Genomic DNA, 55,337 nt, shown 5'->3' on the forward strand with positions numbered 1-55,337 from the left:
GGCGCAGCGCACGCCGACCCGGCCCAGGCGCGACGCACTTGCCGAGCGGGCGCAGACCATCCAGACTCGCTGGGGTCTGCCCGCGCCGAAATGGCTGCGCGTCTTCAAGCCCTTGTCATGAGTGTCGTCTCGCCACCCGCCGCCGCTGCCCGCCACGAAGGCCCGCTCGATCTGCGCTTGCTGATCGAGTGGCTGGCCACCGACGGCGTCATCTCGCCGCACGAGGCCAAGCGCACCATCGCGCGCTGCGCGCAGGCCGAGAGCCGGCAGGCGCCGCTGGTGCGGCTCGCGAATGTCGCGATGACGCGCGAGAAGGATGGCAAGCCGCTCGACCTCGAAATGCTGACCGAATGGCTGGCCGGGCGCGCCGCGCTGCAGTACCTGCGCATCGACCCGCTCAAGGTCGACGTGGGCAAGGTGGCCGACACCATGAGCGCGGCCTATGCCGAGCGCCACAAGGTGCTGCCGGTGCAAGTCACGCCCAGCGAAGTGGTGGTGGCCACGGCCGAGCCCTTCCTGACCGACTGGATTTCCGAGGTCGAGCGGCAGTCGCGCCGCGCGGTGCGCCGCGTGGTGGCCAACCCGGCCGACATCCAGCGCTACACGGCCGAGTTCTTCGCACTGGCCAAGTCGGTGCGGGCGGCGCAGAAGGCCGGCGGCAATGCGGGTGGTGCCAGCTTCGAGCAACTGGTGGAGCTCGGCAAGAGCAACAAGCAGCTCGACGCCAACGACCAGAGCGTGGTGCAGGTGGTCGACTGGCTGTGGCAGTACGCCTTCGACCAGCGCGCCAGCGACATCCACCTGGAACCGCGGCGCGAGCAGGGCGTGGTGCGCTTTCGCATCGACGGCGTGCTGCACCCGGCCTACCAGATGCCCATGGGCGTGATGAACGCGATGGTCGCGCGCATCAAGCTGCTCGGCCGCATGGACGTGGTCGAGAAGCGCCGGCCGCTCGACGGTCGCATCAAGACCCGCAACATGCGCGGCGACGAGGTCGAGATGCGCCTGTCGACCCTGCCCACCGCCTTCGGCGAGAAGATGGTGATGCGGATCTTCGACCCCGACACCGCGGTGAAGGACCTCGACGCGCTGGGCTTCGCGCAGCACGACGCCAAGCGCTGGGAACAGCTCGTCACGCGGCCGCACGGCATCATCCTGGTGACCGGGCCGACCGGCTCGGGCAAGACCACCACGCTGTACTCCACGCTCAAGCGGGTGGCGACCGAAGAAGTCAACGTCAGCACCATCGAGGACCCGATCGAAATGATCGAGCCCTCTTTCAACCAGACGCAGGTGCAGCCGCAACTCGACTTCGGCTTCACCGAGGGCCTGCGCGCGTTGATGCGGCAGGACCCGGACATCATCATGGTCGGCGAAATCCGCGACCTCGCCACCGCCGACATGGCGGTACAGGCCGCGCTCACCGGCCACCTGGTGTTCAGCACGCTGCACACCAACGATGCACCGAGCGCGATCACCCGGCTGATGGAACTGGGCGTGCCCTCGTACCTGATCAACGCGGTGATGCTCGGCGTGCTGGCGCAGCGGCTGGTGCGCACGCTGTGCCCGCTGTGCAAGCAGCCCGACGAGTCGGTCACGCGCGAGAAGCTCGCCGAGTTCGTCGCACCCTGGCAGATCACCGGCTCGGTGCGCGCCTACCGGCCGGTGGGTTGCGTGGACTGCCGCATGACCGGCTACATGGGCCGCATGGGCCTGTACGAACTGCTCAGCATCAGCGAGGAGTTCAAGGCCCGGGTCAACAAGGAGCCGGTCCTCTCGGCCCTGCGCCGCCAGGCCGTGACCGACGGCATGCGGCCGCTGCGGCTGGCCGGCGCGCTGCGGGTGGCCGAGGGCGTGACCACCATCCAGGAAGTGCTGAGCGCGACGCCTCCGCTGGAATAGGCAGTCTCGGGGTAACCCTAACTCGTCGCTAGGTGGAATCCACATCGACCTGACGAGACCCTGACCACACAATCGTCCGTTCGAATTTTTCGAGGAGATTGTTCGTGAGAATCAAAAGTCAGAAGGACTTTTTCGCGGGGCTGATGTTCGCCATCGTCGGCGGCGCCTTCGCTTGGGGGGCCTCGACCTACAACGTCGGCAACGGCGCGCGGATGGGTCCCGGTTACTTCCCGCTGATGCTGGGCGTCGTGATGACGCTGATCGGCATCGGCATCATGTTCACCGGCCTGACCGTCGAAACCGAGGACGGCGAGAAGATCGGCAAGTGGGCCTGGAAGCAGATCATCTTCATCATCGGCGCCAACCTGGCCTTCGGCATTCTGCTCGGGGGCCTGCCGACCCTCGGCGTGCCGGCCATGGGCTTGATCATCGCCATCTATGCGCTGGTGATCATCGCGAGCCTGGCCGGCAGCGAGTTCAATTTCAAGAAGGTGCTGGTGCTGGCGACCGTGCTGGCCATCGGCAGCTACATCGCCTTCATCTGGGCGCTCAAGCTCCAGATCCAGGTCTGGCCGACCTTCATCACCGGCTGAGAACGCGACATGGAACTCTTTACCAATCTCTCCCTGGGTTTTGGCGTCGCCTTCACCTTCACGAACCTGCTGTACTGCCTGGCCGGCTGCATTCTGGGCACGCTGATCGGCGTGCTCCCCGGCATCGGCCCGGTCGCGACCATCGCGATGCTGTTGCCCGCCACCTATGCGCTGCCCCCGGTGTCGGCACTCATCATGCTGGCCGGCATCTACTACGGCGCCCAGTACGGCGGCTCGACCACCGCCATTTTGGTCAACCTGCCGGGTGAATCGTCTTCGGTGGTGACCGTCATCGACGGCTACCAGATGGCGCGCAAGGGCCGGGCGGGCCCCGCGCTCGCGGCCGCCGGCCTGGGCTCCTTCTTCGCCGGCTGCGTCGGCACGCTGATCCTGGCCGCCTTCGCGCCGCCGCTGACCGAGCTGGCCTTCAAGTTCGGCCCGGCCGAGTACTTCTCGCTGATGATCCTCGGCCTGATCGGCGCGGTGGTGCTGGCGTCGGGCTCGCTGCTCAAGGCCATCGCGATGATCGTGCTGGGCCTGCTGCTCGGCCTGGTCGGCACCGACGTGAATTCGGGCGTGGCCCGCTTCAGCTTCGACGTGCCTGAACTGACCGACGGCATCGGCTTCGTGGCCATCGCCATGGGTGTGTTCGGCTATGGCGAAATCATCGCCAACCTCTCGCGCCCCGAAGAAGAGCGCGAAGTGTTCACCGCCAAGGTGAAGGGCCTGTTCCCGACCAAGGAAGACTTCAAGCGCATGACGCCTGCCGTGCTGCGTGGCACGGCGCTGGGCGCTTCGCTCGGCATCCTGCCCGGCGGCGGTGCGCTGCTGGCGGCTTTCGCGGCCTACACGATCGAGAAGAAGACCAAGTTGCATCCGGGCGAAGTGCCCTTCGGCAAGGGCAACATCCGCGGCGTCGCGGCGCCCGAGGCGGCCAACAACGCCGGTGCGCAGACCTCCTTCATCCCGCTGCTGACGCTGGGCATCCCGCCCAACGCCGTGATGGCGCTGATGGTCGGCGCCATGACCATCCACAACATCCAGCCCGGCCCGCAGGTGATGACCAGCAACCCGGAACTGTTCTGGGGCCTGATCGCCTCGATGTGGATCGGCAACGCGATGCTGGTGATCCTGAACCTGCCGCTGATCGGCATGTGGATCAAGCTGCTGTCGGTGCCCTACAAGTACCTCTTTCCCGCGATCGTGCTGTTCTGTGCCGTCGGGGTCTACTCGACCAACAACAACACCTGGGACATCTGGATGGTGGGCGGCTTCGGCTTCATCGGCTACCTGTTCTTCAAGCTGGGGTGCGAACCCGCGCCGCTGCTGCTGGGCTTCATCCTCGGGCCGATGATGGAAGAGAACCTGCGCCGTGCGCTGCTGCTGTCGCGGGGCGACTGGAGCGTGTTCCTGACGCGCCCAATCTCGGCCACGCTGCTCGGCGCCGCCTTGTTGCTGCTGGTCATCGTGCTGCTGCCGGCGGTGAAGTCGAAGCGCGAAGAGGCTTTCGTCGAGGAGTAGCGCCGACGCTGCGCTGCATTCCCAAAGCCCCGTGGCCTGCGCCCCGGGGCTTTTTTCATGGCTTCATGTGTTGCCGCGCCATGGCGAGGAAGGCCATCGCCGCAGGGCTCAGCGGGTGCTTGGCCAGCCGGACCGCCACCACCGGGAATTCGAGCGCAGGCCGGACGACCCGCACCGCGCGCAGCCGCGCCGGCATCAGCACCTCGACGTACTGCGGCAGCAGCGCGACGCCGGCACCGGCCTGCACCAGGCCGAAGGCGGTCGAGAGCATCGACACGTGGTGCGCGACCACCGGGTAGACATTGGCGACGCTCGCGAGCTGGCGGCTGATGGCGCGCCACACGTTGGCGTCGGGGTTGACGTGGATGAACGGCAACCCGTCGAGTGCCCGGCCCTCGACTTCGGCATGCCGGGCGAGCGGATGGTCGTCGCGAAGGAAGAGCGCCATGCGGGCGCTGAACAGCGCTTCGGTCGCGAGCCCGGATTGCTTCTGCCCGATGTCCGAGCCGAAGCCGAGGTCGGCCTCGCGCGAGAGGACGCGCGACACCATCTGCTCGGCCGTGCTGTCGAGAAGCGTGGCGCCCAACTGCGGATGGGTGTGTGAAAAGCGCCCCAGCACCGGCGGCATCAGCGTGCCGGCGGTCAGGTGACCGACCGCCAGCACCACGCGCCCTTCGCTGAGTTGCGACTGCGAGCGGCACACCCCGACCGACTCGTCGATCAGGCGCAACGCGCGCAGGCTGGTGTCGGCCATCATCTGGCCCGCATCCGTGAGCCGGATGCGCCGCCCGCGCACCACCAGTGGCTGACCGAGCTCCTCTTCCATGCGCCGCACCAGGTGGCTGATGGCGGGCTGCGTCAATTGCAACGCTTCCGCCGCGAGCGTGAAGCTGCCGGTGTCCGCAATGGCGGCCAACGCGCGCAGCTGCTGCAGCGAGACCGCTTCGGCGCTCTGCTTTGCCATAAACACGACTCATAGTTGAATAAGCGGGATTATCTGTCGGCATGACGCTGCGGTGCATAGCATTCGAGGCTGATCCATCCAGTACAGAATCCAGCACCATGAATCGAATCCGGTTTCTTCAAGCCATGGCGGTCGCGATCTGCGTCGCGGCATCGACTGCGAGCCTGGCGCAGCAGGGCTACCCGAACAAGCCGATCCGGTTGATCGTGCCGTTCCCGGCCGGCGGCGCGACCGACCTGTTTGCGCGCACGTTGTCGCAGAAGATGGGCGAGAAGCTCGGCAATTCGGTGGTCATCGACAACAAGCCCGGCGCGGGCGGTTCCATCGGGTCGGACCTGGCGGCCAAGGCGCCGGCCGACGGCTACACGCTGCTGCTGGCGACCACCAGCACGCATTCGATCGGCCCGGCGCTCGGGGCCCGCCTGCCCTACGACGCAGTGCGCGACTTCACGCCGATCAACCACGTCGGCAACGCGCCCAGCATCATGCTGGTGCCGAACGCATCGCCTGCGAAGACGGTGCGCGAGTGGGTCGACTACGCCAGGAAGAATCCGGGCAAGCTCAACTATGCGTCCAGCGGCAACGGCACCATCGTGCAACTCACGGCCGAGCTGTTCAAGTCGCAGGCCGGCCTGTTCGTCACGCACATTCCGTACAAGGGCACGGCGCTGGCCATCCCCGACCTGATTGCCGGCAACATCGACGTGATGTTCGACTCGCTGCCCACCGGCATGCCGCATGTGCGCGACGGTCGATTGCGCGCGCTGGGCGTGACCTCGCTCAAGCGCAGCCCGCTGGCGCCCGAGCTCCCGCCGATCGCCGACACGCTGCCGGGCTTCGAGTCCAGCACCTGGTTCGGGCTGTACGGCCCGCGGGGGTTGCCGGCGGACATCGTCGCGCGCATCAACACGGCTGCCAACCAGGCGTTGGTGGACCCGGAGGTCAAGGACAAGCTCGCGCGCCTCGGAATCGAGCCAGTCGGCAGCACGCCGCCGCAGCTCGTGAAGATGGTGGCCGACGACGCGGCCAAGTGGAAGAAGATCATCATCGATCGCAAGATCAGCAACGAATAGCCAGTGCCACGCTGAATTTTTCAGGCATTTTGAAAGCTCGGTATGAAGTTCGACTACGCCAATCCCTATCTTTCCACCCGCATCCCCGTGTTTGCGCGCAACGTGGTGTCGACCTCGCACCCGTTGGCCGCGCAGGCCGGGTTGCGCATCCTGCAGCAGGGCGGCAATGCGGTCGACGCCGCCGTCGCCACCGCTGCCGTCATGACGCTGGTCGAGCCGGTGAGCAACGGGCTGGGCAGCGACGCCTTCGCCATCCTCTGGGACGGTGAGCAACTGCACGGGCTCAACGCCTCGGGCCCGGCGCCCAAGGCCTGGACGCCCGAGTACTTCAAGGCCAAGTACGGCGCCGACGCCGCGACGCCGCCGATGCGCGGCATCGACTCGGTCTCCGTGCCCGGCGCGGTGCGCGGCTGGGTGGCGCTCAGCGACCGCTTCGGCAAGCTGCCCTTCGCCGACCTGCTGGCGCCGGCCATCGACATCGCCGAGCGCGGCTACCTGATGCCGCCGGTGGTGCAGCAGAAGTGGGCGGCTGCCACGCCGGTGCTCCAGTCGATGCCCGGCTTTGCACAGGCCTTCCTGCCCTGGGGCCGCGCGCCCGAGGTGGGCGAGCTGTTTCGCTTCGCCGCCGCCGCGCGCGCGCTCAAGGCCATTGCCCGCACCAAGGGCGAGGCCTACTACAGCGGCGAGATTGCCGAGGCGCTCGCGAAGTTTTCGGCCGAGCAGGGCGGCTCGCTCACCGTGGCCGACCTCGCGGCCTACCAGCCCGAGTGGGTCCAGCCGATCTCGCGCGACTACCGCGGCCACACGCTGCACGAGATTCCGCCCAACGGCCAGGGCATTGCGGCGCTGATCGCGCTCGGCATCCTCGAGAAGTTCGACATCGCTTCGCTGCCGGTCGACTCGGTCGCTTCGCAGCATCTGCAGATCGAGGCCATGAAGCTGGCCTTCGCCGATGTCTACCGCTACGTGTCGGAGCCATCGTCGATGACGGTGACCCCCGCGCAAATGCTCGATGACGCGTATCTCGCATCCCGTGCCAGACTCATCGACGTGAAAAAGGCACAGGACTTCAAGGCCGGCAACCCCGTCAAGGGCGGCACCATCTACCTCACCGCGGCGGACGAGAGCGGCATGATGGTGAGCTTCATCCAGAGCAACTACATGGGCTTCGGCTCGGGCTGCGTGGAGCCGAGCTTCGGCATCAGCCTGCAGAACCGCGGTCACGGCTTCAGCCTCAAGGCCGACAGCCCGAACGTGGTGGCGCCGGGCAAGCGGCCGTTCCACACCATCATCCCGGCCTTCCTCACCAAGGACGGCCAGCCGGTCATGAGCTTCGGCGTGATGGGCGGCAACATGCAGCCCCAGGGCCACATGCAGACGCTGGTGCGCATGCTCGACTACAAGCAGAACCCGCAGGCCGCCTGCGACGCGCCGCGCTGGCGCTTCAACGCGGGACTCGAGATCAACGTCGAGGCCGCGATGAACCCGGCCGCCGTGCAGGGCCTGCGCGACCTGGGCCATCAACTCGACGTGATCGACGATTCGTACCAGGACTTCGGCGCCGGCCAGTTCATCTGGCGCGCGGGGGATCCGTCGGTCGAAGGCTACGTGGCGGCCAGCGATCCGCGGCGCGATGGCTTGGCGGCAGGGTACTGACGCATCCATGTCTTCGGAGTCGATCGCGCCGGCTCCTGCGGCGCATGAGAAGCCGCTTGCCGCGGGGCTGGCGCTGGCCACCTTCGGCGCCATCGCCTTCAGCGGCAAGGCGATCATCGTCAAGCTGGCCTACCGCTACGGCGTCGATGCGGTCACGCTCATCATGCTGCGCATGCTGTTCGCGCTGCCGCTCTTCGTGGGCATGGCGTGGTGGGCCGGGCGCGGCAAGGCGCCGCTGACGCGGCGCGACTGGCTGGGCGTGCTGGGGTTGGGCTTCTCGGGCTACTACCTGGCGAGCTTCCTCGACTTCGCGGGGCTGGCGTACATCACGGCCAGCCTCGAGCGGCTCATCCTGTACCTCAACCCGACGCTGGTGCTGATCTTCGGCTGGATCGCCTACCGCCGGCGCATCACGCGCTGGCAGGTGCTCGGCATGGCCATCAGCTACGCCGGCGTGCTGCTGGTGTTCGGCCACGAGGTGCAGTTGGGGCAGAGCGCCGCGGCGGCCTGGGGCACGCTGCTGGTCTTCCTGAGCGCGGTGAGCTATGCGGTCTACCTCGTCGCGAGCGGCGAGTTCGTCAAGCGCCTGGGCTCGCTGCGGCTGGTCGGCCTGGCGACCAGCGTGGCGTGCCTGCTGTGCATCGCGCAGTTTCTCGTACTGCGGCCGGTGAGCGGGGTGTTCGACCTGGCGCCGCAGGTCATCTGGCTGTCGGTGCTGAATGCGACTCTCTGCACCGCGGTGCCGGTGCTCTCGGTCATGATGGCGATCGAGCGCATCGGCGCGCCCATGGCGGCACAGACCGGCATGGTCGGGCCGATGTCGACCATCCTCATGGGTGTGGTGATCCTGGGCGAACCGTTCACCGCGTGGACCGCGGCCGGCACGGTGCTGGTGATCGCCGGAATTTTTGTCTTCACACGAACAGGGCGCTAGGCCCGAAGGAAACACAGATGGATTTCGGAATCGCGGGCCGCACGGCCCTGGTATGCGGCGGCAGCAAGGGCCTGGGCCTGGGCTGTGCCGAAGCGCTGGTGCGCGAAGGTGTGAACGTGGTGGTGGTGGCGCGCGGCGCCGACGCACTCAAGGCAGCGGCCCAACGGCTCGAAGTTGCTGCAGCCGGTTCGCCCAAGCCCTTCGTGAAGACGGTCGCCGCCGACATCACGACGCCCGAAGGCCGTGCCGCGGCCTTCGCCGCGCACGCCGACTACGACATCGTCGTGACCAACGCCGGCGGTCCGCCGCCCGGTGATTTCCGCGACTGGGACCGCGAGGCCTGGATCAAGGCGGTCGATGCCAACATGCTCACGCCCATCGAACTCATCAAGGCCACGGTCGACGGCATGGCCGCACGCGGCTACGGCCGCATCGTGAACATCACGTCGAGCTCGGTGAAGTCGCCGATCGACATCCTGGGCCTGTCCAACGGCGCGCGCAGCGGCCTCACGGGCTTCGTGGCCGGCGTGGCGCGCACGGCGATCGCGGCCAAAGGCGTGACCATCAACAACCTGCTGCCAGGTTCCTTCGACACCGACCGCCTGAAGGGCAACATGGCGGGTGCGGCTCAGAAGTCGGGCCTGGACGTCGACACCGTGCGCGCCAATCGCCAGAAGACGATTCCCGCCGGCCGCTTCGGCAACCCGGAAGAGTTCGGCGCCATCTGCGCCTTCCTGTGCAGCCTGCAGGCCGGCTACATGACCGGCCAGAACGTGCTGACCGACGGCGGCGCGTACCCCGGCACCTACTGACCCCGGCGCTGGCGACGCAAGGCTCAGTTGATCGCGAAGGCGAGCACCACGGCGCCGACCGCCAAGCCAGCCAGCCCGAACAGGAACAGCAGCTCGGCCCGGCGTTCGTGGCGGACACCGGGTGGTCCCGCGCGGATCGACATGAACGACAGCACGGCGCTTGCCAGGAAGACCAGCGCGTCGATGGCCAGCAGCTTGTCGACCGCCAGCCGGGCGCTCGTCGTGTGGCCCAGGTGGCCGATCGTCAGGACCGTCATGCAGGCCCCGATCATCGTGGCCGAGGTCGGCAGGATGTGCGCCGACAGTCCGCGCGATGGTGGGGTTTCCGGATTGGGCGTCATGTCGGCGCACTGTGGTCGGCGGGACTTAAGCCGGTCTTAAAGGAACGCCACGTGGCGCGTGCAGCGTGGCCGTCAGCGCGCTGCCGTTCGGCGTGACGACAGCACGATGCCACCCACGATCAGCGCGAAGGCCAGCGCGTGGTGGCCGTGCGGCACCTCGCCCAGAAAGGTGGCCGACAGCAGGGCAGCGAACAGCGGCGTCAGGTTGAGGAAGAAGGCGGCCGTCTTCGGGCCGGCGCGCTGCGCACCGGCACCCCAGCAGCGGAAGGCCAGGAGGGCCGGGCCGACCGCGATGAAAACCAGCGCGGCGGCCAGCCACCCGCTCCAGTGGACATACATCGCGCCGGCGGCCCATTCGCCGGCCGCGAACAGTCCCGACCACCCCAGGCCGAACACCATCTGCGCCATGAGGAAGGCCGACCAGTCCTGGCGCAGGCCTGCGGGCTCGCTGGTGCCCACGAGCATCCAGCTGTACACCGACCAGGCGAGCACGGCCAGCAGGATGTAGAGGTCACCCGGCACCAGCCGCAGCGCGGCCAGATGGCGCCAGTCGCCCTGGCTCAGCACCAGCAGCACGCCAAGCATCGAGACCGCTGCGCCAGCGATCTCGAAACGCGTGGCGCGCTGGCCGAAGAAGAGCGTGCCCATCAGCAGCATCCAGAACGGCGCGCTGGACGTGACCAGCGTCACGTTCAGCGGCGTCGAAGTCTGCAGCGCCAGGTACTGGAAGGCGTTGTAGATGCCCACGCCCAGCAGCCCAAGCACGCTGTAGCGCCGCCAGTGGCGCCACATCGGGTGATCGCACCGCAGCACCCCGTGCGCCAGCGGCAGCAGCATGACGAAGGCCAGCACCCAGCGGATGAAGTTCAGCGTGAGCGGGGAGGCGACGTCCTTCAGCATGCGGCCGAGCACCGCGTTGGCGGCCCACAGCAGCGGCGGCGTGGCGAGGAGGACGATGGTGGCGGGGGTGAGGCGAGACGGATGCATGGGCGCGAGGAAGAGCGGGCCTCTCGATTGTCCCTTCTGCGCGCGACGGGTCCGGCCGTGGCACGATCGCGGGCTGTCGACCCCGTCCCTTCTGCAGGAGCCCCTTCCCATGAGCAAAGCCGTTCGCATCGACCGCCCCGGCGGTCCCGAGGAACTCAAGATCGTCGACGTCGAGGTCGGCGAGCCCGGCCCCGGCGAGATCCGCATCCGCCACAAGGCCGTCGGCCTCAACTTCATCGACACCTACCAGCGCAGCGGGCTCTATCCGTTCGCGATGCCGCTGCAGCTGGGCATGGAAGCCTCGGGCGTGGTCGAGGCGGTGGGCGAGGGTGTGACGCACCTGAAAGTCGGCGACCGCGCCGCCTATGCCAGCGGACCGCCCGGCGCCTACAGCGAGTTGCGCGTGATGCCGGCCAAGAACGTGTGCAAGCTGCCCGACGCCATCTCCTTCGAGACCGGCGCAGCCATGATGCTCAAGGGCCTGACCGCGCAGTACCTGCTGAAGAAGACGCTGCCGGCCGAAGGCCTGCAGGCGGGCGACTTCATCGTGTTCCATGCGGCTGCCGGCGGCGTCGGTCTGATCGCCTGCCAGTGGGCCAAGGCGCTCGGCCTGCAGCTCATCGGCACGGCCGGCTCCGACGCCAAATGCCAACTGGCGCTCAAGCATGGCGCGGCGCACGCGATCAACTACAGCACCGAGAACTTCGCCGAGCGCGTGAAGGCGATCACCGGTGGCAAGGGCGTGAAGGTGGTGTACGACTCGGTCGGCAAGGACACCTACGAAGGCTCGATCGACTGCCTGCGGCCCTTCGGCCTGCTGGCGGTCTTCGGCAACGGCTCGGGCCCGGTGCCGCCGATCAACCTGGGCACCTTGGCATCGAAGGGATCGCTCTACGTGACACGGCCGACGCTGTTCACCCACATCGCCACGCGCGAGGCCACGCAGGCGATGGCCGACGATCTGTTCGCGGTGGTGCAGAGCGGCGCGGTGAAGATCCCGATCGCGCAGCGCTATGCGCTGGAAGACGTGCAGCAGGCGCACCGCGACCTGGAAGCGCGCAAGACCACCGGCTGCACCATCCTCACGCTGTAGCCGCGGCCATCACCGCGGTCTCGCGCACCAGCCGCCACACGCGCTGCGCCAGCGGCGACGGCGCGCGGTTGCGGCGGTGCACCAGCATCACGCGGCGCTCGATGCGTGGCACCAGCGGCAGCGATACCAGCGTGCCGAGCCCGCCGGGTGGCACGGCCAGTGCCGGCATCACGCTGATGCCGATGCCCGCCTCGACCATGCGGAACACCGTCGTCGGGTGGCCCAGCTGTTGCGCCACCTCGGCCTGCACGCCATGGCGGGCCAAGGCATCGTCGATCAGCCGGCGGCTGCCCGACGCATGGTCGAGCAGCACCAGCGGATGGCCGGCCAGCGCCGACCAGCGCACCGTCTTGCGCGTGGCCAGCGGATGGCCCGCGGGCACCACCAGCACGAAGGGGTCGTTCAGGATCGTCTCGGCCGTGAGGTCGTCGGTGGCCGAGGGCTCGATCACCACGCCGAAGTCGACCTCGCCGGCACGCACGCTGTCCAGCGCGTCCTGCTGGATGCGGTCGAGCAGCACCAGCTGGATGTCGGGTTCCTGCTGCGCGCAGGCCGCGATGCAGGCCGGCATGAGCTGCGCCGACAGCGTCGGGCTGCTGGCCACGCGGACCTTGCCGCGTCGCGCGCTGGCCATGCCACGCACGTCGAGCAGCGTCTGGTCGAGCTCGTCTAGCACGCGCTCGAGCCGGGCCGCCAACGACTGGCCGGCATCGGTCAGCACCACCTCGCGCGTGGTGCGGTCCAGCAGCTTCAGGCCGACCTGCGATTCGAGCTCGAGGATCGCGCGGCTCACTGCGGGCTGGGTCAGCGCCACCGCGTCGCCCGCGCGGCTGAAATTGCGCTCGGCTGCGACGGCGAGGAAAACCCGGAGCTGGCGCAGCGTGACATTCATGCGCTGAAATCATATATCTATCAGATAAATCCATTTCTCTTTCGATGGTGTCACGGGCCCAATGGGCGCATGGCCCGTTCACGCTACCTCCCCGACAACTTCACTCTCGCCCTGGTCACGACCGTGGCGCTGGCCAGCCTGCTGCCCGCCTCGGGCAGCACGGCGCACTTTTTCGAGCGGCTCACCACCGTGGCCATCGGGCTGCTCTTCTTCCTGCATGGCGCCAAGCTGTCGCGCGAGGCGATCGTGCAGGGCGTCGGCCACTGGCGCCTGCACCTGCTGGTGCTGGCCTGCACCTTCGTGCTGTTCCCGGCGCTCGGATTGGCGCTGCGACCGGTGCTGGAGCCCCTGGTGACGCCCGCGCTCTACACCGGCGTGCTCTACCTCTGCGTGCTGCCGGCCACGGTGCAGTCGGCCATCGCCTTCACCTCGCTGGCACGGGGCAACGTGCCAGCGGCCATCTGCAGCGCGTCGGCCTCGACGCTGCTCGGGGTCTTCGTCACGCCGCTGCTGGTCGGCTTGATCGTGACGACTGGCGCCAGCAGCTCAGCCTCGCTCGACGCGATCGGCCGCATCTTGCTGCAACTGATGGCGCCCTTCGTGGTCGGGCATTTGCTGCGGCCTTGGATCGGCGCCTGGGTGAAGCGGCACGCGTCGACGCTCACGCTGGTCGACCGCGGCTCGATCCTGCTGGTGGTCTATACGGCGTTCAGTGCAGCGGTGATCGAAGGCCTGTGGAAGCAGGTGTCGCCTACCGCGCTGGCGGGCCTGTTCGTGGTGCTGGCCGTGCTGCTGGCGCTCGCGCTGACCTCGACGACGTGGATGGCCCGCAAGTTCGGCTTCGACAAGGCCGATGAGGTGACCATCGTGTTCTGCGGGTCCAAGAAGAGCCTGGCGAGCGGCGTGCCGATGGCGCATGTGCTGTTCGCCGCGAGCGCCGTGGGCACCGTCGTGCTGCCCGTCATGCTGTTCCACCAGATGCAGCTGATGGTCTGCGCGGTGCTGGCCCAGCGCTATGCGCGCCGCCCGGTGGACGAGGCGCCTGCGGCCGTCGCCAAGCCGGCCTGACGGCTTGACGGCCTGAGTGCAGCCCCTCCGTCGCTCAGGGGTTGTCGAGCGGGTGCAGGCGCGATTCGCGCAGCCGGCTCGGGGCCAGCGCGCCGGCCGAGTCGAGGATCGGGTAGGCGATCGAGCAAATGTGCGAGTTGATGCGCTTCAAGTCGCTGATCAGGTCGATGTGCAGCGAGCTGGTCTCCATGCTCGGCGCGGTGCGGTCCATCAGCCGGCTCAGGTGGGTGGTGGCGTAGGCACGCTCCAGGTCGCGGAAACGCGCCTTCTCTTCCAGCAGCTTCTGCGCGTCGCGCACATTGCCGTTCAGGAAGACGCTCATGCCCAGGCGCAGGTTCGCCACCAGCCGCTCATGCAGCTCGACAATCTCGGCCATGCCGGCCGGCGAGAAGTTGCGCTGCGGCTTGATCTTCTTGTCCTCGATGTCGATGATCACGCGTTCGATGATGTCGCCCACCTGCTCCATGTTGATGGTGAAGCTGATGATGTCGGTCCAGCGCTTGCTCTCTTCTTCGCCCAGTGCCTCGCGCGAGATCTTCGTCAGGTAGTACTTGATGTCCGAGTAGAGCCGGTCGACCGTGTCGTCGAGCTTGCGCAGCTCCTCGGCCAGTTTCAGGTCGTTGTGGCGGATCACGTTGAGCATGCCGATCAGCATGGTCTCCACGATGTCGGCCTGGTGCAGTGCCTCGCGCGCGGCGTTCGAGATGGCGAGCGTGGGCGTCGACAGGGCGGACGGGTCCAGGTGCTGCGGCCGCGCGGTCGACGAGCCTTCCTTGGGCACCGGCAGCAGGCGCTTGACGAGTTCGGCCACCCAGCCGGTCAGGCCGATGAAGCCGATGCTCACCACCACGTTGAAGGCCAAGTGGTACAGCACGACCAGCTGCGTCGCGTCGGACACGTAGGCGCGCACATGCGTCAGGTACAGGCCAATGAAGGGCGCGGCCACCGTCACGCCGAGCAGCTTGAAGAGCAGGTTGCCGACTGTCACCTGCCGCACCGCGATGTCCGACTTGGCGGTGGTCAGCACCGCCAGCACGCCGCTGCCGAGGTTGGCGCCCAGCACCAGGCCCAGCGCCACGTCGAGCGGCACGACCGCCGAGGTCGCCATGGCGGCGACCAGCAGCACCACGGCCAGGCTCGAATACGCCACCACGGCCAGGGCGGCGCCGATGGTGATCTCCAGCAGCACGTCGCTGCTGATGGACACCAGCACCGCGCGCATGGCCGGCGAATCGAACAGCGGGCCGGTGGCCTGCACGACCAGTTGCAGTGCCAGCAGCATCAGGCCCAGTCCGATCAGGATGCGGCCGAAGCGGCCGGCGGGCGTGGCCGGCCGGGTGATCGAGAGCACGACGCCGGTGAAGATGAAGAGCGGCGACAGCCACGAGAGGTCGGTCGAGAACAGCACCGACATCAGCGCCGTGCCGACGTCGGCGCCACGCATCACGGCCAGCGCCGCCGGCAGGGTGATGAGCCCCTGGCCGACGAAGGACGAGGTCATGAGCGAGGTCGCGGTGCTCGACTGCACCAGCGCCGTCACGCCGATGCCCGACAGCGCGGCCGTGAAGCGGTTGCGCATGCTGCGCGCCAGGAACTTGCGCAGGTTGCCGCCGAACACGCGCAGTACGCCGGTGCGGACGAGGTGGGTGCCCCAGACGAGGAGCGCGACTGCTGCCAGCAGGTTCAGCAGGTGTTTCATGGACGGCGTGCGACTTTCTATTCTTCTGTTCGAGCCCTGATTGTCGGCACGGGTGGTGCCGCAAGGTGTCCGTCGAAGGCGGCACCGGGTTCAGTCAATCAAGGTCCCATTCTCGTGGAAAGGATAGGGGCCTTCGAACTCGCCCGAGGCGGCCAGGTGCGTGACCAGCCGTTCACCGTCCCAGGCATGCAGTCGGAAGCCCGGCGGCTCGAGCATCCACGCCGAGGGCGCTTCGGGGTCAAGGTCGAGCGCGACCTGGTGGCCCGGCGCCGGCGAGGTCGACGCGATGGTGCCGCCGAAGCGCACGTCGATGGCGCGGTGCAGGTGGCCGCAGATCACGCGCTCGACGTTCGGATGGCGCCCGACCAGCGCTTCGAGTTCGGCAGCGCCTTCGAGCAGGCCGATGTCGTCCATGTGGCCGATCAGCGTGCGAAAGGGCGGGTGGTGCATCGCGATGACGACTGGCTCGTGGCTGCATGCCTCAAGTTGCTTTTCGAGCCAGCCCAGGCGCTCAGCGTCGAGCGTGCCGTGGCTGTGGCCCGGCACGCAGGTGTCGAGCGTGAGCAGCCGGATGCCGCCGACCTTCACGCTGTACTGCACGAAGCCGCCGATGTCGCCCAGGTGAGCGTGCGTGGGGAAGCTGTGGCGCAACTGGTCGCGGTCGTCATGGTTGCCCGGCATCAGGTAGATCGGCATCGTGAGCGGCGCCAGCAGTTCGGCCATGTGCGCGTATTCGGCCGCACGGCCGAAATCGCTCAGGTCGCCGGTGATGACGACCGCGTCGGGCGCCTGCCGCAGGCGCAGCACGCTCTGCACCGCGCGCTGGAGGTAGGGCGCGGTGTCGATGCGGCCATAGGCCAGGCGGCCGGGTTCGCGGATGTGGAGGTCGGTGAGTTGGACGAGAACGGTGGGGGTCATTGGAGTACCTTCGTGCGGCCGGGCGTCGCTCATGCGGCGGCGGCTTCCTGCGATGTCATGAGCCGGTCGGGGTGGATGCGCACGCCGACTTCGTCGCCGGCCTGAAAGCGGGTGTCTCGCGCTGCGTCGACCAGCAGGCTCGCCTGGCCGGCCACGCGCAGCTGCAGCTGCACGCGATCGCCGAGGAAGGTGCGCTGTGCCACGGTCGCGATGCCCCAGCCCGATTGGCCGGCCGGGCCGATCTGCACGTCTTCGGGGCGCACGAGGAGCGTGGGGTGGTTCGCCCAGGATTTCGGGCAGGCCATGGCCATGCCGCCGAGGAGCACCACGCCGCGGGCGATGGCTTCCGGCGAGCGTTCCAGGCGGTTCACCCGGCCGAGGAATTCGGCCACGAAGGGATGGGCGGGCGCGCGGTACAGCGCTTCGCCGCGGCCGATCTGCACGATGCGGCCGGCCCGCATCACAGCGAGGCGGTCGGCGATGGCCATGGCTTCCTGCTGGTCGTGCGTGACGTGGATGGCCGTGATGTGCAGCCGGCGCAGCAGTTCGGCCAACTCGTCGCGCAGCGACTCCTTCAACTTGGCGTCGAGCGCGGCCAGCGGCTCGTCGAGCAGCAACACGCGCGGGCGCACGGCCACCGCGCGCGCAAGGGCCACGCGCTGGCGCTGGCCGCCCGAGAGCTCGCTGGGCCGCTTGTTCTCCAGGCCATGGAGCCGCGTCAGGTCCACCAGTTCGCCGACCACGCGCTTCTCTTCCGCCGCCTCGACGCCGCGGATGCGGAGGCCATAGCCGATGTTGGCCGCCACGCTCATCTGCGGGAACAGCGCGTAGCTCTGGAACACCATGCCGACGCCGCGCAGCTCGACCGGCTTGTGCGTCACGTCCTGATCGCCGAAGCGGATGGTGCCGCCGTCGTCGAGCGTTTCGAGCCCGGCGATCAGGCGCAGCAGCGTGGTCTTGCCGCAGCCCGAGGGGCCGAGCAGTGCGAGCACTTCCCCCGGCTCCACGTGCAGGCTCGTCGGTTGCAGGCCGCGCGTGCCGTCGGCGTAGGTCTTGGCGACGTTCTCAATGTCGACGGGGATGCGTTCAAGTTCCATGGCGTTTCTGCAGGAGATGGGCGAGGGACTGCAAGCCCCACAGCACCGGAAGGATGACGATGAAGAAGACCAGCGTGTAGGCCGAGCCCACTTCCAGCCGCATCGAGGCGTAGCTGTCGGCCAGGCCGACTGGGAGCGTGCGGGTGAGCGGCGTGTGGAGCATCCAGGTCAGGTTGAATTCGCCGACCGAGAGCGTGAAGACCATCAGGCTGCCGGCCACGATGGCGGGAAAAACGGCCGGCACCAGGATGCCCATGAAGCGCTGGCGAAAGCTCGCGCCCAGCGTGCGCGCCGCTTCTTCCAGCGCGACGAGGTCATGGCGCTGGAAGGCCGAGGCCACGGTGCGCACCATGAAGGGCAGCGTGAAGATGATGTGCCCGACCAGGATGAAGGCGAAGCTCTGGCGGAAGGCGCTGATCTGTCCGTAGGCCAGGATCAACGCCAGCGCGGTGGCCAGGCCCGGCACCGCGACCGGCAGCGTCAGCAGCTCCTCGAAGATGCGGGCCGCGCGCGAGCGGCTGCGGGCCAGCGCATAGGCGCAGGGCACGCCGAGCACGATGGTGCAAGCGACGCAGACCAGCGCCAGCGCGAGCGACCAGCCGACCGTGCCGCCGTAGACCTCCCACACCTCGCCGAACCAGCGTGTCGTGAGCCCGCTCTTGAGGCCGACGCTGTAGTTGTTGACCAGGCCGGCCATCACCGACAGCAGCATCGGCGAGATCATGAAGAAGCTGACCAGCGCCGTGATCGCGAAGAGGAAGGGCGCCTTGCCTGAGGTGTTGTGCCGCATGTGTTCTCCTCAGCGCGTGATCGGGCTGCCGCCAAAGTGGCGCGCCACGAACAGCACCAGCCACGTGACCACGCCCAGCGCGATCGACAGCGACGCGGCCAGTGCGAAGTTGGCGTAGTTGGTGAACTCGTTGTAGATGGTGATCGGGATCACCTCGAACTTGCTCGCCAGGGTGAAGGCCGTGCCGAAGGCGCCCATCGAGGTCGCGAACAGGATCGCGCCGCAGGCCAGCGTGGTGGGTGCCAACTCGGGCAGCCACACGTCGCGCACCACGCGCAGCCGCGAGGCGCCCAGCGAGCGGGCGGCTTCCTCCAGCTGCAGGTTCATCGATTCGGCGGCCGCCGCATAGGTCGCGATGGCGCGCGGCAGCGAGAAGTACAGGTAGGCCAGGAACAGGCCGAGCAGGCCATACGCGAAGGTGATGCGTTCGCCCACCAGCGCGTCCGACAGGTCGGCCACCAGGCCCTGCCGGCCGCCCAGCAGGATCACGAAGAAGCCGACGATCACGCCGGGGAAGGACAGCGGCAGCGTGAGCAGCGACAGCAGCACGCGCTTGCCGAGGAAGTCGCGCCGCGCGAGATAAACGCCGACCGCGCCGCCCAGGACCAGCGTGGCCAGCGTCACGCCGAGCGACAGCAGCACCGTGTTGAGCATGCTCTGCAGATAGCGGCTGTCGGTGAGCACCGCGAAGTAGGTGGCCCAGCCCTTGTCCGCCGGCAGCGCCAGCAGGCGCAGCACCGGCAGCAGCCAGAACATCAGGAAGAAGGCGCCGGCCGGCGCTGCGCAGCCGAGCAGCAGCCAGCGCTGGCCGGATTTCAACGCACGTCCTTCAGGTAGCTGTCGGAGAAGGCGCGCTGCGCAGCGGCCATGCGGCCGTAGTCGACCGTCTTGGCGCGCTGGTACTCGGCGGCGGGCAGGAACTGCGCCTCGACGTCCTTGGGCATGGCGCCGGCACGGACCGGTCGCAGGTAGGCCTTGGCCCAGATCGCCTGGCCTTCGTCGGACAGCACGAAGTCCAGCACCTTCTTCGCATCGGCCGAATGCGGCGCGTTGGCCACCATGCTCATCACGTAGGGCACGACGACGGTGCCTTCGGTCGGAATCACGAAGGCGACGTTGGCCTTGTCCTTGTACTTGGCGCGGTAGGCGTTGAAGTCGTAGTCGAGCAGGATCGCGATCTCGCCCGACAGCACGCGCGCATACGAGGTCTGCTTGGGCACGATGGGTTCGTTCTTCTGCAACGCCTTGAAGTAGTCGATGGCCGGGCCGAAGTTGTCGAGCGTGCCGCCGCGCGCTTCGTTGATGGCAACCGCGCCGACGTAGCCGACGAAGGCGGATGCCGGGTCGAGGTAGCCGATCAAACCCTTGTACTCGGGCTTGAGCAGGTCGGCCCACGATTTCGGGATCGGCTTGCCCTTGAGCGCGTCGACGTTGACCATGAAGCCGAGCGTGCCCGAGTGGATCGTGAACCAGTGACCGGCCGGGTCCTTCAGGCCGTCGGGGATGTCTTTCCAGTTGGCGGGCTGGTAGGGGGCGACCACGCCGTCCTTCTGCGCCTGGATGGCGAAGGTGACGCCGAGGTAGGTCATGTCCGCGACCGGGCTGGCCTTCTCGGCGATGAGCTGGGCCAGCGACTGGCCGGAGTTCTTGTTGTCCGGCGGCACGGTGACGCCAGTCTTGGCCTTGATGGCGCGCAGCTGCGTGCCCCAGTCGGCCCATTCGGTCGGGCAGTTGTAGCAGATGGCGGTCTGCGCCATGGTGGCGCTGGCCGCGGCGAAGCCGGCGGCCAGCACGCCGAGGCGGGCGATGCGTCGAAGGGTCGAGGACATGGGAACTCCTGGGGTGAATGAAGAGAGGGACGAGAGAGATTCAGGGGGCGGCCGGTGCCGCGCAGGATTCGCCTTCGCGAAAGCCGTGGGGCAGCAGCAGGCTGGCGCTGGCATCGGGTGCCTGGCCGCTGGCGAGCGCGCGCACCAGCAGCTCGACGCTGTGGCGGCCGATGTCGTGGTTGGGCTGCATCACGGTGCTCAGCGCGGGCGTCAGGTCCTGGCCGAGTTCGATGCCGTCGAAACCGACCACGGCCAGGTCCTGCGGCACGCGCAGGCCGTCGAGCGACGCGGCGCGGATGCTGCGGATGGCCAGCAGGTCGTTCGAGCAGAACAGGGCGGTGGGGCGAGGCGTCGACTGCAGGTAGTGGCGCACCGCATCGACCGCGGTTTCGAGGAAGGGCACCTCGAGCACCGGCGGCGCGGCGAGCCCGGCGTCGGCCATGCCCCGCAGGTAGCCGCGGTGGCGCTGCTGCGCCCGATCCGAGGCGGCCATGGTGCCGCTGACCATCGCGATGCGCCGGTGGCCCAGCTGCACCAGCCGCGCCACCACCCCGGCCGATGCGGCTTCGCTGTCGACCGACACGCACGGATGCGCCGGATGCCGGTTGTAGGCCAGCACATAGGGCATCGCCACGCTGCGCAGGCGCCGGAGCGCCTCGGAGTTCGACGGGTTCGACACCACCAGGATCATTCCGTCGACGTTGCCCGCGAGCAGCAGATTGACGGCGCGCTGCTCCTCGTCGAGTTCGTAGGCGGTGGTGACGGGGATGATCGCGTAGCCGGCCGCCGCCGCGGCCTGGGCAATGCCCTGCAGGCATTCGGCGAAGGTCGGGTTCAGCAGCGTCGGCAGCACCACACCGAGCACGCGGCTGCGCTGGGTGCGCAGCGTGCGGGCGCTGGCGTTGGGCAGGTAGCCCAGTTCCTTCGCGATGCGCTCGATCGCTTCCCGGGTGGCCGGTGCCACCTTGTCGGGGAAGTTGAAGGCGCGCGAGACGGTGGCGACGGAGACGCCCGCGCGCTCGGCAACGGTCTGGATGTTCATCGATGCGACAGCTATGTAATCGATTACATTGAACCGCGGCAGTATGACGCCGTGATGACCCATGAAAAAACCGCGTTAACCCTGGAAGGGTCAACGCGGTCCTTGGTTTGGGCAGCGGGTCGGCGGGGCTACTTGCCTCGGCGCACCCGCCGCAATTCGTCCAGGATCAGGCAGATCGCGCCGATGGTGATGGCGCTGTCGGCCACATTGAAGGCCGGGAAGTGGCTCTTGCCGAGGTGGAAGTCGAGGAAGTCGACCACGTAGCCGTGCATCATCCGGTCGACCACGTTGCCGATGGCACCGCCCAGGATGCAGGCCATGGCGAAACTGAAGAGCTTCTGCCCGGGGTGCGACTTCAGCATCCAGACGATGAAGATCGCCGCCGCCACGCCGATGGCGGTAAACAGCCAGCGCTGCCAGCCCGAGTGGTCGGCCAGGAACGAGAACGCCGCGCCGGTGTTGTGGGCCCGCACGATGTTGAAGAAGCTGGTGACGTAGGTCGCGTCGCCGAGCCGGTAGTAGCCGAGGATCAGGGTCTTGGTGAACTGGTCGAGGATGAACAGCACCAGCGCCAGGCCGAGCCAGGGCCAGATGGCGTTCGACGACGACAGCTTGCGGGTGGTCGCGGTGCGGGCCATTAGGCGATGCTCCGCGCTTCGCCCGCGCCGTAGAGGTTGCTGGTGCAGCGGCCGCAGATCGTCGGGTGGGCCGGGTCGTGGTCGACATCGGCGCGGTAGTGCCAGCAGCGCTCGCACTTGGTGTCGGTGCTGGGCGTGACGTTGAATGCCGCTTCGCCTGCGGCCACATCGTCTGCACTTGCTGCGCGCGACAGTGCAATGGCGGAGACGATGAAGACAAACTTCAGGTCGTCACCTAGCGAATCCAGCAATTCAAAGTCCTCAACGCTGACTGCAAGGTCGAGGTTTGCTTGCAAAGATGATCCGACGCGACCCTCTTTGCGTTCCAACTCAATCGCGCGGTTGACGAGATCGCGGATGTCTCGGATGCGCGTCCACTTGGCCAGCAGGCCGTCGTCGGGCGTGCCCAGGTCGCTGTAGACCTGCGTGAAGATCGAGTCGCCTGGCTGACCCGTGCCCACCAGCTTCCACGCCTCTTCGGCGGTGAAGCTGAGAAAAGGCGCCATCCAGCGCAGCATCGCCTGCGTGATGTGCCAGAGCGCGGTCTGCGCGCTGCGGCGCGCATGCGAGCCGGGCGCGGTCGTGTAGAGCCGGTCTTTCAGCACGTCCAGGTAGAAGCCACCCAGGTCTTCCGAGCAATAGATCTGCAGCTTCGCGACCACCGGGTGGAACTCGTACACCTTGTAGTGCGCCAGCACCTCGGCCTGGAATTGCGCGGCACGGCTGAGCGCATAGCGGTCGATCTCCAGCATCTGCGCGAGCGGCACCGCGTCCTTCGCGATGTCGAAGTCGCTGGTGTTGGCCAGCAGGAAGCGCAGCGTGTTGCGGATGCGGCGGTAGGCGTCGACCACGCGCGCGAGGATCTTGTCGTCGCCCGCGATGTCGCCCGAATAGTCGCTGGCCGCCACCCACAGGCGGATGATTTCCGCGCCCAGCTTCTTGCTGATCTCCTGCGGATCGATGCCGTTGCCGAGCGACTTGCTCATCTTGCGGCCCTGGCTGTCGACGGTGAAGCCGTGCGTCAGCAGGCCGCGGTAGGGCGCGCGGCCTTCCAGCGCCGACGCCAGCAGCAGCGACGAGTGGAACCAGCCGCGGTGCTGGTCGTGGCCTTCGAGGTACAGGTCGGCCTCGGGGCCGGCGTCGTGGTGCACCGTGGGGTGCGTGCCGCGCAGCACGTGCCAGAAGGTCGAGCCCGAATCGAACCACACCTCCAGGATGTCGGTGCTCTTGGTGTAGCTCGGCGCGTCTTCGGCGCCGAGGATTTCCTCGACGGTCACGCGGCTCCAGGCCTCGATGCCGCCGCGCTCCACGATGTCGGCGGCCTGGTCGAGGATCTCCATCGTGCGCGGATGCAGCTCGCCCGAATCCTTGTGCAGAAAGAAGGGAATCGGCACGCCCCAGCTGCGCTGGCGCGAGATGCACCAGTCGGGCCGGTTGGCGATCATGTCGTGCAGGCGCGCCTTGCCGTTCTCCGGGTAGAAGTGCGTCTTCTCGATGGCTTCGAGCGCCGTCTGGCGCAGCGTTTGGGGCGCCTTGTCCTTGGTGAACACGCCTTCGCCCTCGTCCATGCGGATGAACCACTGGGCGGCGGCGCGGTAGATCACCGGCGTCTTGTGGCGCCAGCAGTGCGGGTAGCTGTGGGTGATGCCTTCGGTGGCCAGCAGCCGGTGCGCCTCGCGCAGCGCGGCGATGATCTCCGGCACGGCCTTCCAGATGTGCTGCCCGCCGAACAGCGGGAAGTCGGCCGCGTAGGTGCCGTTGCCCTGCACCGGGTTCAGGATGTCGTCGTAGGCCATGCCATGCGCAATGCACGAGTTGAAGTCGTCCACGCCGTAGGCGGGGGACGAGTGGACCAGGCCGGTGCCGTCGGTGGCGGTGGCGTAGTCGGCCAGGTACACGGGCGCCAGGCGCTTGTAGCCATGGTTCCCGTTCTCATCCTTCACGTCGTACAGCGGATGCGCGAACTCGAGCCCGCCCAGCGCCTCGCCCTTGACGGTGGCCAGCACCTTGCCGTCGAGCGCGTAGCGGTTCATGCACATCTCGACCAGCGAGGTGGCGAGGATCAGCAGGCCGCGTTCGGTGTCGACCAGCGAGTACTCCAGCTCTGGATTCAGGTTGATCGCCTGGTTGGCCGGGATGGTCCACGCGGTGGTGGTCCAGATGACGGCGAAGATGTCGCCGAGCACATCGGGCCGGCCGAACGCAGCCAGCACCTTGGCGCGCTCGTGCGCCTTGAAGGCCACGTCGAGCGTCTGCGACTTCTTGTCGGCGTATTCGATCTCGAACTCGGCCAGCGACGAGCCGCAGTCGAAGCACCAGTACACCGGCTTCAGGCCACGGTAGACGAAGCCGCGCTCGATCACGCGCTTGAAGGCGCGCAGCTCGCCGGCCTCGTTGGCGAAGTCCATCGTCTTGTACGGGTGGTCCCACTCGCCCAGCACGCCCAGGCGCTGGAAGTCGACCCTCTGCTGCGCGATCTGCTCGGTCGCGAAGGCGCGGCTCCTGGCCTGCATGTCGTCCCGGCTCAGGTTGCGGCCGTACTTCTTCTCGATCGCGTTCTCGATCGGCAGGCCATGGCAGTCCCAGCCCGGCACGTAGAGCGCGTCGAAGCCTTCCAGCTGCCGCGCCTTGGTGATCATGTCCTTCAGGATCTTGTTGACGGCGTGACCCATGTGGATCTGGCCGTTGGCGTAGGGCGGGCCGTCGTGCAGGATGAACTTGGGCGCGCCGGCGCGGGCCACACGCAACCGCTTGTAGAGACCCTGGTCTTCCCATTCCTTGACCCAGCCCGGTTCGCGCTTGGCCATGTCGCCGCGCATCGGGAAGGGGGTGTCGGGCAGGTTGAGGGTGGCGCGGTAGTCGCGGGTGTCGCCACTGCCTTCGGGTGTGTTGTCAGCCATGGGGGTTCCGGAAATCTGCGCTGCGGGTGCAGCGCGCGAGGATCGAGGGATGCGTGCAGCGCGGGAGAACGGTGCGCGGGACGGGACGAATGACGAAGGAGCGGGATCGGCTTCCCGCTCTAAATTCGGTCTCGCGTGGTCTGGCGGTGCACTTCCGCATGGGTCTGGACCGCCGTGGAGGCGAAGAATGCGCGTGCGTCGTCGCCATCCTTGGCGATCCCTGCGGTGAGGGCCTCGAGGCTGGTGTAGCGCAATTCGTCGTGCAGTTTGTGCAGCAGTTCCACGCGGACGATTTTACCGTAGGCCCCCTCGACGCCCAGTTCGGCAGGCCAATCCAGGCAATGGGTCTCCAGCAGCACCCGGCCGGCATTGACGTCGTTGGGGTCGAGCGACGGCCGCACGCCGAGGTTGGCCACGCCCTTGAGCGGCTGCGGCGCCAGCCCGTGCACCAGCACGGCGAAGATGCCGCCGGCCGCCGGCTTCCAGTGCTTGAAGCGCAGGTTGAGGGTGCGGAAGCCGTCGTCCTGGCCGGGCGCGGAGGCACCCAGCGCGCGGCCCAGCTTGCGGCCGTGCACCACGTGGCCCGAGATGGCATAGGGGCGGCCCAGCAGCGTGTGGGCATCGGCCATGCGGCCATCGGCAAGCGCCTCGCGCACGGCCGAGCTGGAAACGCGCAGGCCCCGCCCGCCGCCGGGCCGCCCCAAGGCGGGCGCACCCTCTCGGGGGGCCGCGGGGCGAAGCCGCGCATGGGGGTCCGATATTTCGTAGCTGTTCATGCGGGCCACGTCGAAGCCGTGCCGGTCGCCGGCCGCATCGAGCATCGCGTAGTCGCCGATGCGTTTGGCGCCGAACCGGAAGTCGTCGCCCACCAACACATAGCGCGCGCCCAGGCCGTCGAGCAGCACGTTCTGGACGAATTCGTCGGGTGTCTGGGCGGCCAGCCGCGCGTCGAAGGGCAGCACGATGGTCTGCGCCACGCCGCAGTCGGCCAGCTCGCTGAGCTTGTCGCGCAGCGTGCCGATGCGCGCCGGGGCGAGTTCCGGCCGCTTGTTGACCGCCGCGAAGTAGTCGCGCGGATGCGGCTCGAAGGTGAGCACGCAGCTTGGCAGGCCGCGCTGGCGCGCCTCGGTGACGAGCAGCGCCAGCATGGCCTGGTGACCACGGTGCACGCCGTCGAAATTGCCGATGGTCAGGGCGCAAGCCGGAGCCACGCCGGGATGCCGAAACCCGCGAAAAACCTGCATGGATCGATCTGTTTTTGATAGCGCCGCAAGCCCGTGGAATGGGCAGCGCAGGCTCATTTGTCACAAAGCCGGTATATTGTGACTCAGTGCGTCGTGGCGCACCGCCTCGAAGGTTGTCGCCACGGTCGGGTCTCTCCGTGTTTCTTCCCATCTTGAGGAGGCGTGTGTGAAGGTCTTGAAGCTGTCGGCCCAAGGGCTGCCCCAGTCGTGGATTTCGCTCGAACAGGCGGTGCTCCACTACGCGGCGGATGAAGTGCGCTGGGAGGTCGGTGCGCAAGTGGCTGTGTTCCGCGGTGGTCACAACGCGGTGACGGGTGCGCAGTCGCAGATCGCGATCAACAGCATCATCGGCACCAAGGGCGTGCCGCGCATCAACCCCTTCACGCAGCGGCCGGGCCTGAGCAACAGCAAGCTGTTCGCACGCGACCGCAACATCTGCGCCTACTGCGGCGGCCACTTCCACGAAGACGAACTCACCCGTGAGCACATCATCCCGTTCGCGCAGAAGGGGATCGACGTCTGGATGAACGTCGTGACGGCCTGCAAGCCGTGCAACCACCGCAAGAGCAGCCGCACCCCCGAGCAGGCCGGCATGCCGCTGCTGTACGCGCCCTATGTGCCCAGCCTGTGGGAAGACTTCATCCTGCGCAACCGCCGCATCCTGGCGGATCAGATGGAGTTTCTGATGGCGCATCTGCCGCAGAGTTCACGGCTGCACGGCTAGCCTCATCCGCGCCTCAGTACGTCAGTTCGAGCACGCTGACGTGGCCCTGCGCCAGCGGCCAGCTCAGACCGGCGAGCGTTTCGCCGTTGAATTCGGCGCTGACGCTGCGTTGCGCATCGGCTGATAACTTCAGCTTCGAACTCGAGATGCCCGCGCCCCGCGGTGGCACGCCGGGCAGGGTGTCTTGACCATCGAAGCGCATCGTGTCGCGCTGCGCATCGAAGTAGCCGCGTGGCCGCGTGAAGATCACGAGGGCCTTGGCGTCCTGGTCGGCCGCGGCAACGCGTTCGGGGCGGAGGTTGACGACGCTGCTCGAACGCGGAAAAGGTGACCGGTAGATGTGCGTCGTCGCGTAGCCGGACGCGCTGACGACGAACTCGTAGCCCGTGCCGGCCTCGGCGACGAACGGCCCCCAGCGTCCGTCGGGGCCGACGGCACGGTCCCACACGGCCGCGCCGCGCCGCGCGCCGGTGTCGCGTTCGACGGCGAACACGGTGACGCGTGCGCCGACGATCGGCAGGTTGTTGGTGAAGTTGCCGCTGGCGGGCGCCAGGGCGTCGAGGCCCATGCCCGTGACGCGGCCGGACAGCGCGATCACCGATTCGGCCGCAGGCTGCAGCGTGCGCGGTGCCGCGTCGGTGAGAAAGCGCCACGTGGCGTCGAAGGCGGCCGGCGAGAAGGCGGTTTCGCGATGGTCGACGCGCGGCAGCACGAGGTTGGTCGCGCCCTTCAGCGCCGGGCCGTCGTCGCTGACGTTCGTCGGCCTGCCCGGTGCCCCGATCCAGGTGCCCTCGGGCTGGGCGTACTTGTCGTTGTTGTCGGAGCGCAGCGTGAGCCAGCGCACGCCCGGCGTCACCTCGTCGCCGTTCGGCCCCTTGGGCGCATTGAGCTGGCGCAGGAAGGGCGACTGCGCCGAGAACTCGCTGCCCTCGTTGAAGCCGGGGATCGACCAGATGCCGTGCGCCGGGTTGCCGCCCAGCACGACATGGCTCACGACCCGGTCGCCGCCACCGTTCTGCACGTAGTGGCGGATCGTGTTGCCGCCGCGCGAGCTGCCGACGAGGATCACTTTCCCGGCCTGCGTGCTCTGCAGCACCCGTTCGACCTCGGCCTTGAGGAAGGCCATCGATTCGGCGGTGGAACTGCGGCCCGACTGCGCCACCGCGTCGTTGTCGCGCGCGAGCGGCATCGGCTGGTCGAAGGCGAACAGGCGCTCGCGCGGCCAGCCGTTCGATTCAAAGCGCCAGATCGTCGTCTGCCAGAGCGCAGCCGAATCGCCGTTGCCGTGCACGAAGACGATCGGCGGGCGCTGGGCGGTCGTCGGCGTCATGGCACAGGCGGCGAGCAGGGTGGTGGAGAGGCCGGCGGCCAGGAGGGTGCGTCGAGTGGTCATTGTGCAGAAATCCAATCCATGAAAAACGCCCGCCGGCATGCTGCGGGCGGGCGTGTCGCGCTGGGACGTGAGAGGTTCAGGCAAAGACGCCGGCCGTCTCCTCCATGCGGCCAGACACCTCCCCCAGGTGATGGAGCGTGTCGCCGAAGGTCATCTCCATCTGCGTCAGGCGCTTGAAGTAGTGGCTCACGATGTACTCGTCCGTCACGCCGATGCCGCCGTGCAGCTGCACCGCGTTCTGGCCGACGAAGCGCATCGAGACGCCGAGCTGGTACTTGGCGCGCGCCAGCGCCTGGCGGCGTTCGGCGGCCGGCGCGTTCAGCTTGAGGCTGGCGTAGTAGCTCATCGACCGCGCGAGTTCCAGCTGCATCTTCATGTCGGCCACGCGATGGCGCAGCGCCTGGAAGGTGGCGATGGTCACGCCGAACTGCTTGCGCGTGTTCATGTACTCGACGGTCACGGCGAGGGTCTTGTCCATCACGCCCACGGCTTCGGCGCAGACCGCGGCGATGCCGATGTCGACTGCGTGCTCGAGCGCCGTGAGGCCGTCGAGCGTGACGAGCGCGGCCGCGGCCTGGTCGAACACGACTTCGGCCGCACGGCCGCCGTCCTGCGTGCCATAGCCGCGCGCCGCGACGCCGTCGGCGCTGCGCTCGACCAGAAAGAGGGCGATCTTGCCGTCGAGCGTGGCGGGCACGAGGTAGGCGTCGGCCTGGTCACCGGCGGGCACGACGCCCTTGGTGCCCGAGACGGTCCAGCCGTCACCGGCCTTCGTGGCCTGGGTGTCGCACAGGTCGAGCCGGTAGCGCGCCTTGCGCTCCTGATGGGCCAGCACGACCAGCGCCTGTCCGCCGGCGATGCGTGGCAGCCAGTCGTCTTTCAGCTCGGCGCCTGCATAGCCGCTGAGTACGCCACCGGCGATCAGCGTCTGCGCGAAGGGCTCGAGCACGATGCCGCGCCCGAGTTCTTCCATCACCACCATGCCGGCCACCGGCCCCATGCCGAGGCCGCCGTCGTCTTCAGAGATGTAGAGGCCGCCCAGGCCCAGTTCGGAGAGCTCGTCCCAGGCTTCGCGCGAGAAGCCGCCGGCGGCTTCGACGCCGCGGCGGCGCTCGAAGTCGTAGCCCTTGCCGACCCACTTGCGAACGGCGTCGCGCAGCTGTTCCTGATCGTCGGAAAAATCGAAATCCATGTCTTGTCTCCTCAGCCGAGCACCGTCTGGGCGACGATGTTGCGTTGCACTTCGTTGGAACCGCCGTAGATGGTGGTCTTGCGCATGTTGAAGTAGTTGGATGCGAGCGGCGCCAGGCCGACGTGGCCACCGGGGAAGTCGCCTTGCCAGCCGGCGTGCATCGCCTCGCGGATCAGCGGCAGCGAATAGGCACCGCCGGCCAGCATCATCAGCTCGGTGTAGCGCTGCTGGATCTCGCTGCCCTTGATCTTGAGCAGGCCGGCGATGTCGAGCGAGTTCTTGCCCGAACTGGCGGCCGACAGCACGCGCAGCACCAGCATCTCGAGGGCGACCACGTCGACTTCGAGCTTGGCGATCTCGTCGCGCAAGCGCGTGTCGTCCCACAGGCCTTCGGTCTTGGCGATGCGCTTGAGGCGCTCGAGCTCGCGCTTGGCGCGGTTCACGTCGGCGATGTTGGTGCGCTCGTGGGAGAGCAGGTGCTTGGCGTAGGTCCAGCCCTTGTTCTCTTCGCCGATCAGGTTCTCGGCCGGCACCTCGACGTTGTCGAACCACACCTCGTTGACCTCGACGCTGCCGTCGAGCAGCTTGATCGGGCGCACCGTGACGCCGGGCGACTTCATGTCGAGCAGCAGGAAGCTGATGCCGGTCTGCGGCTTGCCTTCGTTGCTGGTGCGTACCAGGTTGAACATCCAGTCGCCGTACTGACCGAGTGTGGTCCAGGTCTTCTGGCCATTCACGATGTACTTGTCGCCTTGGCGCTCGGCCTTGGTCTTGACCGAGGCCAGGTCGGAGCCCGAGCCCGGCTCGCTGTAGCCCTGGCTCCACCAGACTTCACCGCTGGCGATGCCGGGCAGGAAGCGCTGGTGCTGCTCGGGCGAGCCAAAAGCCTGGATCACCGGCGCGACCATCACCGGGCCGAAGGGCACGATGCGCGGGGCGCCGGCGAGGGCGGTTTCTTCCTCGAAGAGGTGGCGCTGAACGGCGGTCCAGCCGGGGCCGCCGAATTCCTTGGGCCAGCCGTAGCCGAGCCAGCCCTTCTTGCCGAGGATCTTGGCCCAGTTCTGAAGATCGTCGCGCGTCAGTTCGAGCGCGTTGTGCACCTTGTGGGAAATCTCGGTGGGGAGGTTCTCCTTGACCCAGGCGCGAATCTCTTCGCGGAACTTCTGTTCCTCGGGGGTGAAGCTCAAATCCATGCGTGCCTCGCTGTGTTGGTCCGTCGCCGCGAAGGAAGCGGCGTGTCTCCGGAGTCCGACTTTTTAGCACGGTCGTGCACTCGGGAGGTGTCTGCGCTGCGACATCGTGGCGGGCGCCGGCTGCGCCTCCGGCGCACGGATAATCCCGCCTCCCATGAAGAACATCGTCATCCTGATCTCCGGCGAAGGCTCCAACATGGCGGCCATCGTGCGTGCCGCCGAGCAGGGGCGATGGGCCGAGCGTTTCGGCGCCCGCGTCGCTGCGGTGCTGAGCAACCGCGCCGAGGCTGCGGGCCTGGCCTTCGCGCAGCAACGCGGCATCGCGACCGCCGCCATTCCGCACAAGGGCTTCGCGACGCGGGAGGACTTCGACACGGCGCTGGCGGCCGCGATCGAAGCGCACGCGCCGACGCTGGTCGTGCTGGCCGGCTTCATGCGCATCCTGACGCCGGTCTTCGTCGAACGCTACGCCGGCCGCCTCATCAACATCCATCCCTCGTTGCTGCCGGCCTTTCCGGGGCTGAACACGCACCAGCGTGCGATCGACGCCGGCTGCCGGGTGGCAGGCGCCACGGTGCATCAGGTGACGGCTGAACTCGACCACGGCTCGATCCTCGATCAGGCAGCGGTGCCGGTGCTCGCCGACGACACGCCGGCCACGCTGGCCGAGCGTGTGTTGACGCAGGAGCACCGGCTCTATCCCCGGGCGATCGAAGGCTGGCTGCGCCGCGCCTAGCGGGCTGCGGGCCGGGCCGAAATCAGACCTTCCGAAAGCGGGGCTGCACCACGCCGTCGATGTCGACCGTCTCCTGGAACATCGCCGCCGGCCGCACCCACAGGCCGCGTTGGCCGTAGAGCGCGCGGTAGAGCGTCATCGGTTCCAGCGTTTCGCTGTGCCGCACCGTACCGACGACTTCGTACTCGCCGCCCTTGTAATGGCGGTACAGACCGGGCGGCGTTTCGAGCAGGGGCGGCAGGTCGTCGTCGGTCATGGGAAGGGTGCGCAGGGGGTCGGATTTCGGGACGGGATCGCATTCTCGGGCAGCGCGCACCGCGGCTGAGACAATCGGGGCATGCATCCCAAAGTTTTGTTGGAGGCCTGCGCCGATCTCGTCGGCCTCGTCTTGAAGTTCGATCATCCGGCCGATCAGGTCGTTTCCCGTTTCTTTCGCGACCATCGCGAACTCGGCCCGCGCGAGCGCGCGACGCTGGCCGAGACCGTCTACACCGTGCTTCGCAAGAAGCTGCTGTTCGATCACCTGTCCCCCTCGGGCACCGGTTCGAAGGAGCGGCGCATGGCGATCCTGGGCTTTTACGGCCCACGCGATTTCCTCAAGAGCGCCCTCAACGACGTGGAAAAGCGCTGGCTCGACAACTGCGACGCCGTGCGCCCGGACGACCTGCTGGAGCGCCATCGCCACAACCTGCCCGAATGGCTGGTGGCACCGCTGAAGGCCCAGCTGGGCGACCAGTTCTGGGCACTGGCCGAGAGCCTGCAGCAAACGGCGCCGCTGGACCTTCGGGTGAACACGCTGCACGACAAGCGGGCCGACGTTCAGAAGGAACTCGGAAAGGTGTCGATCAAGGCGGTGCCGACGCCGTTCTCGCCCTGGGGATTGCGCATCGACGGCAAGCCGGCCCTGACCAAGCTCGACGCTTTCACGCGCGGCGCCATCGAGGTGCAGGACGAAGGCTCCCAACTGCTGGCGCTGCTGCTGGACGCCAAGCGCGGTGAGATGGTGGTCGACTTTTGCGCCGGCGCGGGCGGCAAGACGCTGGCGATCGGCGCCACCATGCGCAACACCGGGCGGCTCTACGCCTTCGACACCTCGGCGCACCGGCTCGACGCGCTCAAGCCGCGGCTGGCGCGCAGCAAGTTGTCGAACGTGCACCCGGCGGCGATCGCGCACGAACGCGACGACCGCATCAAGCGCCTGGCCGGCAAGATCGACCGAGTGCTGATCGACGCACCCTGCTCGGGGCTCGGCACGCTGCGGCGCAATCCGGATCTGAAATGGCGGCAGTCGCCCAAGGCGATCGAGGAGCTGACGGCCAAGCAGACGGCAATCCTGCAGAGCGCGGCGCGGCTGGTCAAGAGCGGCGGCCGTCTGGTCTACGCCACATGCAGCGTGCTGCCCGAGGAGAACGAGGCCATCGCCGAGGCCTTCTCGGCGGCGAATCCGGACTTCGAACTGCAGGACGCGGCCCCGCTGCTGAGCGGCCTGAAGATCGAGGGCGCCGAGCAGCTCTGCGCGGGCGGGGACAGTGGCGCCCGCTACTTGCGCCTCTGGCCGCATCGCCATGCGACCGACGGTTTCTTTGCGGCGGTGTGGAGCCGGAAGTAGGCGCGGCACTCCAAAGTCAGGGAAAACGCCTGCTCTATCAAGGATTTAGCCCCCTTTGGTGGGGGCCGGCCTTAAAATTGCCGACTACCTGAAGGCTGCACCTTCGTGCGCCATGGAGTATTCAAATCAATGTTGCTTCCTGACTCTGCCGTCCTGAGTGCGGCCATCGACTGGCTTGGACACGGCTTGTGGGACATCGCATGGTGGAAGATCGTGCTGTACACGCTCGTCACCACGCACATCACCATCGCCGGGGTCACGATTTTCCTGCACCGCACGCAGACCCATCGGGCCATGGATCTGGGCCCGGTTCCCTCGCATTTCTTCCGCTTCTGGCTGTGGCTAGGTACCGGCATGGTGACGAAGGAATGGGTTGCCATCCACCGGAAGCACCACGCCAAGTGCGAAACCGAAGAAGACCCGCACAGCCCACAGGTCAAGGGCATCGACGAAGTCATGTGGCGCGGCGCCGAGCTGTACCGCAAGGAATCGAAGAACAAGGACACGATCGAGCGTTTCGGCCACGGCACGCCCAACGACTGGATCGAGCGCAACCTCTACTCGCGCTACAGCTGGCAGGGCGTCGGCCTGATGCTGGTGATCAATCTGGCACTGTTCGGTGCGGCCGGTGCGGCCGTCTGGGCGGTGCAGATGCTCTGGATCCCGTTCTGGGCCGCCGGCGTCGTCAATGGCATCGGCCACTACTGGGGTTATCGCAACTTCGAGGCGACCGACGCCAGCACCAACCTGATCCCCTGGGGCATCATCATCGGCGGCGAAGAGCTGCACAACAACCATCACACCTACCCGACCTCGGCCAAGTTCTCGGTCAAGAAGTATGAATTCGACATCGGCTGGGTCTACATCAGCCTGATGCAGAAAATTGGCTGGGCCAAGGTCAAGAAGCTGCCGCCGAAGCTGCTGATGGGCGACGTGAAGCCGGTGGCGGACGAAAAGACGCTCGAGGCGGTGATTGCCAACCGCTACGAAGTCATGGCTGGCTACGCCCGCGAAATGCGTCGCGCGACCCGCCAGGAGCTGGACGCGCTCAAGGCCAAGGGCGCCGACCTGTCGGTGCTCAAGGCGGCCAAGCGCTGGCTGCACCGGGACGAAGACAAGGTGCCAGCCGCCGCGCGCACGCACATCGTCCAGGCGCGCGAGGCGCATCCGGTGCTCGACAAGATGGTGACGATGCGGGAAGAGCTGCGCCAGCTATGGCTCAACACGTCGCACTCCCGCGAGCAGCTGGCGTCCGACCTGGCGGCCTGGTGCCGTCGCGCCGAAGAAAGCGGCATCGCCGGCCTGCGCGAGTTCTCCACGCGCCTCCGGGCTGCCCGCGCCGCCTGACGCTGGTCCATCGACGACTCCGGTCGTCGAATCAAAAAACCGACCCTCGGGTCGGTTTTTTTGTGGCTGCCGTACGGGAGGCGGGAGGCGCTTTGGGCGCCAAGCACATCCTTCAGGCAATAAAAAAGCCTGCTGAACCAGCAGGCTTTTCGAGGGCATCGCGCTGAATTACTTCAGCTTGATTTCCTTGTACTCGACGTGCTTGCGCGCCTTCGGGTCGAACTTCATGATCGACATCTTTTCAGGCATCGTCTTCTTGTTCTTGCTGGTCGTGTAGAAGTGGCCGGTACCCGCGGTGGATTCCAGCTTGATCTTTTCGCGTCCGCCTTTGCTCGTTGCCATGATTGCGCTCCTTAAGCTTGGCCGCGTGCGCGCAGGTCTGCGAGCACGGCATCGATGCCGTTCTTGTCGATCAGGCGCAGTGCAGCGCTCGAAACGCGCAGGCGAACCCAGCGGTTTTCGGTCTCGACCCAGAAACGACGGTATTGCAGGTTCGGCAGGAACCGGCGCTTGGTTTTGTTGTTGGCGTGGGAAACATTGTTCCCGACCATCGGGCCCTTGCCCGTGACGTCACATACGCGTGCCATGTGGACACTCTTTCATAAACAGCTGGCACCCGATGGACCCGGAAGCGGGCCCCACGACGAGTCGTCGAGAGATGTTTTGCAGCTTGACCTCGCCAGAAACGGGTGGCGGTACCCCGGCTGCCGGTCGGCCCGTGAAGGGCTGCGAATTCGGCAAAGCCTTGGATTATAGCCTTGAGTACTGCCGGAGCGTCACGGCGTGATGCGCGAAGGCGCAGCCGCCCTCGGCGGCCGGCTCATTCCTGCTCGAGGAAGCGCTGGGCGTCCAGGGCTGCCATGCAGCCGGTCCCGGCGCTGGTGATGGCTTGGCGGTAGATGTTGTCCTGCACGTCGCCCGCCGCGAAAACGCCGGGAACACTGGTCATCGTCGCGAAGCCCTGCAGCCCCGACCGCGTCACGATGTAGCCGTCCTTCATCTCGAGCTTGCCCTGGAAGATGTCGGTGTTGGGATGGTGGCCGATCGCGATGAAACAGCCCTTCAGGTCGATCTGCTCGGTATCCCCGGTGTCGGTGCTCTTGAGTCGGACGCCGGTCACGCCGGAATCGTCGCCCAGCACCTCGTCGAGCACCTGGTGCGTCTTCAGCACGATCTTGCCTTCGGCGACCTTCTCATTCAGCTTGTCCACGAGGATGGGTTCGGCCTTGAACTTGTCGCGCCGATGCACCAGCGTGACTTTGCTGGCGATGTTGGACAGGTACAGGGCTTCTTCGACCGCCGTGTTACCGCCGCCGACCACGCAGACTTCCTGTTCCCGATAGAAGAAGCCGTCGCAGGTAGCGCAGCCGGACACGCCGCGGCCCATGAAGCGTTGTTCCGAATCGAGCCCAAGGTATTTGGCCGAGGCGCCGGTGGCGATGATCAGCGAGTCGCAGGTGTAGGTGCCGCTGTCGCCCTTGAGCGTGAAGGGGCGCTTGCTGAAGTCGACCTCGCTGATGTGGTCGAACACGATCTGGGTCTTGAAGCGCTCGGCATGCTCCAGAAAGCGCTGCATCAGTTCCGGGCCTTGCACGCCGTGCACGTCGGCCGGCCAGTTGTCGACCTCGGTGGTGGTCATGAGCTGTCCCCCTTGTGCCATGCCGGTGATGAGCAGGGGCTGCAAATTGGCGCGCGCCGCATAGACTGCAGCTGTGTAGCCGGCCGGGCCGGAGCCCAAAATAAGAACCTTTGCGTGTTGTGGCGACGTCATAGATGGAAAACCTGGGGTTTTTCGTGTATCAGGGTGTACATTTTCAGGGGTGATTGCCTCTGAGTATCACCGTTCGAGTCCGCTCCGGGAGGGGACGTTTTCAATGCGTGCGATTGTATGAATCCATCAAGGATCGACTCGCGCGTTATCGGGGATTGATGAATGTCGATGCTGTCCAACCTTGAATTGCTCCGCCGCGTGCCTTTGTTCGCTGCGCTGACACCCACCCAGTCGGCGAGCATTGCCGACGCAATTGTCAAAAAGCGTTTCAAGCGCGCCGAAGTCATCGTGGAGCAGGGCAAGAAGACCGACGCCCTCTACATCATCCTCACCGGACGGGCTCGCGTGATGAGCACCGACAGCCGCGGCCGGGAAGTCATCCTGGCCACGCTCCAGCCGGGCGACTACATCGGCGAGATGAGCCTGATCGACGACGAGCCGCATTCCGCAACCGTGCGCACCGAGATCCAGACCGACGTTCTCATGCTCGATCGCGATGCGTTCTCGCGCTGCCTGCCCGAGAACTCGTCGATGTCGTACAACATCATGCGCGGCCTGGTGCAGCGCCTGCGCCACGCCGACCGCAAGATCGAATCGCTGGCACTGATGGACGTCTACGGACGTGTCGCCCGTTCGCTGATCGAGTTCGCCGTCGACGACGGGCAGGGCAACCTCAAGATCCGCGACAAGATTTCGCGCCAGGACTTGGCCAAAATGGTCGGTGCATCCCGCGAGATGGTCAGCCGCGTCATGAAGGACCTCGAGGAACGTGGTTTCGTTCAGACACAAGCCGATGGCTCGATGCTGGTCAAGGATCGGCTCTCCTCGCTGGCTTGACGCGTCGGCCGGCCACCGCGCCCGCCGCCCTTTGCGCAAACGCCACGCCCGGCGCCTGTCCACGCCGTTTTCCGTTGTAGTCTTCATGCGCCCGCGGTTCTTTTCGACCGCCGGGGCATTGCGCTGCCCATGACCTATTCATTGAACACCCTCCAGTCCCCGACCGCGGGCGATCCGCCGGTGCGCATGCGCGCCTTGCGCTTCGCGCATGAAATCACCCTGATCGCCGGTTTCGTCCTCCTGATGTTCTGGCTGATCGCCATGCTGAGCTTCACGCCGTCGGACGCCGCCTGGTCGACCTCCGGCACGGGCGGCGAGGTGAAGAACTGGGGGGGGCGCATCGGGGCCTGGATCGCCGATGGCAGCTATTTCCTCGGCGGCTATTCCATCTGGTGGGCGCTGGCGGCGGGCCTGCGCGTGTGGCTGTCGTCGCTGGCCGGATGGCTGCGTGGGGGCGAAGCCGGTGGCGCACCGGCGCCCGCGCCCCAGGGCCGATTCAATCGCAGTCGGCTCGCCTTCTGGTTCGGGCTGGTGTTGCTGCTGTGTGCCAGCGCCATGCTCGAGTGGTCGCGCCTGTACCGGCTGGAGTTCCGGCTCCCGGGCCACGGCGGCGGCATCCTCGGCTATTTCGTCGGTCCGCTGAGCGTGAAGTGGATGGGCTTCACCGGTTCGGCCCTCATCGCCATCGCCGGCGGCGTCATCGGCTCGGCGCTGGTGTTCCGCTTCTCGTGGAGTCACATCGCCGAGCGCATCGGCGCCCGTGTCTATTCGCTGTTCGAATCGCGCCGGGAAAAGCGCGAGATCGCCGAGGACATCGCGCTGGGCCGCCAAGCGGCGCGCGAGCGCGAGGAGGTCATGTACCCCGGCGAGCGCGACAGTGAGCCGATGCTCGACGGCGACACCCTGCCGCCCGAGCCGCGGCCCAAGCGCCGGGCACCCGCGCCGCCGCCGGTGCAGATCGAGCCGGCCATGACCGAGGTGCCCAAGAGCGATCGCGTCGCCAAGGAGCGCCAGAAGCCGCTGTTCCGCGAACTGCCCGACAGCAAGCTGCCGCAGGTCGACCTGCTCGACGCGGCCCAGTTGCGCCAGGAAACGGTGTCGAGCGACACGCTGGAGATGACCTCCCGCATGATCGAGAAGAAGCTCAAGGACTTCGGCGTCGAAGTGCGCGTGGTGCTGGCCTCGCCCGGCCCGGTGATCACCCGCTACGAGATCGAGCCCGCCACGGGCGTGAAGGGTTCGCAGATCGTTGGCCTCGCCAAGGACCTGGCGCGCTCGCTCTCGCTGGTGTCGATCCGCGTGGTGGAGACGATCCCTGGCAAGAACTACATGGCGCTCGAACTGCCGAATGCCAAGCGGCAGTCGATCAAGCTCAGCGAAATCCTCGGCTCGCAGGTCTACAACGAGGGCAAGTCGATGCTCACGATGGGTCTGGGCAAGGACATCATCGGCAACCCCATTGTTGCCGACCTGGCCAAGATGCCGCACGTGCTGGTGGCCGGCACCACCGGCTCGGGCAAGTCGGTCGGTATCAACGCGATGATCCTGAGCCTGCTCTACAAGGCCGAGGCGCGCGACGTGCGCCTGCTCATGATCGACCCGAAGATGCTCGAAATGTCGGTGTACGAGGGCATTCCGCACCTGCTGGCGCCGGTGGTCACCGACATGCGGCAGGCGGCGCACGGCCTGACCTGGTGCGTGGCCGAGATGGAGCGCCGCTACAAGCTGATGAGCAAGCTCGGCGTGCGCAACCTGGCGGGCTACAACGTCAAGATCGATGAAGCCAAGGCGCGCGAGGAGTTCGTCTACAACCCCTTCAGCCTGACGCCGGACGACCCCGAGCCGCTGCGCCGCGAGCCGCACATCGTGGTGGTCATCGACGAGCTGGCCGACCTGATGATGGTGGTGGGCAAGAAGATCGAAGAGCTCATCGCCCGCCTGGCGCAGAAGGCGCGCGCCGCCGGCATCCACCTGATCCTGGCGACGCAGCGGCCGAGCGTGGACGTGATCACCGGCCTCATCAAGGCCAACATCCCAACCCGCATCGCCTTTCAGGTGTCCAGCAAGATCGACTCGCGGACCATCCTCGACCAGATGGGCGCCGAAGCCTTGCTGGGCATGGGTGACATGCTTTACATGCCGAGTGGTACGGGCTTGCCGATTCGGGTGCATGGTGCGTTCGTGAGCGACGAGGAAGTGCATCGCGTGGTGGCTTACCTCAAGAGCCAGGGTGAGCCGGACTACATCGAAGGCGTGCTGGAAGGCGGAACCGTCGACGGCGACGGTGATCTATTGGGGGACGGTGGCGGCGATGCCGAGAAGGACCCGATGTACGACCAGGCGGTCGAGGTCGTGCTCAAGAACCGCAAGGCCAGCATTTCGCTGGTGCAGCGCCACCTGAAGATCGGCTACAACCGCGCGGCGCGGCTGGTCGAGGACATGGAAAAAGCCGGGCTGGTCAGCGCCATGAGCGGTGCGGGCCAGCGCGAGATCCTGGTGCCTGCGCGCACCGAATGAACGGAACAGGATGCAGTCGTTGAAGAAATCGTGGGTCGGTCTTTGCATGGCAGGTGCCGCGATGAGCACCTGGGCGGCGGGCATGGAAAGCCTCGAGGCCTTCGTGAAGAACGTGAAGTCCGGTCGCGCCGAGTTCACGCAGACCGTGACCGCCCCGGCCAAGGAAGGCCAACCATCGCGCGAGAAGGTGTCGACCGGCACCTTCGAATTCCAGCGCCCAGGCCAGTTCAAGTTCGACTACAAGAAGCCCTTCGCGCAGACCATCGTCGCCGACGGCAAGACGCTCTGGCTTTACGACGCCGACCTGAATCAGGTGACGCAACGGGCGCAGGCACAGGCGTTGGGATCCACGCCCGCTGCCCTCATCGCTGCCGCACCCGATCTGCGTGCACTGCAGGCCGACTTCACGCTCGAATCGGCACCGGAGCGTGACGGCTTGCAATGGGTCAAGGCCACGCCGAAGGCCAAGGACGGACAACTGCAGGGCATCCAGGTCGGCTTCCAGGGCGAAGCACTTGCGGCGCTGGAGATCCAGGACAGCTTCGGCCAGCGCTCGGTGCTCAAGTTCAGCAAGGTCGAGGTCAACCCCGCCCTCGGCGCCGGCGCCTTCGCGTTCAAGGCGCCGGCCGGCGCAGACGTGCTCAAGCAATAGCCGCCATACACCAGCCGCACGCCTAGGCCTGAACGGGCCGCGGCGAGAATGGTCCTCGCTCATGGCCATTTCCACCCTGCCTCCCCTCGCCGAACGCCTTCGTCCGAAAACCTTGGGCGAGGTGATCGGCCAGCAGCACCTCCTCGGCCCCGGCATGCCCCTGCGCATCGCCTTCGAATCCGGCCAGCCGCACTCCTGCATCCTGTGGGGGCCGCCCGGCACGGGCAAGACCACCATCGCCCGCCTGATGGCCGATGCCTTCGACGCTCAGTTCCTGAGCATCAGCGCCGTGCTCGGCGGCGTGAAGGACATCCGCGAAGCCGTCGAGCGCGCCACCGTGGCGCGCGACGGCCTCGAGCAGCGCCGCACCATCGTCTTCGTCGACGAGGTGCACCGTTTCAACAAGAGTCAGCAGGACGCCTTCCTGCCGCACGTGGAGTCGGGTCTCTTCACCTTCATCGGCGCGACCACCGAGAACCCGTCCTTCGAGGTGAACTCGGCGCTGCTGTCGCGCGCGGCGGTCTATGTGCTGCAGCCACTGACCGAAGTCGACCTCAAGCAGATCGTCGCCAAGGCACAGGCGATCGACGCGGTGCCGGCCATCGACGACGCGGCGGTCGACCGGCTGGTGGCCTACGCCGACGGCGACGCGCGTCGGTTGCTCAACACGTTGGAAACCCTGTCCGTGGCCGCCCGCGCCGAGAAGCTCGATCGCATCGGCGACGACTGGCTGCTGCGGGTACTGGGCGAGCGCATGCGCCGCTACGACAAGGGTGGTGAGCAGTTCTATGACACCATCAGCGCGCTGCACAAGTCGGTGCGCGGCAGCGACCCCGACGCCGCGCTCTACTGGTTCGTCCGCATGCTCGATGGCGGCGCCGACCCGCGCTACATGGCGCGCCGGCTGGTGCGCATGGCCAGTGAGGACATCGGCCTGGCCGACCCGCGTGCGCTGCGGCTCGCCCTCGACGCCGCCGAGGTCTACGAGCGCCTGGGCACGCCAGAGGGTGAACTCGCCCTGGCCGAATGCGTGGTCTACCTGGCCATCGCGCCCAAGTCCAACGCGGTCTACAAGGCCTACAACGAAGTCCGTGCCTTCATCAAGAAGGACGGCACGCGCCCCGTCCCCATGCACCTGCGCAATGCCCCGACGAAGCTCATGAAGGAGCTCGACTACGGCAAGGGCTACCGCTACGCGCACGACGAAGAGGGCGGGTTCGCCGCCGGCGAAAGCTACCTGCCCGACGGGATGGCCGCGCCCGGCTTCTACCAGCCGGTCGAGCGCGGCCTGGAAATTCGCATCGCCGAGAAGATGCGCGAACTGCAACGCCGCAACGGCGACGCCAAGTAAGGCGAGGGGCATTGCCCCGAGCCGGCATCGAAGCGGCCCCGCGTCAAGGGGTAAATCCCCCGGCTGGGCTGCACCATGGCAGCGCATGCTCCTGACTACAATCCCGCCCACAAATCCGCCAGCGCCACATGCTGGCGGGTTTTTTGCTAGATGGGCTCTGCAGCGTCAAACCGGCGTTGCAGGGGAGCGAAAGCACCTCGCAAAGGTGCCATCACATTAGGGACTCTTTATGGAAATCTTGCTGCAGCAGATCATCAACGGTCTGGTTCTCGGCAGCATGTATGCCTTGATAGCCTTGGGCTACACCATGGTGTACGGCATCATCAACCTCATCAACTTCGCGCACGGCGAAGTCCTGATGGTCGGCGCGCTGACCAGCTGGACGGTCATCGGCCTGATGCGGGACGCCATGCCCGGCGCGCCCGGCTGGCTGATCCTGCTGCTGGCCTTGATCATCGCGTGCGTGGTCGCGGCCACGCTCAACTTCGTGATCGAGAAGGTGGCCTACCGGCCGCTGCGCAACAGCCCCAAGCTGGCGCCGCTCATCACGGCGATCGGCATGTCGATCCTGCTGCAAACACTGGCCATGATCATCTGGCGGCCGACCAACAAGGCGTACCCCACGCTGCTGCCGAGCGAATCGATCGTCGTCGGCGGTGCCTCGATCTCGCCCACGCAGATCATGATCCTGGTGGTGACAGCGATCTCGCTGGCCGTTCTGACCTGGCTGGTCAACTACACCAAGCTCGGCCGCGCGATGCGCGCCACTGCCGAGAACCCGCGGGTCGCCTCGCTCATGGGCATCCGGCCCGACATGGTGATCTCGGCGACCTTCATCATCGGCGCCGTGCTCGCGGCCATTGCCGGCGTGATGTACGCGTCGAATTACGGCATCGCGCAACATGCCATGGGCTTCGGTCCCGGCCTCAAGGCCTTCACGGCCGCCGTGTTCGGCGGCATCGGCAACCTGGCCGGTGCGGTGGTCGGCGGCATCCTGCTCGGCCTCATCGAAGCCATCGGTGCCGGCTACCTGGGGACTGTCACCGGCGGCGTGCTGGGCAGCCAGCACAGCGACATCTTCGCTTTCGTCATCCTGATCCTGACGCTGACCGTGCGGCCTTCCGGCCTCTTGGGTGAGCGAGTGGCAGACCGAGCCTGAAGGAAAAGACGCCATGAAAAGCAAGAACCTCATCGTCTTCCTGATCGCCGCGATCGCATTGCTTGCGCTGCCGCTGCTGCTGCAGACCCAGGGCAATGCCTGGGTGCGCATTGTCGACATCGCGCTGCTCTACGTGCTGCTGGCGCTGGGCCTGAACATCGTGGTCGGCTATGCCGGCCTGCTCGACCTGGGCTACGTGGCCTTCTTCGCGATCGGTGCCTACCTGTACGCACTGCTCGGCTCGCCGCACCTGACCGAGACCTTCCCGGCCATCAAGGCGATGTTTCCGGGTGGGCTGCATGCGCCGCTCCTGATCGTGATCCCGTTAGCGCTGGTGCTGGCCGGGGTCTTCGGCGTGCTGCTCGGCGCGCCGACGCTTCGGCTGCGCGGCGACTACCTCGCGATCGTGACACTCGGCTTCGGCGAGATCATCCGCGTGTTCCTGAACACGCTCGACCATCCGGTGAACATCACCAACGGCCCCAAGGGGTTGGATGCCATCGAGCCGGTGCACTTCTGGGGGCTGAACCTCGGCAGGCCGCTCAAGCTGGGCGACTACACGATCTCCTCCGTGTCGCTCTACTACTACCTGTTCCTGGCGCTCGTGATCTTCACCGTCATCATTTCGCACCGCCTGCAGCTGTCGCGCATCGGCCGCGCCTGGATGGCCATTCGTGAGGACGAGATCGCCGCGAAGGCGATGGGCATCAACACCCGCAACATGAAGCTGCTGGCCTTCGGCATGGGCGCCAGTTTTGGCGGCGTGTCGGGCGCGATGTTCGCGTCCTTCCAGAGCTTCGTGTCGCCCGAGTCCTTCAGCCTGATGGAGTCGGTGATGATCGTCGCGATGGTGGTGCTGGGCGGCATCGGCCACCTGCCGGGCGTGATCCTGGGCGCCGTGCTGCTGGCCGCGCTGCCCGAGGTGCTGCGCTACATCGCCGGCCCGCTGCAGTCGATGACCGATGGCCGTCTCGACGCGTCCATCCTGCGTCAGTTGTTCATCGCGCTGGCCATGATCGTCATCATGCTGGTGCGTCCGCGCGGCCTGTGGCCGTCGCCGGAGCATGGCAAGTCGCTCAAGCGCAAGGGTGGCGACGCCACGCCCATCGACGCTGCGGGCGTCGGCAGCCCGGCCGACGAAGTGCCGCACAAGCCTTCGCGTTCGATGTCGATCAACCCCTGAACGGATGGAACCCCAGACCATGACTGACACCATCCTCGAAGTCCGCGGCATCTCCAAGCGCTTCGGCGGGCTGCAGGCCCTGTCGGACGTCGGCATCAAGATCCAGCGCGGCCAGGTCTACGGCCTGATCGGCCCCAACGGCGCCGGCAAGACCACCTTCTTCAACGTGATCACCGGGCTCTACACGCCCGACAGCGGAAGCTTCGAGCTGGCCGGCAAGCCCTACCAGCCGACGGCCGTGCACGAAGTGGCCAAGGCCGGCATCGCGCGCACCTTCCAGAACATCCGGCTCTTCGCGGACATGACCGCCCTCGAGAACGTGATGGTCGGGCGCCACGTGCGCACGCATTCGGGCGTGATCGGCGCCATGCTGCGCACCAGCAGCTTCAAGGCCGAAGAGGCGGCGATCGCCGACCGCGCGCAAGAACTGCTCGACTACGTCGGCATCGGCAAGTTCGCCGACTACAAGGCGCGCACGCTGAGCTACGGCGACCAGCGCCGGCTGGAAATCGCGCGGGCCCTGGCGACCGACCCGCAGCTCATCGCGCTCGACGAGCCGGCCGCCGGCATGAACGCGACCGAGAAGGTGATGCTGCGCGAGCTCATCAGCCAGATCCGCAAGGACAACCGCACCATCCTGCTGATCGAGCACGACGTGAAGCTGGTGATGGGCCTGTGCGACCGCCTCACGGTGCTCGACTACGGCAAGCAGATCGCCGAGGGCACGCCCGCGGAAGTGCAGAAGAACGAAAAGGTGATCGAGGCTTATCTCGGCACCGGAGGACATTGAGATGAGCGAAACGATCACCGCCACGGCACCTGCATCCACCAACGCGACGGGCAAGACCCTGCTGAAGGTCACTGCGCTCAAGGTCGCCTACGGCGGCATCCAGGCCGTGAAGGGCGTGGACTTCGAGGTGCGCGAGGGCGAGCTGGTGTCGCTCATCGGCTCCAACGGCGCCGGCAAGACGACCACGATGAAGGCCATCACCGGCACGCTGCCCTTCGTCGACGGCGACATCCAGTTCCTCGGCCGCAGCATCAAGGGACGCGGCGCCTGGGACCTGGTGGGCGAAGGCCTGGTGATGGTGCCCGAAGGCCGCGGCGTCTTCACGCGCATGACCATCACCGAGAACCTGCAGATCGGCGCGTACATCCGCAACGACAAGGGCGGCATCGCGGCGGACATCGAACGCATGTTCGCGATCTTCCCGCGGCTGAAGGAACGCAAGGACCAGCTGGCCGGCACCATGTCCGGCGGCGAGCAGCAGATGCTCGCCATGGGCCGCGCGCTGATGGCGCAGCCCAAGGTGCTGCTGCTCGACGAGCCCTCGATGGGCCTGTCGCCCATCATGGTCGACAAGATCTTCGAGGTGGTGAAGAACGTCTACGACCAGGGCGTGACGGTGCTGCTGGTCGAGCAGAACGCCAGCCGCGCGCTGCAGATCGCCGATCGCGGCTACGTCATGGAGTCGGGCCTGATCACCATGGCGGGCGACGCGAAGGTCATGCTCAACGACCCCAAGGTGCGGGCCGCGTATCTGGGCGAATAGCTGTTGCTCGCCCCCAGGTTGGGCTCACTTCGTGTAGCCCGCCCACCCCCTGCCGGGGGCAACACCAGCGGGCCGGCAGAGCCGGTTCCGCGGTGTTTCACGAAGGGGCCTGGCTTTGCCGGCCGCTGACACGCCGTCAGTCGACCTTGGCTCCTGTCGACTTCACCACCTTTTCGTACTTCGCCAGCTCGCTCTTCATGAACGCGCCGAACTGCTCGGGCGTATTCGACACCGGCTCCGCCAGCAGGGTGGCGAAGCGCGTCTTCGTCTCCGGCGCGTTCAGCGCCGCGACGAAGGCCTGGTTCAGCTTGGCGACCACGTCGGGCGGCGTGCCGGCCGGCGCGACCAGGCCCCACCAGGTGTCGATCGCGAAGCCCTTGAGCGTCGCGGCCACGGCCGGCACGCCAGGCAAGGCGCTGCTGGGCTGTGCGGTCGTCACGGCGATGGCCTTGAGCTTGCCCGAGCGGATGTTCGGTGCGGCGGTGGCCAGGTTGTCGAAGTTGAAGTCGACCTGGCCCGACAGCAGCGCGAGCTGGGCCGGGTTGCCGCCGTTGTAGGGGATGTGCAGCGCGAAGATGCCGGCCTGCTGCTTGAACATTTCGCCGGCCAGGTGCCCGGCGCTGCCGTTGCCGCCGCTGCCGTAGTTCAGCTTGCCGGGGTTGGCCTTGGCGTAGGCGATGAGTTCGGGCAGCGTGTTGATCTTCAGTCGCTGCGCGGTCTCGGCATTCATTACCAGCACGTTCGGCACGCGGACCATCTGCGTGATGGGCGCGAAGTCGGTGGCCGCGTTGAAGGGCATCTTGCTGTAGAGCCACGGGTTGACCGCGTGGGTGGCCGTGGCCGCGATGCCGATCGTCAGCCCGTCCGGTGCGGCCTTGGCCACCGCATCGGCACCGATGTTGCCGCCGGCGCCTGGCTTGTTGTCGATGATCACGGTGCCCAGCGAATCCTTGACCCGCTCCGCCACGATGCGCGCCGTGACGTCGATCGGGCCGCCCGCCGCGTAGGGAACGATCAGCCGAATCGGGCGATGCTGTGCCAGGACGGGCGCTGTGCCGAGGGTGGTGAGCGTGACGGCGGCGGCCAGCGCCGCCAGGAGAAAGTGTCTCGTCTTCATTGTTGTGGGCCGTTGCCGGCGTTGCTGATGGAGAAGGGGAGGGTCAGGGCAGCGCCTTGTCGGCCTCGGTGGTGAAGGCGTCCGCGTAGAACTCTTCTTCGGGCAGGCCGGCCTCGGCCATGTAGTCGCGCTTGGCCGAATCGACCACGATCGGGGCACCGCAGGCGTACACCTGGTGGCCCGACAGGTCGGCGAAGTCCTCGAGCACGGCGCGGTGGACGAAGCCGGTGCGGCCGGTCCAGTTGTCGTCGGGCACGGCGTTCGACACCACCGGCACGTAGGTCAGATTCGGCATCTCGGCCGTCTGCGCGCGCAGCCAGTCGTGCATGTACAGATCTTCGGGCCGGCGGCCGCCCCAGTACACGGTGGCGCGCCGTTCGATGCCCTTGAACTTCATGTGCTCGATGAGCGCCTTGATCGGCGCGAAGCCGGTGCCCGAGGCGAGCATGACGATCGGCTTGTCGGAGTCCTCGCGCAGGAAGAAGCTGCCGTAGGGCCCCTCGATGCGCAGGATTTCCTTCTCCTTCATCGCGCCGAAGACATGGTCGGTGAACTTGCCGCCGGGCAGGTGGCGGATGTGCAGCTCGATGCCGGTGCCGGGCTCGCTCAGCGTGTGCGGCGCGTTGGCCATCGAGTAGCTGCGGCGCGCGCCGTCGCGCAGGAGGAATTCGACGTACTGGCCGGCATGGAACTGCAGCGGCTCGCCGGCGGGCAACTGCAGGCGCACCATCATCACGTCGTGCGAGAGCTTGGACAGCGCCAGCACGCGCGAGGGCATCTTGCGGATCGGGAAGGCGCCGGCTTCGGTCACCTGGCGTGATTCGAGCATGACGTCGCTGGTCGGTCGGGCGCAGCAGGTCAGCACGAAGCCGGCAAGTTCTTCCTCGGCGCTCAGGGCCTTGCTCTGGTGCGGCCCGTGGGTGACTTCGCCCGAGAGCTTCCGGCACTTGCAGGAGCCGCAGGCCCCATCCTTGCAACCATAAGGCAGGCCGATGCCCTGGCGAATGCCGGCAGCGAGGATGGTTTCGTCGGCCTGGGCGGTGAACTGTCGTCCACTGGGCTCGACGGTGATCTGGAAGCCGGCCTCGTGCGGGGGTGCGCTCGTCATGGGTATTCTTCGGGTTCGTCTCTGCAGGGGAACCCCGGATTTTGCCCTCAATCAACAACCCTCCCGGCGCGCTGCCCGCGCGCTTCCGGCGGCAGCGCGTGCTGATCGTCGGTTGCGGCGATGTCGGTCTGCGCGCCGCGTCTTTCCTGCGCGGTCGGGTGCAGTTGCTCGCACTCACCTCGTCGCCGGAGCGGGTGGCGGCCTTGCGTGCCGCCGGCCTGCGCCCGCTGGTGGCCGATCTCGATACACCGCAAAGCCTGCGCCGGCTGGCCGGCCTGGCCGACCGCGTGCTGCATCTGGCGCCACCGGCGAACGTGGAAGGCGCCCGCTGGTGGCGCGACGCCCGCACCACCGCGCTGGTGCGGGCGCTGCGCCAGCGCTCCCTGCCGACGGCGCTGGTCTACGGCTCGACCAGCGGCGTCTACGGCGACTGCGGCGGGGCACGCATCGACGAGACGCGCGCCGTCCGCCCGCACACCCCGCGCGCTCATCGGCGCGTCGACGCCGAGCGCGCCGTGCGCTGGCTGGGACGGGCCGGCGTCGCGACGCGCATCCTGCGCATCCCGGGCATCTACGCGCCCGACCGCAGCGGCGGCACACCGCGCGAGCGCCTGCGCAAGGGCACGCCGGTGCTGCGCAGCCAGGACGACGTCTACACCAACCACATCCATGCCGACGACCTGGCGCGCATCTGCGTGGCGGCGCTGTGGCGCGGCGGCAGGCAGCGCGTCTTCCATGCCAGCGACGACACCGAGCTGAAGATGGGCGACTACATCGATCTGGCTGCGGATCTGTACGGCCTGCCGCGCCCGCCGCGCATCGGGCGCGACGAGGCACAGGCGCAGCTTCCGGTGTCGCTGCTGAGCTTCATGGGCGAATCGCGGCGGCTGGACAACGGCCGCATGAAGCGCGAACTGCGGATGCGCTTGCGGCACCCCACCGTGGCCAGCGGGCTGCGGCCCGTTTCTTGAATGCGGTCCCGGACATAATCTCCAAGTCGAAATTTGTCACGGCTTTCCCCCTTCACTGCGCTGCGTCCATGCCCACCACTCAACTCTCGGTCTACTTCTTCCTGCAGGTCGCGGTGATCATCACCGTGTGCCAGCTGGTCGGGCGCCTGGCGCAGAAGCTCGGCCAGCCGCAGGTGGTGGGCGAGATGATCGCCGGCGTGACGCTGGGTCCCTCGCTGCTGGGCCTGTTTTTCCCCGAGGTGCAGCGTGCGCTGTTCCCGAAGGAGACCCTCGGCATGCTCTATGTGGGCGGCCAGTTGGGCGTCGGCATGTACATGTTCCTGGTCGGCACCGAATTCCGTGCCGACCACTTCAAGAGCCGCTTGCGCAGCGCCGTCTCGGTGTCGGCGGCCGGCATCTTCGTGCCCTTCGTGCTGGCCTTCGCGCTGATCCCCTGGCTGCTCACCATTCCCGGCCTGTTTTCGGCCAAGGCGAAGCCGCTGGAAGCGGCACTGTTTCTCGGGGCGGCGATCGCCATCACCGCCTTTCCGATGCTGGCGCGCATCATCCACGAGCGCGGCCTGGCCGGCACGTCGCTCGGCACGCTGGCGCTCACGGCCGGCGCCGTGGACGACGCCGCCGCCTGGTGCATCCTGGCCATCGTGCTGGCCAGCTTCGGCGGCCACTGGGGCGGCGCCTACGCGGCCATCGGCGGCGGCATCGCCTACGCGCTCTTCATGATCTTCATCGGCTCGCGGCTGCTGAAGCGGCTGGCCGCCCATGTACGGCCCGACGCACCCTTGAGCGCGACGCTGCTGGCCACCGTGCTCGTGCTGTTCGCGCTGAGCGCGTTCGCGATGGATGCGATCGGCATCCACGCCGTGTTCGGCGGCTTCCTGCTCGGCGTGGTGCTGCCGCGAGGTGCGCTCACCGAGAAGCTGCGCGCCCAGTTGCAACCCTTCGTGGTGATCTTCCTGCTGCCGATGTTCTTCACCTACTCGGGCCTCAACACCCGCATGGCGGTGCTGATGCAGCCCGGCATCCTGCTGGCGGCGGTGGCGATCCTGGCGGCCTCGTTCTGCGGCAAGGGCCTCGCCTGCTGGGCCGCAGCGCGCGCTTCCGGCGAGAGCAATCGCGATGCGATGGCCATCGGTTCGCTGATGAACGCACGCGGCCTGATGGAGCTGATCATCATCAACATCGGCCTGCAGGCCGGCGTGATCGAGCCCGGGCTGTTCTCGATTCTGGTGCTGATGGCGATCCTCAGCACCTTGATGGCCACGCCGCTGTTCAACCGGGTGACGCGCGCACCCAAGCCGAACGCCCTGCGCGCCCCGGCCTGACGCCACGAAGAAGCACCATGTCTCAGCTGACCGATTTCGAGTCCATGTTCGACCTGGCGCCGGTGTCGTTGTGGGTGGAGGACTTCAGCCAGGTGCGCCGGATCTTCGAACGCTGGCGGGCCGAGGGCGTGCAGGACTTGGTGGCCCATCTGCGCGCCGATCCGTCGCGCGTGGGCGAATGCATGGCGTCGATCCAGGTGTTGAAGGTCAACCAGACCACGCTCGACCTGTTCGGCGCCGCAGACCATGCGGCATTGGTCGCCGGCCTCGGCCAGATCTTCAGCGGCGACATGGCCGAGCTGATGACCCACGAGCTCGACCAGCTCTGGCAGGGCAAGCTGCTCTACGAGAACACCACCGTCAACTACACGCTCGACGGCCGGCGGCTCGACGTGCAGCTGCGGGTGCGTATCCTGCCGGGCCACGAAACCACCTGGGACCGGGTGCTGGTGTCGCTCGACGACATCACGGCGCGCATGAAGGCGGTGCGCGAGCGCGAGGCCAGCGCGCAGTACGCCAGCGGGCTGTTCGAGCATTCGCCGGTGTCCCTGTGGGTCGAGGACTTCAGTGCCGTCAAGCGCTTGCTGGACGACATCCGCCAGCGCGGCATCACCGACTTCAACACGTTCCTGAAGGTCCACCCGGAATTCGTCACCCGCTGCATCGAGGAGATCCGGGTGATCGACGTCAACCGCGAGACGCTGCGCATGTTCGCGGCCGACGATCGCCGCATGCTGCTCGAGAACATTCCGCGCATCTTCCGGGACGAGATGCGCGACTCCTTCGCGGAGCAACTGCAGGACCTGTGGGCCGGCAAGACGCTGCAGCACCGCGAGGTGATCAACTATTCGCTCAACGGCGACCTGGTCAACATCCACATGCAGTTCGCGGTGCTCGAAGCCCACCTGCACGACTGGAGCATGGTGCTCGTCTCGCTGATGGACATCACCGCCCGCAAGAAGGCCGAGGCCTACCTCGAGTACCTCGGCAAGCACGACGTGCTGACCCAGCTGCGCAACCGGACCTTCTACACCGAGGAGCTGAACCGCCTCAACCGCAAGGGCCCGTGGCCGGTGTCGGTGCTGCTGATCGACCTGAATGGACTGAAGCAAGTGAACGACGAGGAAGGCCACGCCGCCGGCGATGCGCTGCTGCGGCGGGTCGGCGAGGTGCTGAGCCAGGCGATCGAGAGCCCGGCCTGGCCGGCGCGTGTCGGCGGCGACGAGTTCGCGGTGCTGATGCCGGCCACCGACGAGCGCGGCGCCGAGGCGGTGCGCGAGCGCATCCTGTCGATGGTCGACCTCAACAATCAGTTCTATGCCGGCCGCAGCGGCCATGTGCTCAGCCTGGCCATCGGGCTGGCAACCTGCGAAGTGGGTGAGCCCCTCGAGAACGCGCTGCTGCGCGCCGACAAGGCGATGTACCGCGACAAGGCGCTGCACTACGAGACCCGCGCCAAAGTCCCCAGCGACGACGCACCGCTCTCGGGCCGCCCGGTCTGAGTCGACAATCCGACCTCCTTGCACCTTTGCCCTCTCCCATGCTCGCGCGCACCCTGACCGGCCACCTGAAAATCTGCGACGGGCGGATCCTGTGGGCCGACGAGGATGCCCATCAGCTGCTGACTTATCCGGTCGGTGCGCTGCTCGATCTGCCGTTCTCCGATGTCCAGCCCGATGCGACCGCGATGCCGGTGCCTGCGCGGGGCGGCGTCGATGGCACCAGCCTCGTGCTGCGCGCCCGGGAGGGCGGTGCGGTGCGGGTCGACGCCCGGGCCGAACGCATGGACGATTCCTGCGTGCTCTGGTCCTTTACGCCGGCCGCGCGCGGTGTGCGCGCCGGGCGCTTGGATTTCGTCGCCCGCCACGACGCGCTGACCCGGCTGCCCAACCGAATGGCCTCGGTGGAGGAGCTGCGCCAGCGGCTGAACCTGCGCGGGGGCCGGCTGCTGGCGGTCTGCTACCTGGACCTGGACCGCTTCCGCGACATCAACGAACATTTCACGCCGAGCGGCGGTGACGGCGTGCTGCGCGAGGTGGCGCGCCGGCTCAAGGCCGGGCTGCCGCACGAGGCCATCGTGGCGCGCGTGGGCGGCGACGAATTCGCGCTGGCCGTCTCGGTCGGCAGCCGCCAGCAGTGCGAGAACCTGGTGGCCCAACTGCTCGCCCGGCTGGCACACCCGTTCCGCCTGCAGGACCGGACCGCACGGCTGCAGGCCAGCGTGGGCGTGGCGCTGATGGCCGACGCTGAACAGCCGACCGAGGTGATGCTGCAGCATGCGCAGCACGCCGTCTTCTTCGCCAAGCGCGCCGGCGGTAACCAGTTGCATTTCTTCGATGCCGGCCAGGCGCTCGAGGAGCAGGAGGCGCTCGAACTGCGGCGGGCCATGGCCGAGGGCCTGGGCCGCGGCGAACTCTGGCTCGCATACCAGCCCAAGGTCGACATGCGCTGCGGCCGCGTCATCGGCGCCGAAGCGCTGATCCGCTGGCGGCATCCGACGCACGGCGAACTGCAGCCGGGCGATTTCATTCCGCACATCGAAGACCACGAGCTGGTGGAGCAGTTGGGCGACTGGGCCATCGGCGAGGCGCTGCAACAGGCGGCACACTGGCATGCCGATGGTGTCGGCACCTCGGTGAGCGTGAACATCAATCCACGCCACATGCAGCGACCCGATTTCCTCGAACGGCTGGCGGCGCACCTGGCGCGGCATCCGCAGTTGCCGGCCGGCGCGCTCGAGCTGGAGATCCTGGAGACCAGCGCCATCAAGGACTTCACCACCGTCACTCGCTTCATCGAGGCCTGCAAGACGCTCGGCGTACCGGTCGCGATGGACGATTTCGGCACCGGCTATTCGTCGCTGACCTACCTGCGCCGCTTGCCGGTGGCTGCGCTCAAGCTCGACCAGTCCTTCGTCAACGGCGTGATCGACAACGCCGAGGACCAGGCCATCGTCAAGGGCATCCTGCTGCTGGCCAAGGGGCTCGGCCGCAAGGCGATCGCCGAGGGTGTCGAGTCGGTGGCGCACGGCCGCGTCCTGATGGACCTGGGCTGCACGCTCGGGCAGGGTTACGGCATCGCCCGCCCGATGCCGGCCGAGGCGCTGCCCGGCTGGATCGTCGCGTATGAGCGGGCCCCACTGTGGGGGCGCGCGCCGGACTGCTGCTGAAGCCCGCAGCCCGGGGAGGGCGTGTGCATCGGCACGTGCTTGCGCCTCGATGCGTTCTTGTCCGGCAGCGGGGTGCGGCCGCAGCGAAGAAGCTCCCCCGCTTTCTTACGCACCGGAGACCGACATGCACGAACCGACCCACGCCAGCGGCGCCATCGAGACCCGTTCGATCGACGTGACCGAGGGCCAGGCCCTGGAATATTGGCTCGACACGCTGGGTGTCGACGAATACCACTTGCGCACCGCTGTGGCCGAAGTGGGTACTTCCGCTCAGGACGTGCGTTGCTACCTCGGCATGCCGTGACCGCCGGGCCGAAGGACCGGCCGAGGCGGTCATCAATGTGAACTAAAGTGTGAGGTTTTCCCTTGCGGTGCCGGCCACAATTAAACACAATTGATTACATGGCACAGCGCACTTTCTCTCCCGTTACCGCCCACGCTCCGCTCGAGCAGCAGGGCGTTTCTTCGGCGCCTTCCCTTCGCAGGGAGGCCCTGTGAGGGTCGACCGGGACATGCGCGCGGCGCGCCTGAGCGTCGAAGACCTGGACAACATCGCCCTTCGCCTGCGACTGCAAGGCATGCGTGGCGATCTCAATGCCGGGCTGGTGGCCGATGCGCTCGACTCGGTGGTTCAGCGACGGCATGCGGCACAGCTGGCGCGTACGCGCCGAGCCCGCCATGGACTGATGTCGTCGGCCTGGCAGCGCGTCACGGCCTGGGCCAGCGTGCGATAACCAAGCGGACTACACCACCTTTGTCCTGGTGGGTCGGGTGCTCCTTGTTGCACTGCTTACATGGGTTCCTCGGCGCCTACGTCACGAATCGTCGCAGACGTACGCAGCGTCTCAGGGCGGACACGTCTCCTGACAGCCCGAACCATGAGGAGACCGAGATGAGCAGCTACGCATTCCCCAACGAAACCGCCAACGAGCCGAGAAGCGAGGCCCGATACGACCATCGGCTCGACGATGCAGGGCCCGCCACGAGCGGCGTCTCCTGGTCCGCCATCTTCGCCGGTGCCACGGCCGCCGCCGCACTCACCTTGATCATGGTGCTGCTGGGTGCCGGCATGGGCCTCGGCGTGGCGTCCCCCTGGGAAGGCGAGGGCGCCGAAGCCAGGACGATCGGGATCGCCGGCGTGTTCTGGATCACCTTCACCCAAGTGGCCGCCTCGGGGCTGGGCGGCTATCTGGCGGGCCGGCTGCGTGCCAAGTGGAGCAGCATCCGCACCGACGAAGCACGCTTTCGCGACACCGCCCACGGCTTCCTGGCCTGGGGCGCTGCGACCCTGGTGACGGCGGCGCTCCTGATGTCTGCGGCAGGCGCCACGCTGGGCGCCGGTGTGCGCGCCGGCGCGAGCCTGGCCGGTGGCGCAGTGAGCACTGCGGCCAGTGCGATGGGTGCCAGTCGCTCGAGCGACGATTCCGCGTCCGGTCCGATGGGCTATTGGGTCGACGGATTGATGCGCAAGGAACCGGGCGCACCGGCCGCGGGCCAGACAGACACCGCCCCCCAGGGGCAGGTGCCCACCGCGGAACTCGGCCGAATCTTCGCCGCCAGCCTGCGCAGCGGATCGATGACGCCCGAAGACAACCGCTATGTCGCGCAGATCGTCGCGCAGCGCACCGGAATCAGCCAGCAGGATGCGGAGAAGCGCGTCACCGACATGTTCGCGCGCGCCAAGGCATCGACGGACGAAGCCGTGACGAAGACCAAGGCTGCGGCGGATGCGGCACGCAAGACGGCGGCCTACGGCTCGCTGTGGCTGTTCATCGCGCTGGTCATCGGCGCGCTCGTCGCGGCCTACTGTGCGACGTTGGGTGGCCGTGCCCGCGACCTGTGAGATGGGGGCCGGCAGCGGGTAGCTTGGCTGCGCGCTCGTCGGCACCGACCTGTGCAGCTCTCCTAAATCCGTGGTGCCCGGGGCCGGAATCGAACCGGCACGCCTTGCGGCGGGGGATTTTGAGTCCCCTGCGTCTACCAATTTCACCACCCGGGCACGGGAAGAGTGCAGCCGAAAATTATGGCACAGTGCTCGGCATGAAGTATCCGACCATCGAAGACGCGATCGGCAAGACGCCGCTGGTCGCGCTGCAGCGCATCGACGCGGCCGAGAATGCGCGACGCGGCAACGTGATCCTGGGCAAGCTCGAAGGCAACAATCCGGCCGGCTCGGTCAAGGACCGCCCGGCGCTGTCGATGATCAAGCGCGCCGAGGAGCGCGGCGAAATCAAGCCCGGCGACACGCTGATCGAGGCGACCTCCGGCAACACCGGCATCGCGCTGGCGATGGCCGCGGCCATCAAGGGCTATCGCATGGTGCTGATCATGCCGGAGGACCTGTCGATCGAACGCGCGCAGACGATGAAGGCGTTCGGTGCCGAACTCGTGCTGACGCCCAAGAGCGGCGGCATGGAATACGCCCGCGATCTGGCCGACC

At 67.4% G+C, this 55,337-nt stretch carries 53 protein-coding genes and 1 tRNA gene (2 of these 54 only partly in view); 30 read left to right on the forward strand and 24 right to left on the reverse strand.

Features of this window, described 5'->3' with window-relative positions; all coding sequences use genetic code 11:
* From ACSFBE_RS07945 to ACSFBE_RS07960, 4 genes are all read left to right on the forward strand, one after another.
* Window positions 1-121, forward strand: the 3' end of a protein-coding gene (locus tag ACSFBE_RS07945; protein ID WP_435489837.1) for a class I SAM-dependent methyltransferase. It extends 632 nt beyond the left edge of the window; the window shows 121 of its 753 coding nt (coding positions 633-753); its start codon lies beyond the left edge, outside the window; the stop codon is at window positions 119-121.
* Window positions 118-1,902 (forward strand): type IV pilus assembly ATPase TfpB, encoded by a 1,785-nt coding sequence (gene tfpB / locus ACSFBE_RS07950; protein WP_435489838.1) that lies wholly within the window; start codon window positions 118-120, stop codon window positions 1,900-1,902. Before ACSFBE_RS07945 ends, tfpB begins: the two co-directional genes overlap by 4 nt.
* 104 nt (window positions 1,903-2,006) lie before the next feature.
* The gene (locus tag ACSFBE_RS07955) at window positions 2,007-2,495 is read left to right on the forward strand and encodes a tripartite tricarboxylate transporter TctB family protein (RefSeq protein WP_435489839.1); all 489 of its coding nucleotides are present in this window, start codon (window positions 2,007-2,009) and stop codon (window positions 2,493-2,495) included.
* Between the two features lie 9 nt (window positions 2,496-2,504).
* Window positions 2,505-4,016, forward strand: a complete 1,512-nt coding sequence (locus ACSFBE_RS07960) for a tripartite tricarboxylate transporter permease (RefSeq protein ID WP_435489840.1) — start codon at window positions 2,505-2,507, stop codon at window positions 4,014-4,016.
* Window positions 4,017-4,071: 55 nt separating this feature from the next.
* On the opposite strand, the gene ACSFBE_RS07965 is transcribed toward ACSFBE_RS07960, so the two are convergent.
* A complete protein-coding gene (locus tag ACSFBE_RS07965) occupies window positions 4,072-4,980 on the reverse strand; it encodes a LysR family transcriptional regulator (protein WP_435489841.1) in 909 nt (302 codons plus the stop codon).
* Between the two features lie 98 nt (window positions 4,981-5,078).
* On the opposite strand from ACSFBE_RS07965, the gene ACSFBE_RS07970 reads away from it, so the two are divergent.
* Genes ACSFBE_RS07970 through ACSFBE_RS07985 form a run of 4 tightly spaced genes read left to right on the forward strand, consistent with a single transcriptional unit; the run spans window position 5,079 to window position 9,455 of the window.
* Window positions 5,079-6,053, forward strand: a complete 975-nt coding sequence (locus tag ACSFBE_RS07970) for a Bug family tripartite tricarboxylate transporter substrate binding protein (RefSeq protein ID WP_435489842.1) — start codon at window positions 5,079-5,081, stop codon at window positions 6,051-6,053.
* A gap of 42 nt (window positions 6,054-6,095) precedes the next feature.
* The gene (locus ACSFBE_RS07975; RefSeq protein ID WP_435489843.1) at window positions 6,096-7,709 is read left to right on the forward strand and encodes a gamma-glutamyltransferase family protein; all 1,614 of its coding nucleotides are present in this window, start codon (window positions 6,096-6,098) and stop codon (window positions 7,707-7,709) included.
* Window positions 7,710-7,716: 7 nt separating this feature from the next.
* On the forward strand, window positions 7,717-8,643 hold the full coding sequence (locus ACSFBE_RS07980) for a DMT family transporter (RefSeq protein WP_435489844.1): 927 nt from the start codon (window positions 7,717-7,719) through the stop codon (window positions 8,641-8,643).
* A 17-nt stretch (window positions 8,644-8,660) separates the two neighbouring features.
* The gene (locus ACSFBE_RS07985; RefSeq protein ID WP_435489845.1) at window positions 8,661-9,455 is read left to right on the forward strand and encodes an SDR family oxidoreductase; all 795 of its coding nucleotides are present in this window, start codon (window positions 8,661-8,663) and stop codon (window positions 9,453-9,455) included.
* A 23-nt stretch (window positions 9,456-9,478) separates the two neighbouring features.
* Here the strand turns inward: ACSFBE_RS07985 and ACSFBE_RS07990 are convergent, their stop codons facing one another.
* On the reverse strand, window positions 9,479-9,796 hold the full coding sequence (locus tag ACSFBE_RS07990) for a hypothetical protein (RefSeq protein WP_435489846.1): 318 nt from the start codon (window positions 9,794-9,796) through the stop codon (window positions 9,479-9,481).
* Between the two features lie 72 nt (window positions 9,797-9,868).
* Complete coding sequence (locus tag ACSFBE_RS07995; protein WP_435489847.1) at window positions 9,869-10,783, reverse strand: DMT family transporter; 915 nt, start codon at window positions 10,781-10,783, stop codon at window positions 9,869-9,871.
* 109 nt (window positions 10,784-10,892) lie between these two features.
* Between ACSFBE_RS07995 and ACSFBE_RS08000 the strand changes: the two genes are divergently transcribed.
* Complete coding sequence (locus ACSFBE_RS08000; protein WP_435489848.1) at window positions 10,893-11,876, forward strand: quinone oxidoreductase family protein; 984 nt, start codon at window positions 10,893-10,895, stop codon at window positions 11,874-11,876.
* Here the strand turns inward: ACSFBE_RS08000 and ACSFBE_RS08005 are convergent.
* Window positions 11,866-12,768 carry a LysR family transcriptional regulator gene (locus ACSFBE_RS08005; protein ID WP_435489849.1) on the reverse strand — a complete coding sequence of 301 codons (903 nt, stop codon included), beginning with the start codon at window positions 12,766-12,768 and terminating at the stop codon, window positions 11,866-11,868. The two genes, ACSFBE_RS08000 and ACSFBE_RS08005, sit on opposite strands and share 11 nt — an antisense overlap.
* A gap of 69 nt (window positions 12,769-12,837) precedes the next feature.
* On the opposite strand from ACSFBE_RS08005, the gene ACSFBE_RS08010 reads away from it, so the two are divergent.
* Window positions 12,838-13,836: a bile acid:sodium symporter family protein gene (locus ACSFBE_RS08010; protein ID WP_435489850.1), complete on the forward strand. Its 999-nt coding sequence runs from the start codon at window positions 12,838-12,840 to the stop codon at window positions 13,834-13,836.
* A gap of 34 nt (window positions 13,837-13,870) precedes the next feature.
* Here the strand turns inward: ACSFBE_RS08010 and ACSFBE_RS08015 are convergent, their stop codons facing one another.
* From ACSFBE_RS08015 to ACSFBE_RS08060, 10 genes are all read right to left on the reverse strand, one after another.
* Window positions 13,871-15,535: a Na/Pi cotransporter family protein gene (locus ACSFBE_RS08015; RefSeq protein ID WP_435489851.1), complete on the reverse strand. Its 1,665-nt coding sequence runs from the start codon at window positions 15,533-15,535 to the stop codon at window positions 13,871-13,873.
* Window positions 15,536-15,625: 90 nt separating this feature from the next.
* On the reverse strand, window positions 15,626-16,453 hold the full coding sequence (locus ACSFBE_RS08020; RefSeq protein WP_435489852.1) for a phosphodiesterase: 828 nt from the start codon (window positions 16,451-16,453) through the stop codon (window positions 15,626-15,628).
* A 29-nt stretch (window positions 16,454-16,482) separates the two neighbouring features.
* Window positions 16,483-17,550, reverse strand: a complete 1,068-nt coding sequence (locus ACSFBE_RS08025) for an ABC transporter ATP-binding protein (RefSeq protein ID WP_435489853.1) — start codon at window positions 17,548-17,550, stop codon at window positions 16,483-16,485.
* Window positions 17,540-18,340 carry an ABC transporter permease gene (locus ACSFBE_RS08030; RefSeq protein WP_435489854.1) on the reverse strand — a complete coding sequence of 267 codons (801 nt, stop codon included), beginning with the start codon at window positions 18,338-18,340 and terminating at the stop codon, window positions 17,540-17,542. The genes ACSFBE_RS08025 and ACSFBE_RS08030 overlap by 11 nt, the downstream gene beginning before the upstream one ends.
* A gap of 9 nt (window positions 18,341-18,349) precedes the next feature.
* Window positions 18,350-19,159: an ABC transporter permease gene (locus ACSFBE_RS08035; protein ID WP_435489855.1), complete on the reverse strand. Its 810-nt coding sequence runs from the start codon at window positions 19,157-19,159 to the stop codon at window positions 18,350-18,352.
* Complete coding sequence (locus ACSFBE_RS08040; RefSeq protein ID WP_435489856.1) at window positions 19,156-20,169, reverse strand: ABC transporter substrate-binding protein; 1,014 nt, start codon at window positions 20,167-20,169, stop codon at window positions 19,156-19,158. Before ACSFBE_RS08040 ends, ACSFBE_RS08035 begins: the two co-directional genes overlap by 4 nt.
* Before the next feature lie 40 nt (window positions 20,170-20,209).
* On the reverse strand, window positions 20,210-21,211 hold the full coding sequence (locus tag ACSFBE_RS08045) for a LacI family DNA-binding transcriptional regulator (RefSeq protein WP_435489857.1): 1,002 nt from the start codon (window positions 21,209-21,211) through the stop codon (window positions 20,210-20,212).
* Window positions 21,212-21,339: 128 nt separating this feature from the next.
* Entirely contained in the window at window positions 21,340-21,849 is a 510-nt protein-coding gene (lspA, locus tag ACSFBE_RS08050; RefSeq protein WP_435489858.1) for a signal peptidase II, read from the reverse strand.
* The gene (gene ileS / locus ACSFBE_RS08055) at window positions 21,849-24,749 is read right to left on the reverse strand and encodes an isoleucine--tRNA ligase (protein WP_435489859.1); all 2,901 of its coding nucleotides are present in this window, start codon (window positions 24,747-24,749) and stop codon (window positions 21,849-21,851) included. Before ileS ends, lspA begins: the two co-directional genes overlap by 1 nt.
* Window positions 24,750-24,868: 119 nt before the next feature.
* Window positions 24,869-25,993, reverse strand: a complete 1,125-nt coding sequence (locus tag ACSFBE_RS08060; protein WP_435489860.1) for a bifunctional riboflavin kinase/FMN adenylyltransferase — start codon at window positions 25,991-25,993, stop codon at window positions 24,869-24,871.
* Between the two features lie 166 nt (window positions 25,994-26,159).
* On the opposite strand from ACSFBE_RS08060, the gene ACSFBE_RS08065 reads away from it, so the two are divergent.
* Window positions 26,160-26,717 carry an HNH endonuclease gene (locus tag ACSFBE_RS08065; RefSeq protein WP_435489861.1) on the forward strand — a complete coding sequence of 186 codons (558 nt, stop codon included), beginning with the start codon at window positions 26,160-26,162 and terminating at the stop codon, window positions 26,715-26,717.
* Between the two features lie 13 nt (window positions 26,718-26,730).
* On the opposite strand, the gene ACSFBE_RS08070 is transcribed toward ACSFBE_RS08065, so the two are convergent.
* From ACSFBE_RS08070 to ACSFBE_RS08080, 3 genes are all read right to left on the reverse strand, one after another.
* On the reverse strand, window positions 26,731-28,110 hold the full coding sequence (locus tag ACSFBE_RS08070; RefSeq protein WP_435489862.1) for an alpha/beta fold hydrolase: 1,380 nt from the start codon (window positions 28,108-28,110) through the stop codon (window positions 26,731-26,733).
* Window positions 28,111-28,186: 76 nt separating this feature from the next.
* The gene (locus ACSFBE_RS08075) at window positions 28,187-29,302 is read right to left on the reverse strand and encodes an acyl-CoA dehydrogenase family protein (RefSeq protein WP_435489863.1); all 1,116 of its coding nucleotides are present in this window, start codon (window positions 29,300-29,302) and stop codon (window positions 28,187-28,189) included.
* Between the two features lie 11 nt (window positions 29,303-29,313).
* Window positions 29,314-30,495 carry an acyl-CoA dehydrogenase family protein gene (locus tag ACSFBE_RS08080; RefSeq protein WP_435489864.1) on the reverse strand — a complete coding sequence of 394 codons (1,182 nt, stop codon included), beginning with the start codon at window positions 30,493-30,495 and terminating at the stop codon, window positions 29,314-29,316.
* A gap of 154 nt (window positions 30,496-30,649) precedes the next feature.
* Between ACSFBE_RS08080 and purN the strand changes: the two genes are divergently transcribed.
* Window positions 30,650-31,231: a phosphoribosylglycinamide formyltransferase gene (gene purN, locus ACSFBE_RS08085; protein WP_435489865.1), complete on the forward strand. Its 582-nt coding sequence runs from the start codon at window positions 30,650-30,652 to the stop codon at window positions 31,229-31,231.
* A gap of 22 nt (window positions 31,232-31,253) precedes the next feature.
* On the opposite strand, the gene ACSFBE_RS08090 is transcribed toward purN, so the two are convergent.
* Window positions 31,254-31,487 carry a DUF1653 domain-containing protein gene (locus ACSFBE_RS08090; protein ID WP_435489866.1) on the reverse strand — a complete coding sequence of 78 codons (234 nt, stop codon included), beginning with the start codon at window positions 31,485-31,487 and terminating at the stop codon, window positions 31,254-31,256.
* A gap of 81 nt (window positions 31,488-31,568) precedes the next feature.
* Here ACSFBE_RS08090 and ACSFBE_RS08095 point away from each other — a divergent pair, with 81 nt between their 5' ends.
* Window positions 31,569-32,840, forward strand: a complete 1,272-nt coding sequence (locus tag ACSFBE_RS08095; protein ID WP_435489867.1) for an RsmB/NOP family class I SAM-dependent RNA methyltransferase — start codon at window positions 31,569-31,571, stop codon at window positions 32,838-32,840.
* Window positions 32,841-32,969: 129 nt separating this feature from the next.
* Window positions 32,970-34,187 (forward strand): DesA family fatty acid desaturase, encoded by a 1,218-nt coding sequence (locus ACSFBE_RS08100; protein WP_435489868.1) that lies wholly within the window; start codon window positions 32,970-32,972, stop codon window positions 34,185-34,187.
* A gap of 168 nt (window positions 34,188-34,355) precedes the next feature.
* Here ACSFBE_RS08100 and rpmG read toward each other — a convergent pair whose 3' ends face one another.
* The 3 genes from rpmG to trxB all read right to left on the reverse strand — a co-directional run bounded on the left by rpmG (window position 34,356) and on the right by trxB (window position 35,958).
* Window positions 34,356-34,529, reverse strand: coding sequence for a 50S ribosomal protein L33 (gene rpmG, locus ACSFBE_RS08105; protein ID WP_007830291.1), 174 nt, complete (start codon window positions 34,527-34,529; stop codon window positions 34,356-34,358).
* 11 nt (window positions 34,530-34,540) lie between these two features.
* Window positions 34,541-34,774: a 50S ribosomal protein L28 gene (rpmB, locus tag ACSFBE_RS08110; protein ID WP_007830293.1), complete on the reverse strand. Its 234-nt coding sequence runs from the start codon at window positions 34,772-34,774 to the stop codon at window positions 34,541-34,543.
* A gap of 233 nt (window positions 34,775-35,007) precedes the next feature.
* Complete coding sequence (gene trxB, locus ACSFBE_RS08115; protein ID WP_435489869.1) at window positions 35,008-35,958, reverse strand: thioredoxin-disulfide reductase; 951 nt, start codon at window positions 35,956-35,958, stop codon at window positions 35,008-35,010.
* A 162-nt stretch (window positions 35,959-36,120) separates the two neighbouring features.
* Here trxB and ACSFBE_RS08120 point away from each other — a divergent pair, with 162 nt between their 5' ends.
* The 8 genes from ACSFBE_RS08120 (at window position 36,121) to ACSFBE_RS08155 (ending at window position 45,210) form a co-directional block, all read left to right on the forward strand.
* Window positions 36,121-36,795, forward strand: a complete 675-nt coding sequence (locus ACSFBE_RS08120) for a Crp/Fnr family transcriptional regulator (RefSeq protein WP_435454505.1) — start codon at window positions 36,121-36,123, stop codon at window positions 36,793-36,795.
* Between the two features lie 129 nt (window positions 36,796-36,924).
* Window positions 36,925-39,312: a DNA translocase FtsK gene (locus ACSFBE_RS08125; RefSeq protein ID WP_435489870.1), complete on the forward strand. Its 2,388-nt coding sequence runs from the start codon at window positions 36,925-36,927 to the stop codon at window positions 39,310-39,312.
* Between the two features lie 10 nt (window positions 39,313-39,322).
* Complete coding sequence (gene lolA / locus ACSFBE_RS08130) at window positions 39,323-39,964, forward strand: outer membrane lipoprotein periplasmic chaperone LolA (RefSeq protein WP_475539668.1); 642 nt, start codon at window positions 39,323-39,325, stop codon at window positions 39,962-39,964.
* Between the two features lie 61 nt (window positions 39,965-40,025).
* The gene (locus tag ACSFBE_RS08135; RefSeq protein WP_435489871.1) at window positions 40,026-41,315 is read left to right on the forward strand and encodes a replication-associated recombination protein A; all 1,290 of its coding nucleotides are present in this window, start codon (window positions 40,026-40,028) and stop codon (window positions 41,313-41,315) included.
* A 229-nt stretch (window positions 41,316-41,544) separates the two neighbouring features.
* Window positions 41,545-42,474, forward strand: coding sequence for a branched-chain amino acid ABC transporter permease (locus tag ACSFBE_RS08140; protein WP_435454508.1), 930 nt, complete (start codon window positions 41,545-41,547; stop codon window positions 42,472-42,474).
* Window positions 42,475-42,487: 13 nt separating this feature from the next.
* The gene (locus ACSFBE_RS08145; protein WP_435489872.1) at window positions 42,488-43,657 is read left to right on the forward strand and encodes a branched-chain amino acid ABC transporter permease; all 1,170 of its coding nucleotides are present in this window, start codon (window positions 42,488-42,490) and stop codon (window positions 43,655-43,657) included.
* Window positions 43,658-43,676: 19 nt separating this feature from the next.
* Window positions 43,677-44,447, forward strand: coding sequence for an ABC transporter ATP-binding protein (locus tag ACSFBE_RS08150; RefSeq protein ID WP_435489873.1), 771 nt, complete (start codon window positions 43,677-43,679; stop codon window positions 44,445-44,447).
* A 1-nt stretch (window position 44,448) separates the two neighbouring features.
* Entirely contained in the window at window positions 44,449-45,210 is a 762-nt protein-coding gene (locus ACSFBE_RS08155) for an ABC transporter ATP-binding protein (RefSeq protein WP_435489874.1), read from the forward strand.
* A 136-nt stretch (window positions 45,211-45,346) separates the two neighbouring features.
* On the opposite strand, the gene ACSFBE_RS08160 is transcribed toward ACSFBE_RS08155, so the two are convergent.
* On the reverse strand, window positions 45,347-46,327 hold the full coding sequence (locus ACSFBE_RS08160) for a Bug family tripartite tricarboxylate transporter substrate binding protein (protein WP_435489875.1): 981 nt from the start codon (window positions 46,325-46,327) through the stop codon (window positions 45,347-45,349).
* Window positions 46,328-46,370: 43 nt separating this feature from the next.
* Window positions 46,371-47,435, reverse strand: a complete 1,065-nt coding sequence (locus ACSFBE_RS08165) for a CDP-6-deoxy-delta-3,4-glucoseen reductase (protein WP_435489876.1) — start codon at window positions 47,433-47,435, stop codon at window positions 46,371-46,373.
* A 41-nt stretch (window positions 47,436-47,476) separates the two neighbouring features.
* Here ACSFBE_RS08165 and ACSFBE_RS08170 point away from each other — a divergent pair, with 41 nt between their 5' ends.
* From ACSFBE_RS08170 to ACSFBE_RS08200, 7 genes are all read left to right on the forward strand, one after another.
* The gene (locus ACSFBE_RS08170) at window positions 47,477-48,406 is read left to right on the forward strand and encodes an SDR family oxidoreductase (RefSeq protein ID WP_435489877.1); all 930 of its coding nucleotides are present in this window, start codon (window positions 47,477-47,479) and stop codon (window positions 48,404-48,406) included.
* 68 nt (window positions 48,407-48,474) lie between these two features.
* Window positions 48,475-49,728 (forward strand): cation:proton antiporter, encoded by a 1,254-nt coding sequence (locus tag ACSFBE_RS08175; RefSeq protein ID WP_435489878.1) that lies wholly within the window; start codon window positions 48,475-48,477, stop codon window positions 49,726-49,728.
* Between the two features lie 17 nt (window positions 49,729-49,745).
* On the forward strand, window positions 49,746-51,230 hold the full coding sequence (locus tag ACSFBE_RS08180) for a sensor domain-containing diguanylate cyclase (RefSeq protein WP_435489879.1): 1,485 nt from the start codon (window positions 49,746-49,748) through the stop codon (window positions 51,228-51,230).
* Between the two features lie 38 nt (window positions 51,231-51,268).
* Window positions 51,269-52,897, forward strand: a complete 1,629-nt coding sequence (locus ACSFBE_RS08185; protein ID WP_435489880.1) for a putative bifunctional diguanylate cyclase/phosphodiesterase — start codon at window positions 51,269-51,271, stop codon at window positions 52,895-52,897.
* A 124-nt stretch (window positions 52,898-53,021) separates the two neighbouring features.
* Entirely contained in the window at window positions 53,022-53,201 is a 180-nt protein-coding gene (locus tag ACSFBE_RS08190) for a DUF3606 domain-containing protein (protein WP_435489881.1), read from the forward strand.
* A gap of 190 nt (window positions 53,202-53,391) precedes the next feature.
* The gene (locus ACSFBE_RS08195) at window positions 53,392-53,631 is read left to right on the forward strand and encodes a hypothetical protein (protein WP_435489882.1); all 240 of its coding nucleotides are present in this window, start codon (window positions 53,392-53,394) and stop codon (window positions 53,629-53,631) included.
* A gap of 158 nt (window positions 53,632-53,789) precedes the next feature.
* Window positions 53,790-54,740: a hypothetical protein gene (locus ACSFBE_RS08200; protein WP_435489883.1), complete on the forward strand. Its 951-nt coding sequence runs from the start codon at window positions 53,790-53,792 to the stop codon at window positions 54,738-54,740.
* Between the two features lie 71 nt (window positions 54,741-54,811).
* On the opposite strand, the gene ACSFBE_RS08205 is transcribed toward ACSFBE_RS08200, so the two are convergent.
* A tRNA-Leu gene (locus tag ACSFBE_RS08205) sits at window positions 54,812-54,896 on the reverse strand.
* A gap of 41 nt (window positions 54,897-54,937) precedes the next feature.
* Between ACSFBE_RS08205 and cysM the strand changes: the two genes are divergently transcribed.
* Window positions 54,938-55,337 carry the start of a cysteine synthase CysM gene (cysM, locus tag ACSFBE_RS08210; protein ID WP_435489884.1) on the forward strand. 503 nt of this gene lie beyond the right edge of the window, so only the first 400 of its 903 coding nucleotides appear in the window; the start codon lies at window positions 54,938-54,940; its stop codon lies beyond the right edge, outside the window.

Origin of the sequence: Variovorax sucrosi (assembly GCF_051216635.1) — a bacterium.
Taxonomy (GTDB): Bacteria; Pseudomonadota; Gammaproteobacteria; order Burkholderiales; family Burkholderiaceae_C; genus Variovorax.

Excerpts from the sequence above, each read along its gene's own strand:
- rpmB (WP_007830293.1), bottom strand. The coding sequence starts at position 34,774 with ATGGCACGCGTATGTGACGTCACGGGCAAGGGCCCGATGGTCGGGAAC.
- ACSFBE_RS08160 (WP_435489875.1), bottom strand. The coding sequence starts at position 46,327 with ATGAAGACGAGACACTTTCTCCTGGCGGCGCTGGCCGCCGCCGTCACG.
- trxB (WP_435489869.1), bottom strand. The coding sequence starts at position 35,958 with ATGACGTCGCCACAACACGCAAAGGTTCTTATTTTGGGCTCCGGCCCG.
- ACSFBE_RS08070 (WP_435489862.1), bottom strand. The coding sequence starts at position 28,110 with ATGACCACTCGACGCACCCTCCTGGCCGCCGGCCTCTCCACCACCCTG.
- ACSFBE_RS07970 (WP_435489842.1), top strand. The coding sequence starts at position 5,079 with ATGAATCGAATCCGGTTTCTTCAAGCCATGGCGGTCGCGATCTGCGTC.
- ACSFBE_RS08180 (WP_435489879.1), top strand. The coding sequence starts at position 49,746 with ATGTCTCAGCTGACCGATTTCGAGTCCATGTTCGACCTGGCGCCGGTG.
- ACSFBE_RS08075 (WP_435489863.1), bottom strand. The coding sequence starts at position 29,302 with ATGGATTTCGATTTTTCCGACGATCAGGAACAGCTGCGCGACGCCGTT.
- ACSFBE_RS08135 (WP_435489871.1), top strand. The coding sequence starts at position 40,026 with ATGGCCATTTCCACCCTGCCTCCCCTCGCCGAACGCCTTCGTCCGAAA.
- ACSFBE_RS07965 (WP_435489841.1), bottom strand. The coding sequence starts at position 4,980 with ATGGCAAAGCAGAGCGCCGAAGCGGTCTCGCTGCAGCAGCTGCGCGCG.
- ACSFBE_RS08200 (WP_435489883.1), top strand. The coding sequence starts at position 53,790 with ATGAGCAGCTACGCATTCCCCAACGAAACCGCCAACGAGCCGAGAAGC.
- purN (WP_435489865.1), top strand. The coding sequence starts at position 30,650 with ATGAAGAACATCGTCATCCTGATCTCCGGCGAAGGCTCCAACATGGCG.
- ACSFBE_RS08190 (WP_435489881.1), top strand. The coding sequence starts at position 53,022 with ATGCACGAACCGACCCACGCCAGCGGCGCCATCGAGACCCGTTCGATC.
- ACSFBE_RS07990 (WP_435489846.1), bottom strand. The coding sequence starts at position 9,796 with ATGACGCCCAATCCGGAAACCCCACCATCGCGCGGACTGTCGGCGCAC.
- ACSFBE_RS08140 (WP_435454508.1), top strand. The coding sequence starts at position 41,545 with ATGGAAATCTTGCTGCAGCAGATCATCAACGGTCTGGTTCTCGGCAGC.
- ACSFBE_RS08100 (WP_435489868.1), top strand. The coding sequence starts at position 32,970 with ATGTTGCTTCCTGACTCTGCCGTCCTGAGTGCGGCCATCGACTGGCTT.
- ACSFBE_RS08175 (WP_435489878.1), top strand. The coding sequence starts at position 48,475 with ATGCCCACCACTCAACTCTCGGTCTACTTCTTCCTGCAGGTCGCGGTG.
- ACSFBE_RS08005 (WP_435489849.1), bottom strand. The coding sequence starts at position 12,768 with ATGAATGTCACGCTGCGCCAGCTCCGGGTTTTCCTCGCCGTCGCAGCC.
- ACSFBE_RS08155 (WP_435489874.1), top strand. The coding sequence starts at position 44,449 with ATGAGCGAAACGATCACCGCCACGGCACCTGCATCCACCAACGCGACG.
- ACSFBE_RS08090 (WP_435489866.1), bottom strand. The coding sequence starts at position 31,487 with ATGACCGACGACGACCTGCCGCCCCTGCTCGAAACGCCGCCCGGTCTG.
- ileS (WP_435489859.1), bottom strand. The coding sequence starts at position 24,749 with ATGGCTGACAACACACCCGAAGGCAGTGGCGACACCCGCGACTACCGC.
- ACSFBE_RS08080 (WP_435489864.1), bottom strand. The coding sequence starts at position 30,495 with ATGGATTTGAGCTTCACCCCCGAGGAACAGAAGTTCCGCGAAGAGATT.
- ACSFBE_RS08120 (WP_435454505.1), top strand. The coding sequence starts at position 36,121 with ATGTCGATGCTGTCCAACCTTGAATTGCTCCGCCGCGTGCCTTTGTTC.
- ACSFBE_RS07975 (WP_435489843.1), top strand. The coding sequence starts at position 6,096 with ATGAAGTTCGACTACGCCAATCCCTATCTTTCCACCCGCATCCCCGTG.
- ACSFBE_RS08015 (WP_435489851.1), bottom strand. The coding sequence starts at position 15,535 with ATGAAACACCTGCTGAACCTGCTGGCAGCAGTCGCGCTCCTCGTCTGG.
- ACSFBE_RS08125 (WP_435489870.1), top strand. The coding sequence starts at position 36,925 with ATGACCTATTCATTGAACACCCTCCAGTCCCCGACCGCGGGCGATCCG.
- ACSFBE_RS08000 (WP_435489848.1), top strand. The coding sequence starts at position 10,893 with ATGAGCAAAGCCGTTCGCATCGACCGCCCCGGCGGTCCCGAGGAACTC.
- ACSFBE_RS07960 (WP_435489840.1), top strand. The coding sequence starts at position 2,505 with ATGGAACTCTTTACCAATCTCTCCCTGGGTTTTGGCGTCGCCTTCACC.
- ACSFBE_RS08150 (WP_435489873.1), top strand. The coding sequence starts at position 43,677 with ATGACTGACACCATCCTCGAAGTCCGCGGCATCTCCAAGCGCTTCGGC.
- ACSFBE_RS08185 (WP_435489880.1), top strand. The coding sequence starts at position 51,269 with ATGCTCGCGCGCACCCTGACCGGCCACCTGAAAATCTGCGACGGGCGG.
- ACSFBE_RS08020 (WP_435489852.1), bottom strand. The coding sequence starts at position 16,453 with ATGACCCCCACCGTTCTCGTCCAACTCACCGACCTCCACATCCGCGAA.
- ACSFBE_RS07980 (WP_435489844.1), top strand. The coding sequence starts at position 7,717 with ATGTCTTCGGAGTCGATCGCGCCGGCTCCTGCGGCGCATGAGAAGCCG.
- ACSFBE_RS08025 (WP_435489853.1), bottom strand. The coding sequence starts at position 17,550 with ATGGAACTTGAACGCATCCCCGTCGACATTGAGAACGTCGCCAAGACC.
- ACSFBE_RS08045 (WP_435489857.1), bottom strand. The coding sequence starts at position 21,211 with ATGAACATCCAGACCGTTGCCGAGCGCGCGGGCGTCTCCGTCGCCACC.
- ACSFBE_RS07985 (WP_435489845.1), top strand. The coding sequence starts at position 8,661 with ATGGATTTCGGAATCGCGGGCCGCACGGCCCTGGTATGCGGCGGCAGC.
- ACSFBE_RS08165 (WP_435489876.1), bottom strand. The coding sequence starts at position 47,435 with ATGACGAGCGCACCCCCGCACGAGGCCGGCTTCCAGATCACCGTCGAG.
- ACSFBE_RS08010 (WP_435489850.1), top strand. The coding sequence starts at position 12,838 with ATGGCCCGTTCACGCTACCTCCCCGACAACTTCACTCTCGCCCTGGTC.
- ACSFBE_RS08060 (WP_435489860.1), bottom strand. The coding sequence starts at position 25,993 with ATGCAGGTTTTTCGCGGGTTTCGGCATCCCGGCGTGGCTCCGGCTTGC.
- ACSFBE_RS08030 (WP_435489854.1), bottom strand. The coding sequence starts at position 18,340 with ATGCGGCACAACACCTCAGGCAAGGCGCCCTTCCTCTTCGCGATCACG.
- lolA (WP_475539668.1), top strand. The coding sequence starts at position 39,323 with ATGCAGTCGTTGAAGAAATCGTGGGTCGGTCTTTGCATGGCAGGTGCC.
- ACSFBE_RS08145 (WP_435489872.1), top strand. The coding sequence starts at position 42,488 with ATGAAAAGCAAGAACCTCATCGTCTTCCTGATCGCCGCGATCGCATTG.
- tfpB (WP_435489838.1), top strand. The coding sequence starts at position 118 with ATGAGTGTCGTCTCGCCACCCGCCGCCGCTGCCCGCCACGAAGGCCCG.
- lspA (WP_435489858.1), bottom strand. The coding sequence starts at position 21,849 with ATGGCCCGCACCGCGACCACCCGCAAGCTGTCGTCGTCGAACGCCATC.
- ACSFBE_RS08040 (WP_435489856.1), bottom strand. The coding sequence starts at position 20,169 with ATGTCCTCGACCCTTCGACGCATCGCCCGCCTCGGCGTGCTGGCCGCC.
- ACSFBE_RS07995 (WP_435489847.1), bottom strand. The coding sequence starts at position 10,783 with ATGCATCCGTCTCGCCTCACCCCCGCCACCATCGTCCTCCTCGCCACG.
- ACSFBE_RS08095 (WP_435489867.1), top strand. The coding sequence starts at position 31,569 with ATGCATCCCAAAGTTTTGTTGGAGGCCTGCGCCGATCTCGTCGGCCTC.
- rpmG (WP_007830291.1), bottom strand. The coding sequence starts at position 34,529 with ATGGCAACGAGCAAAGGCGGACGCGAAAAGATCAAGCTGGAATCCACC.